The sequence below is a fragment of the Polynucleobacter sp. Fuers-14 genome (assembly GCF_018882045.1).
GTDB lineage: Bacteria > Pseudomonadota > Gammaproteobacteria > Burkholderiales > Burkholderiaceae > Polynucleobacter.
Map to the genome: position 1 here is coordinate 1 of NZ_JACVPG010000012.1, position 57,671 is coordinate 57,671.

Below are 57,671 nucleotides of genomic sequence, written 5' to 3' on the forward strand. Positions count from 1 at the left end.
AAGTTACGAAAAGTTACTAATCTGTTTCGTATTTTATTTGTATTTTAGCCTGATAGGCTTATAAACACGAATAGTTGGCAATTTGTTTCCCAACTATTTAGTTTTTGTGGTGCCTCGGGGCGGACTCGAACCGCCACGCCTTGCGGCACCGGATTTTGAGTCCGGCACGTCTACCAATTCCATCACCGAGGCAGGTGTTTGCAGTGGAAATTCTGCTTACTTTGCTACTTTGTTACTGCTAAGACATGAGAGTGTAACAAAAAATGGTCAGATACCCCCTACCTTGTGTCTAGAACCCCTTAAAATGAGCTCTTCTAGCCAAATTATTAAAAGGACTTACCCGTATGGCCGGCCATTCGAAATGGGCCAATATTCAGCACCGCAAAGGTCGTCAGGACGAAAAACGCGGCAAGATTTGGACCAAACTCATTAAAGAAATTACCGTAGCCGCCAAATTAGGCGGTGGTGATATTGCTACTAACCCACGTTTACGCCTAGCTATTGATAAGGCCAAAGACTCCAATATGCCAAACGATAACGTGCAAAGAGCGATTCAACGCGGCACTGGATCTCTAGAAGGCGTGAACTACGAAGAAATTCGTTATGAGGGTTATGGCATGAATGGCGCCGCCATTATTGTGGATTGCTTAACCGATAACCGTACCCGCACCGTTGCTGAAGTTCGTCATGCTTTTAATAAGAATGGCGGCAATATGGGCGCCGAAGGTTCTGTTGCTTTTTTATTCAAACACTGCGGTCAGATGTTATTTGCTCCAGGTACTAGCGAAGATCAACTCATGGAAGTTGCATTAGATGCTGGCGCTGAAGATGTGATTACTCACGATGACGGTTCTTTAGAGGTACTGTCTCCTGTTCCTGATTTTTCAAACGTACAAGATGCCATTAGTAAAGCAGGTCTCAAGCCTGAGCTAGCAACGGTTGCCATGCGCCCTGAAACTGAGATTGCCTTGGAAGGTGATCAGGCTGAGAGCATGCAGAAATTGTTAGATGCGCTTGAGAATTTGGATGACGTTCAAGAAGTGTTTACGAACGCGGCACTTTAATTTTTAACTTTATTTCTTTTAATTACTTCATTTAAATACTAGATAGCTTGTTATGAAAATTCTCCTAATCGGATCTGGCGGACGCGAACATGCGCTAGCTTGGAAGTTGGCTCAATCACCACAAGTCCAAACGGTTTATGTTGCTCCTGGCAATGGTGGTACAGCAACTGCTAAACAAACTGCTGCAGGTATCGAGAACCTACCGATCACTGGATTGCAAGAGCTGGCTGATTTTGCTAAGCGCGAGAAGATTCATCTAACGGTTGTGGGTCCAGAAGCTCCGCTGGCCGCCGGCATTGTGGATGTATTCCGTAATAATGGCTTGCGTATTTTTGGCCCAACTCAATTGGCAGCTCAACTGGAATCCTCTAAAGACTTTTCTAAAGCCTTTATGAAGCGTCATGGTATTCCAACAGCCGATTACCAAACGTTTTCTAGTGCACTTGAAGCGCATGCTTATATTGATGCCAAGGGTGCGCCAATTGTGATTAAGGCTGATGGCCTTGCGGCAGGTAAAGGTGTTGTAGTGGCAATGAGTCTTGAAGAGGCGCATGCCGCAGTTGATATGATGTTGGCTGATAATAAATTAGGCAATGCAGGTGCCCGCGTTGTGATTGAAGAATTCCTAACAGGTGAAGAAGCTAGCTTCATTGTTCTTGTGGATGGCAAGAATGTTCTTGCATTAGCGACCAGTCAAGATCACAAGCGTTTACTCGATGCTGACCAAGGACCGAATACGGGCGGCATGGGTGCTTACTCCCCTGCACCAGTAGTCACCCCAGAAATTCATGCGCGTGCATTACGTGAAGTGATCATGCCAACCGTCAAAGGTATGCAAGCGGATGGCATTCCGTACACAGGCTTCTTGTATGCGGGCTTAATGATCTCTCCCGATGGCAAGATCAAGACTTTGGAATTTAACTGCCGCATGGGCGACCCAGAGACACAACCGATCATGGCCCGTCTGCGCAGTGATCTCGTCAATGCACTAGATCATGCAGTAGATGGAACGCTCAATGAAGTTGAACTGGAATGGGATCGTCGCACTGCCTTAGGCGTTGTGCTTGCAGCCCACAATTACCCTGATACCCCACGTGCTGGTGATGTGATTACCTGCATTCCGGCTGATACTGAAGATCAAATTACGTTCCATGCTGGTACAAAATTACAAGATGGCAAAGTAGTGACCTCCGGTGGACGGGTGATGTGCGTTGTTGGACTTGCTGATACCGTACGTGGCGCCCAACAAAAAGCATATGAAGCCATCAACCATATCCAGTTTGACGGCATGCAATATCGTAAAGATATTGGTTACCGCGCAATTAAGTAAACCCATCAAGTTAGAACGCCCTTGTCAGATCAACAGACCCAAATCGATATCGCAACCTTAAAAGAGTATTTTTTAGGCTTGCAAGACCGAATCACAAGTGCAATGAGTGCTTTGGATGGCAAGGTCTTTGTTGCTGATGAGTGGCACAAACCTGAAGACAGCAAACTCAAGGGTTATGGTCGCACCTGCATTTTGGATGGCGGCAATATTCTGGAAAAAGGTGGAGTAGGCTTCTCCCATGTCCGTGGCGATCAAATGCCCCCTTCTGCATCACATCATCGTCCAGAGGTAGCAGGTCGTAGCTTTGAAGCAATGGGCGTGTCTTTGGTATTCCACCCGAATAACCCCAAAGTACCCACCACGCATATGAATGTGCGTTGCTTTATTGCGCAAGCGCCTGGTAAAGAGCCGGTATGGTGGTTTGGGGGTGGCTTTGACCTCACACCCTATTACGGCGTTGATGAAGACTGCAAACACTTTCATCAAACCGCTAAAGATGCCTTAGACCCTTTTGGCGAGGAGCTCTACCCTCGTTTTAAAAAATGGTGCGATGAATACTTTTACTTAAAACATCGCGAAGAGCCTCGTGGTATTGGCGGCGTTTTCTTTGATGACTTTAATGAGCTTGGGTTTGAGAAAAGTTTTGCTATGACTCGCGCAGTGGGTGATGCATTTATTTCTGCTTACCTACCAATCGTGCAGCGCCGCTATCAAGATAGCTTCACTCCCGAAGAAAAATCTTTCCAAGAGTATCGGCGCGGTCGCTATGTGGAATACAACCTGATCTTTGATCGTGGGACTATCTTTGGTTTGCACTCTGGTGGTCGCACCGAATCTATTTTGATGTCGATGCCACCAGTAGTTCAGTGGTGGTACAACTGGCAACCCAAGCCTGGTACTCCTGAGGCAAAGCTGTATGACTATTACCTTAAGCCACGAGATTGGCTAGCTTGAGCGCTATAAAGAAAATTGGCATTCTCGGGGGTACATTTGATCCGCCCCATGTTGGTCATTTAAAATTAGCTACGCATTTTGCAAAGCTACTCCACTTAGATGCACTGCTACTTATTCCGAGTGGTGAGCCATGGCAAAAGGGAACCGGTATTACTCCTGCAGAAATGCGCCTGAAGTTGACTGAAGCTGCCGGTATTGATTTAGCGCGCGCATTTTTATATCTCAAGATTTCCACTCAAGTAGGCATTGATCGCATGGAGATTGATCGCGCTGGGCCTAGTTATGCGATTGATACCGTTAAAGCCTTGCGTGAGCGCTTTGGAACAGGTGCTAGCCTGACTTGGCTAATGGGGGCAGATTCCTTGGTTGCCCTCCCTAGCTGGAACTCCTGGGAAAAGCTGAGTCAGTATGTTAATTTTGCGGTGGCGACTAGGCCGCATCATGATTTAAAGCTAGAAATAAGCTCTGAAGTAGGTCAATTTTTGAAGACCCATCAAACATCTGATGCCGACGCCCTTGAAAATAGCGCTGCAGGCCTCATATACATCGATGAAAGCTTGAATATTGATCTATCCTCAACAGCACTACGAGATCGCCTTAAATCCAGCTTACGGACCTCTATTGCATCCGAGCAAATTCCAACCCACACCCTAGAAATCATTACAAATCTGGGCTTGTACCAGTAATCAAGCTAAGATCACCCTAAATAGAAAAATTATTGCCGAGAAAATATGGACTTACGTAAATTACAACGCGTCGTGATTGATGCCCTAGAAGATGTTAAAGCACAAGATATCCGCGTGTATGACACCACTAAATTAAGCGAGTTATTTGATCGAGTGGTCATTGCCACTGGTTCTAGTAACCGTCAAACACGTTCTTTAGCTATGTCGGTTAAAGAAGAGGTGAATGCTAAAGGTGGAGAAGTCATTTCTATCGAAGGTTTAGAAACCGGCGAATGGGTACTGGTTGATTGTGGCGACATCGTCGTACATATTTTGCAACCGATGCTGCGCTCTTACTATCAGCTTGAGGGTATGTGGGGTGCCAAACCTGTACGCGTGAAATTAGCTGGTGACAAAGGTCTTGTTAAGGCCAGCGAATCCGAAGACGACGAGTAATCTCGTCGTCACTTGCGACAATGCGGCTCACCATCGTTTCTGTTGGTCATAAGATGCCTGATTGGGTTGCTACGGCAACTCATGACTACATCAAAAGAATGCCTGCAGATTGCAGCATTGAAATCAAAGAGATTAAACCAGATCTCACCCCCGCTAAAGAAGCGGTAAAAATTGCAGCAGCCATTCCCAAGGGATCTAGAGTGATCGCTTTGGATGAACGAGGCAAAGACCAAACCACTCAGATTCTTGCCACTCAACTGGCTAGCTGGCGCCAAGAAGGCTTTGACATTACCTTTTTAATTGGTGGTGCAGATGGCTTGGACCCTAGTCTTAAATCGGGTGCGCAAGCCATGTGGCGACTCTCTAGTCTTACCTTGCCGCATGCCATGGCCAGAGTCATGTTAGTAGAGCAGCTTTATCGAGCCTGGACTATTTTGCAAGGCCACCCCTATCATCGCGAGTAATCCGTTGAACTCTTTTATTTATCTCGCTTCACAAAGCCCTCGCCGCCAAGAGCTCTTAAAGCAAATGGGTATTTGCTTTGAAATGCTGCTACCAAGTTCAGATGAAGATAGCGAGAGCATCGAAACCCCTCTCCCACATGAAAAAGCGCGCCCCTATGTGGAGCGCGTTACCTTAGCAAAAAGTGCTGCAGCACTTTTAAGGTGGGGAAAAAGTGGTTTGCCTTGGGCTCCCATTCTTTGCGCCGATACTACTGTGAGCTTACCCACTCATCCTGATGGTGAAATTCTGGGCAAGCCGGTTGACGCAGAGGATGCCACTCGAATTTTGACAATGCTCAGCGGCAAAATACATGAAGTTCTCAGCTCGGTAGCGATCACCGTGAATCCCGATGAAAAACCCATACAGCTTGTACAGGTTTCTAAAGTTCAGTTTGCTGTTTTGTCGATAGAGCAGATTGACGCCTATATCGCCAGCGGCGAACCCTTTGGTAAGGCTGGCGCCTATGGCATACAGGGCTTGGGTGGGGCTTTTATTCCCTCAATTCAGGGTAGTTATAGCGGTATCATGGGTCTACCTATTTATGAAACAAAGCTTTTACTAGATCGCGCCCAAGTTAGCAGCATATGAACGAAGAAATACTGATCAATATCACCCCGCAAGAAACGCGCGTTGCTTTAATTCAGCAAGGAGCAGTTCAAGAGCTACAAATTGAGCGCACTCGCCAACGCGGTATCGTGGGAAATATCTATTTAGCCAAAGTCGTTCGTGTACTGCCAGGCATGCAATCGGCATTTATCGAAATTGGTCTTGAGCGTACAGCATTTATGCATGTCGCCGACATCACACAAAATAATCCTCAAGCACAAATTGAAAAATTATTATTTGAAGGTCAAACACTGTTGGTGCAGGTATTAAAAGACCCTTTAGGGACAAAAGGTGCACGCTTAACAACCCAACTGAGTATTGCTGGACGCAATTTAGTTTATCTACCGCCAGCAGGTAGCGATACCGCTACCGAAAAATATATTGGTGTTTCGCAGCGGATTGATCAACCTGAAGAACGCGAAGCCATTAAGGCGCGTCTTGCAGGTCTAATGGCTGAAGACGAAAAAGGCGGCATCATCGTCCGCACTAGCGCTCAAGATGCATCCGATACAGAACTACAGCATGACATGCTTTACCTGCGAACTACCTGGGAAAACATTCATGCGGCCATGAAACACAATCCGGCGCCTACCCTACTCTATCAGGACCTTAGCCTAGCAGAGCGGGTATTGCGCGATGTTGCCGGTGAGGACACCACCCAAATCCGTGTGGATTCTGCTGAGAATTTTGAGAAGCTCAAAGCATTCACGAATGCCTACATGCCTAACCTTTTAGGCAAGCTGACTCTGCATCGCGGCGAACGCGCACTCTTTGACTTATTTGATGTTGATGCGGAGATTAATAAAGCACTAGGTCGCCGAGTCGATCTCAAGTCTGGTGGCTACCTCATGATCGATCAAACAGAGTCGATGACTACGATTGATGTGAACACAGGTAGTTACGTCGGTGCACGCAATCTCGATGACACTGTCTTTAAAACCAATCTAGAGGCAGCCCAAGCGATTGCACGTCAACTCCGTTTACGCAATCTGGGTGGAATCATCATCATTGATTTCATCGACATGATTGGCAAAGACCATCAAGAATCTGTATTACATGAACTCAAACGCAATCTTGAACGCGATCATGCACGCACCTCAGTAAGCGACTTTTCTGCATTAAGCTTGGTAGAAATGACCCGCAAACGGACGCGTGAGTCCTTAGCCCATATCACTTGTGAACCTTGCGCCACTTGCCTTGGCAAAGGTGAGATTAAAACTGCCCAAACGATTTGTTATGAGATTTTGCGGGAAATTGTGCGAGAGCACCGCCAATTTAATCCACGTGAATTTAGGATTGTGGCTGCGCCTGATGTAATTGATTTATTTCTAGAGGAAGAGAATCAATTCTTGGCGCAGTTGGGGGATTTCATTGGCAAGCCGATTACCCTACAAGCGGAAGGTAGCTTCCGCCAAGAGCAATACGATATTGTTCTGAGTTAAGTTTTCTGAATTAAGTTTTCTAAATTAAGCGTTCGAGAATTGAATGCGATGCAAGTTCGCATACAAGCCATCATGCTTAATTAAATCCTCGTGAGAGCCATTCTCTACAATTTTGCCATGTTCCAAAACCACAATTCTGTCAGCATGCTCAATGGTCGATAAACGGTGTGCAATCACTAAAGTCGTTCTATTAGCCATTAGGGTATCCAGCGCTTCCTGAACCTGACGCTCGGACTCAGAATCCAGAGCCGATGTAGCTTCATCCAATATCAGAATTGGTGCATCTTTATAGATAGCACGTGCAATGGCTAAACGCTGACGTTGGCCGCCAGATAAGCGATTACCGTTGTCCCCAACCATGGAATCAATGCCTTCTGGCAATTCTTTGATCATAGCGCTGAGATTAGCGGCTTCTAATGCCTCTATCACGCGACCGCGATCGACTCCAGCTGGGCCATTTGCGCCATATGCCACATTAGCGGCAATAGTGTCATTAAAGAGAATAACGTCTTGACTGACAAATGCGATTTGTCGACGTACATCTGCGAGCACAATATCTTCCAGCGGAATGTCATCCAAGTAAATGTGGCCACTAGTGGGCTTGAAGAATCGAGGTAACAAATTGACCAGGGTCGACTTACCGCCACCAGATGGTCCCACAAAGGCAATCACCTCCCCAGGCTTGATGGTGAGATTGATATTACTTAAAGCGTCTTGACGTCCAGCTTCTTGCTGATAAGAGAACCCTACATTATCAAAACGAATAGCGCCTTTTGCCTTATTAAGCGGCTTCATACTTTGCTTGCGGTCTTGATCTTCCTCAAAAGGTTGATCCATCAATGCAAAAATCATCTCTGCTGCAGTAAGACCACGCTGCAAAGGTTGGTTGATATCCGCTAAATGCTTCAAGGGAGAAATCACCAACATCATTGCAGTAATGAAGGCTGCAAACCCACCCACAGTAGTACCTTCCGTAGCAGATTGCATCAAGGCAATCACCAACACCACGGACAAAGCCATGGAGGCAATGAGTTGTGTAATTGGCTGATTTAGACCGCCGGCCACTGCAGACTTCAAGGCAAACTGGCGCAAGCGTTCTGCCTTTTGCATGAAGCGGGACATTTCATACTCTTCCGCGCCATGTACTTTGACGATTTTGTATCCCGCTGCTGCCTCTTCAACAATATAAGCAAGCTCACTTGTCAGCGTTTGCTGCTCCCTATTGAGAGACCTTAAGCGACGATTGATCTTGCTCATGATGAATGCAATCACGGGGAAAATAACCAAGACGACTAAAGTCAACTGCCAATTTAAATAAATTAAATAACCAATTAATCCAACGACTGTTAATGAATCTCGCACTAGACTTATTAACATATTGCCCATAATGCTTAGAATGTTATTAACTTCAAACACGACGGCATTAATTAAATTGGAGGCAGAGTTTTTCTGAAAAAAAGTATTGCTGGCATGCAAGAGGGTCTGAAACATTTGTGCTCGCAACTTTAAAAGCACAGAGTTAATTACCCTAGTTAGCAAATAGCTCGATAGAAACTGAGCCAAACTTCGAACCAAAGCCAAGCCAACCAAGAAAACCGGCACTTGCCAAAGTTTGCTATTGAGCTGGCCAGTAAATCCTCGATCCAACAAAGGCTTCATTAGGGCTGGAATAGAGGTTTCAGCGCCAGCTACTAATGCCATAGCTAAAAGTGATCCAATAATCAAGCCGTAATGGGGCTTGAGATAGGTAATTAGGCGATTTAGGGCGGTACGGTCTTGAGCATTCATATAATGAATTATGCCCACCTTATCAGTCATACTCATCACCCGCAATGAAGAGGCCAATTTGGACGATTGTCTGGCCTCCCTAGAGGGGATCGCCCAGCAGATCGTGGTTGTTGATACCAACAGCTCTGACCATACCCTAGAGATAGCCAAAAACCACGGGGCAACGATAGCCCAGCCGCCGGATTGGCCTGGTTTTGGGCCACAAAAGAACCGCGCCCTGGATTTAGCTACCAGCGAATGGGTTCTATCCTTGGATGCCGATGAAAGACTCACCCCTGCTCTAAAGTCAGAAATTCTGACGGCCATTCACCATAGCGCCCATGTAGATTGCTTTGCCATCCCCAGACTTTCTTGGTATTGCGGACGCTTTATCCGTCACTCTGGCTGGAGCCCGGATTATGTCGATCGTTTATTTAAACGAGGCACCGCCCGCTTCTCAGATGATTTGGTTCATGAACGCCTAGTTCCCAATGGTCAAGTCGCAAAATTAGAAAATCCCATGCTGCATTACAGCTTCATGAACTACTCTCAAGTACTCCAAAAGCTAGATCGCTACTCCACAGCCTCAGCAGAGCAAGCATTTGCTAGAGGTAAAACAAGCAACCCTCTTAAGGCAGTCCTGCATGGTGCATGGGCATTTTTCCGCACCTATGTTTTGCGTGCGGGATTTTTAGACGGTCCTCAAGGATTTGCATTAGCAGTATCCAATGGTCAAGGAACCTATTACCGCTATATCAAGTTGTGGCACCTGAATCAGGAAGCCGGTAAATGATTTCGATTTTGCTAGCCACCTATAACTGGCCACAAGCACTCAAGCTTTGCCTAGAATCTCTGGCTACGCAAACCGATCAGGACTTTGAAATCATCATCGCTGACGATGGCTCTACCGATAGCACAAAAGACCTTATTGAGTCCATTAAAGGCTCACACCCCACTTCTATTACCCATCTTTGGCAAGAAGACCAAGGCTTTCAGAAAACCAAGATCCTCAATAAAGCAATCGCTGCAGCTCATGGCGATTACTTGGTTTTCTTGGATGGTGATTGCATTGTCCAGCCAGACTTTGTGGCGCGGCATCGTGCGTTAGCTCAAAAGGAGTACTTAGTTACTGGCAGCAGAGTCTTGCTCAATGAAAACCTCACCACCGAATTACTCGCTTGGCCTCAGTGGAATTATGAGCGCTTTTCTTCAAACCTTATCAGCAAGCGCTTGAGTGGAGGCATCAATAAATATTGGCCCCTCAAAGTAAAGCTGGGTAACGGCTCCTGGCGTGACTACAAAAAATTTGTTTGGCGTCGCATCAAGGGTTGCAACATGGCTTGCTGGAAAGCCGATGCTGAAGCAATCAATGGCTTTGATGAAACTATGACCGGCTGGGGCCATGAGGATGCCGATTTTATCTTCCGCTTACAACACCATCGCATCCGTCGCAAGTCAGGCTCATGGTCCACGGAAGTACTCCATCTCTTTCATCCAATCCACGATCAAGGCAATGCTGCCGAGAATGCTCGACGTGTTCGCGAGAAGATCTTGGCTAAGGCTCTTTGACTTTTTAAAACGCTATGACTGCTTATTCCGCACTTAAACCTAAAAAGGTTTTATTTATTGCCACGAGGCAAATTGGAGACGTATTAGTAACAACGCCTCTGATTAGCAAAGCCAGAGAGCTTTGGCCTCATGCGGAGTTTCATTTTTTAGGATATCGCGGCAAGTTAGAGATGCTTCATGGCAATCCTGATATTGCTGAAGTGATTGAAACTTCGGATCGTCCCGGTTTTGGGGAATATCTCACCCTCTTTAATCGCCTCTTTCAGCGTTATGACTTAGCAGTTGTGACGCAACCTAGTGATCGCGCCTACCTTTATGGCTTAGTAGCGGCCTTTAGAAGAGTCGGCGTACTGGGTGGTCATCCTCAAGGCAAAGATGCACAAGACCAACAGAAAAGAAGTAAGAGTGAGAAGCAAAATGCCTGGAAGAAATTTATCTGCATGCACACAGTGGATGTTGACTACTTTAAGCAGCATGTTATTGCCGAAAAACTGCGCCTACTAGAGGTCTTTTTTAAAAACCGAGCTGAATTATTTTCCAAACCGATCTTAGTTACTCCGCCTGCAGGAGAGCCCTTAACGCCGGTCATTGCAAACGAACTTAAGCAACCTTATGTTGTTGTACACCCAGGACCATTAACGGCCTATAAGCGCTGGCCGCTTGCGTATTGGCAAGAGCTCATCACTTGGCTCGTAAGTCAGAACTTCCAGGTAATCCTCAGTGCGTCACCTGCTAAGCAAGATATACAACTTAATCACGACATCATTTCCTTGTTGGATGATGAAACTAAGAAAAAAGTGATTAATGCTGCTGGTAAATTATCTATCCCCCAAGCAGGCACTTTGATTCGTGGGGCCGCCTTGTATATTGGGGTTGATACTTCAATCACCCATTTAGCAGCAGCATGCAATACCCCAACCATCACTCTGTTTGGTGCCACCCCACCAACGAACTTTGGTCCATGGCCCAATGGTTTTATTGGTGAGCAGCCATATCAATTGCGTGCTCGCACCCAAACCGTTGGCAATGTCACCATCCTGCAAGGCCCTGGTGAATGCGTGCCTTGCCGTAAAGCCGGATGCCTAGATAAGGCCGATAGTTATAGTGAGTGCTTGGACCTGCTAGAACCCAAGCAAGTCATTGAGGCAATTCAGAAGGCATTACCGAACTAAAGCAACGGTCAATCCTGCAATACCGTACTTAGTGATACTGAATCTGTACAGGATCTTTTTGCTTAGAAGCTAGGATTTGATTTAAGCCATGCAAACAGGCATCGTCAGGATAGATACGCAACTCTTCTGGGAACTGCATCAAGCAAGCACCGCCACTAGTAGTGACGGCAGCCGTCAGCATTAAGCCCTTCATACCATCATTGGATCCCGGCGCAGCAGGGGCAGATGCACCAAGCTTAGGATCACGCACACGATTAGCCATAAGGTAGGGATTAATTTGGCTACGGAGCATCTTGATATCAACCGCATTATCAATACAGACATGCACATTACGGGCAAAGCGCATTCGCGCACCCGTGATATCCATTACCGCCTCAGACACAATACGCATGCCGCCTGAGAACTTATCGGGCGTCACATTCACCTTTGCAACCAAGAGCTCATCCTCTTTTAGCCAAGAACGATTGGGCTCGTAGACTTCGCTATACAAGGTGACTTCGAGGGCAGCAGAGCCATCATCGATAGTTGCAATCATCATGCGACCGCGTTGACCAGTCAGCATTCGAGCTGAAGTAATAATGCCAGCAATGAGTTGATCTTTACCCTCTGTTACCTTAGATAAAGGCTGCCGGATAAAGTGAGAAGTCTCATCGCGATAGGCGTCAAACATGTGCCCTGTTAGGCAAAGACCCAAGGCATTCTTCTCTTCTTGCAAACGCTTCTTTTCAGACCAGATAGGCTCACGCACTAACTCTGGAAGATGGCGATCCTCTTCACCGGCCGCCTCAAACAAGCTCACCTGGTGAATCGATGCCTCGGCTTGTTCAGCAGCCTCAATCGCTCTGGCTAAAGAGGCAAGTAAGGTAGAGCGAATGTCATACAGATTCCCACCCGCAGGAACGGAGTCACGATACAAGCTATCAAACGCGCCCGCACGCATCAGCGCTTCAATAGCGCGGCGATTGACTTGTCTACGATCCACTCTTGCACAGAAATCAAACAAATCTTTAAATGGCCCGCCAGTTTCACGTGCCTTCACGATAGATTCAATCGCTGCCTCACCGGTACCACGCACAGCACCTAAGCCATAACGAATGTGACTGATGGATGAATCTGGAGCTGCATCGGGTGCGCGCAATGGCGTGAACTCATAAACACCAGTATTGATATCAGGAGAGAACACCCGAATGTTGTTTACCAAACAATCGTCATACAGAATTTTCACCTTATCGGTGTCATCCATTGCGAGCGATAAGTTGGCTGCCATAAATTCAGCTGGGTAATACGCTTTGAGCCAAGCGGTTTGATATGCCAAGAGTGCGTAAGCGGCAGCATGGGACTTATTAAATCCATAACCCGCAAAACGCTCCATCAAGTCATAGATCTCATTTGCCTTTGACTCGGTAATGCCACCCGCTTTTGCACCATCACTAAAGATCTTGCGATGTTGAGCCATTTCTTCAGGCTTTTTCTTACCCATCGCACGACGTAACATGTCGGCACCACCCAATGAGTAGCCGCCAATCATCTGCGCCATTTGCATCACCTGCTCTTGATAGACCATGATGCCGTAGGTCTCGCGCAGAACAGGCTCAATACGGGGATCGGGATACTCTACCTTTTGACGACCATGCTTACGCTCAATAAAGTCTGGGATCAAATCCATTGGGCCCGGACGATACAAAGCCACTAGGGCAATAATGTCCTCAAAGCGGTCTGGCTTGGCTTCACGTAGCATGCCCTGCATGCCGCGGCTTTCTAGCTGAAATACTGCGACAGTATTAGCGCGCTTCAGAACATCAAATGCTTTTTCATCATCGAGCGCAATCTCTCCGATATTCCAGTCTCTGCGATCAGCGTGTAATGATTTAATCCAACGCTCTGCTGCTGCCAAAATAGTGAGAGTAGTCAGACCCAAGAAGTCGAACTTCACTAGACCAATCGCTTCTACGTCATCCTTATCAAATTGACTGATCACAGAGCTACTGTCTTGATCTTTGCTTTCTTGTGTGTAGAGTGGGCAAAAATCAGTGAGGCGCCCTGGGGCAATTAAGACACCGCCCGCATGCATACCCACGTTACGGGTCATGCCCTCTAACTGCTGCGCCAAGGAAAGTAATTGACGCACTTCATCTTCATTCTTTTCGCGCTCGGCTAATTGCTTCTCTTCCTTCTTTGCCATCTCAATCGTCATGTACTGACCTGGCTTATTCGGAATGAGTTTGGCAATTCCGTCTACGAAGTTATAGCCCTGCTCTAGTACACGCCCCACATCACGAATCGCCGCTCTAGCTGCCATAGTTCCGAAGGTGGCGATCTGACTCACCGCATCTTTACCGTACTTATCCTTTACATACTGAATCACACGGTCGCGACCATGTTGGCAAAAGTCGATATCAAAGTCGGGCATCGATACCCGCTCTGGGTTAAGGAAGCGCTCAAAGAGTAAGTTGTAACGGAGCGGATCCAAGTCGGTAATACCGAGTGAGTACGCCACTAAAGATCCGGCACCGGATCCGCGGCCTGGACCTACAGGCACGCCATTATTTTTAGCCCAGTTAATAAAGTCTGCCACGATCAAGAAGTAACCCGGGAAGCCCATTTGAGAAATCGTCTTGACTTCAAATACCAAACGATCGTAATAACGCTTCATTTCTGCTTCGCGCTCTTCTGCATCCGGGAAATTACGCTCCATGTGGCGCTTCAAACCGACCTCGGATTGCTGCAACAAATAGTCTTCCAAAGTAATTCCGGGCGGTATTGGAAAATCCGGTAAACGTGGTTGACCTAATACCAATGAGAGATTGCAACGCTTGGCAATTTCAACCGAGTTCGCTAGTGCGACTGGCAAATCAGCAAAACGCTTTTCCATTTCCTCTTGGGTCAGGAAGTACTGCTCGTCATTAAACTTTTTGGTTCGGCGTGGATTGCCGAGTAACTCCCCTTCAGCAATACATACGCGGGCTTCATGCGCTGTAAAGTCGCTCTTTTGCATGAACTGCACTGGGTGGGTTGCAACCACCGGTAGGTTTAGTTCACTGGCGAGATGGCAAGCAAGCTGGAGTTGCTTTTCATCTTGAGGATTACCGCCGCGCTGGACCTCGATGTAGAAAGACTTCGGAAAGAGTTTTTCGTAGCGTCTAGCAACAATCTTGGCATGGTCTTCTTGCCCACCCAATAGCGCGATGCCGACTTCACCCATACGTGCGCCAGAAAGTGCAATCAAGCCATAAGAGAGTGTGCGCTTGGCCGCTTTATCTTCTGCTTTGGCAGCGGGCTCACTAAACCAAGCGGAATCGACTTCAGCGCGACCACGAGATTGATTGTCGAGAGATGCCCTACTGAGCAGCTCACATAAATTGAGGTAACCGGAATGATTTTGTACCAAGAGCAATAAGCGATGAGGCTGATCTGGATCCTGAGGATTGCTCACCCAAACATCCGCTCCGGCAATCGGCTTGATCCCGCCAGAACGGGCAGCAGTATAGAACCGCACCAAACCAAATAAATTACTTAAATCCGTAATCGCTAACGCGCCCATCTCATCTTTGACGGCAGCAGCTACCGCATCATCAATGCGCACGACTCCATCCGTAATCGAAAACTCGGAATGGACGCGAAGATGAACAAAACGGGGTGAAGCCATGAGATGATTTTAGCTGTGTCGACACCCGAAAACCCTCCATCCCCAGCCGGCGGCTATCGCGGGCGATTTGCCCCTTCCCCTACCGGGCCACTGCATGCCGGATCGCTGGTTGCCGCTCTCGGAAGCTGGCTAGATGCCCGTAAAAATGGGGGTAAATGGCTGCTCAGAATCGAGGATTTGGACACCCCAAGGTGCCTCCCTGAAGCAACCGGGCAAATTCAGACTCAATTACTCGCCTGCGGCCTTTCTTGGGACGAGGAGGTTATTCATCAATCTCAGCGCCAAGACGCTTATCAGAGGGCTTTAGAGCGCTTAAATGGGCTTGAGCGCCTCTATTCCTGCAGTTGCTCAAGACAAACTATTGCCAATGCCCTGGCCAAGCTCGGAATAGAGGCTTCCCGCAACAACGAATTGGTCTACCCCGGCACTTGCCGCCCCACCACATTAATCAGTAATCCCACAGAATCCTTTGGGGAATTGCAGCGAGCTTGGCGGATTGCTCTTCCCCCAAATTGCTATGTTGAATTTGAGGATTTAGCTCTGGGCTTTCAAAGCCAAATTCTCAATACAGAAGTAGGTGATTTTGTTCTACGTAGAAGTGATGGCTTGTTTACTTATCAGCTTGCTGTTGTTGTTGACGATGCAGAACAAGGCATCACCCACATCGTTCGCGGCAAAGATTTGCTGAGCAATACTGCAAGGCAAATTTATCTACAAGAGATATTGGGATACAAACGACCAAAATATCTTCATCTACCACTGGTGCTCGATGAATATGGTGAAAAACTCAGTAAGCAAACTTTGGCAACCCAAATTAATACGCAAGATGCGAAACGCTCACTGATGGAACTGCGTAAAGCGGCAAAACATTTAGGATTACAGAATTTGCCTGATGGCGAGAATATTACTATTGCAGAGTGGCTATTGGCAGCCACTCATGCATGGCGAACTTAGTTAATTATTTTTTCTTAAAGCCGCCGAGCAAAGCACCGACAGCAGGTTTAGCAGGAGTAATGCCCGCTCTTTTCTCTTCTGGCTTGGTGGCATCCGCACTAGCTGCAGCGGTTACAGAGGGAGCGCTCGGCTCGTAAGGCTTATAGAAGAAAGGATCAGACATTTTTGCTGGTGCGCTGTAAGAGCTTCTGGAGCCGCCATAGCTACTAGATGAAGGACGGCTTTGAGAAGGCTCGCCTGCTGGTAAGGGCTGCACATCCAACTTGCGCTTCATTAACTTTTCAATATCGTCGAGCAAACGTTTCTCACTGGCATCCACCAAGGCAATCGCGTCACCTTTGCTACCAGCGCGACCTGTACGACCAATGCGGTGAATAAAGTCTTCTGCGTTGTAAGGTAACTCGTGATTAATAACGCACGGCATATCTGGAATATCCAAACCACGTGCAGCAACATCGGTTGCCACCAAAGCTTCAATTGCGCCAGACTTAAAGGCATCCAAAGTTAAAGTACGCTCGCCCTGACTCTTGTCACCGTGAATTGCGCCCGCTTTAATACCATCGCGCTCAAGTGCACGAGAGAGTTTTGCGCAACCCAAACGACTATTCGTAAAGATGATGCATTGGCGTGATAAGCCAGCACGCGTGCGTGCTTCAAGCACTTTGACAATTGCGCGTTGCTTGTCGGCAGAAGAAACCATGTGCACCACTTGCTTCACCGTATCAGCAGCGGCATTTTGACGAGCCACCTCAACTGTTACCGGGGTACGCAAATAACTTTGTGCCAGTTTCTTAATTTCTGGTGAGAACGTTGCAGAGAACAACAATGTCTGTCTTTGTGCTGGAATCAAATCTATGATGCGTTGCAAGTCAGGCAAGAAACCCATATCGAGCATGCGATCAGCTTCATCCAAAACCAAAATCTCTACTTGAGAGAGGTTGGCAACCTTAGAGCCAATGTGATCAAGTAAACGTCCTGGAGTGGCGATCAAGATCTCTACCCCATTACGCAGTATCGCGACTTGCTCTTTCATGTCCACGCCACCATAAACAACAGCAGCACGTAAATCAGTGTGTTTTGAATAACTAGCGGCATTCTCAGCCACCTGCACCGCCAACTCACGCGTTGGTGTCAGTACCAATGCGCGGATTGGATGACGCGCTGGTGACGCACTATTGCTTGCGTGACGCAAAATCTTTTGAATGATCGGCAATACAAAGGCGGCCGTCTTACCAGTACCGGTTTGTGCTGCACCCATCAAGTCGCTACCCGCCAATACATGCGGGATGGATTGCGCTTGAATAGGCGTGGGAATGGTGTAACCCTGCTCGAGAACCGCTTTTTGGATTTTCGGATCTAAACCAAAGTCAGCAAAAGTGATTGTTGCTGGAGGAGCAGCATTAGCAATGCTAGGGGTAGCGGTGTCGCTAACCCCTGTAGAAGAATTTATTTCAGTAGCAGTATTTGTCAAGGTAACTTACAGGATGGCCGCAATGCCGGCCTTAGCGGTTTCAGCATCCTCGGTCGATTTAACGCCGGAAACGCCGACTGCGCCGATGGTAAAACCATTTACATCGATATTGACGCCACCCTCCAACATGCCCGAAATATGTGGGGCAGATAAGAAAGAGGTGCGACCGTTATTAATAATTTCTTCATAAACGCGACTCTCACGTTTACCCATAGCAGCTGTGCGTGCCTTCTCTTGCGCAATGTATGCAGATACTGGAGCGCAACCATCGCGACGAATCAAGCCCAACATATGACCACCGTCATCACAAACGGCAATCGTTACTGCCCAATTATTGGCAGCCGCATGCTTATTTGCTGCATCCAAAATCTTTTGGGCATCAGCTTGAGTTAAGTAAGGTTTAGTAGCGGTCATGTTTAATCTTTCTATCTCGAATATGGTGTATTTATTTCATGCACTTCTATATAAGTACTTGAATTATAAGGGGTGTAGCCAGATTGAACCTGAGGAATCTGGCTCCACCCACCCTAATTTGCTCTAAGTTGCCCTAAGTACTTCTTATTTAAGGAACTCTTGGGCTGCAACGACTCCACTGGCCTTGGGTTTGTAACCCATAGAACCCAGACTCATCTCTACCCCACTGAGGGCGGCCATCAAGCTCAATTCATTGCAATCACCTAAATGGCCGATACGAAATGCCTTGCCTTTGATCTTGCCTAAACCTGTTCCCAAGGAGAGGTTGAATTTCTCCAGCGCATGTTTACGCAATACATCCGCATCCATACCTTCTGGTGTTGCAATACAAGTCAACACTGGTGAGTAGCAGTCTTTATCTTGACACTGAATTTCTAGACCCCATGCATTCACCGCTTCACGACAAGCAGCAGCTAAACGCTGGTGACGCGCAAAGATCGCATCCAATCCTTCGGCCATCATCATGTCCATAGCTTCATGCAAACCGTACATCAAATTGGTGCTGGGAGTCGTTGGCCAATATCCATTTTTATTAGACTCTAGGATCTCATCCCAAGCCCAATACGATTTATGTATTTTGTTTTTTTCACTGACTTCAATTGCACGTGGTGACAAAGCATTAAAGCCAATTCCAGGTGGCAACATCAAGCCTTTTTGTGAGCCGGAGATAGTTACGTCTGCGCCCCATTTGTCATGCTCATAATCGGCTGAACCCAAGCCAGATACACTGTCTACGAGCAATAAGGCTGGATGCTTTAAGGAATCAATTGCTTTTCTTACGGCAGCAATATTGGAGGTAACGCCAGTTGAAGTTTCGTTATGCACTACGCAAACAGCTTTGATCTCATGACCAGTATCTTTGCGCAAACGCTCTTCAATCACAGATGCATCTACTCCCCAACGCCAAGAATCTTGTCCGGCTTTACCAACCACCTCAACATCTAAACCAAGACGCTTACCAAGTGCACGCCACAAGTTTGCAAATTGACCAGTTTCATAGAACAACACTTTGTCACCAGGATTGAGAACGTTGACTAATGCACCTTCCCAAGCGCCGGTTCCGGACGCGGAATAAATAATGACCGGTTGCTCAGTTTTAAAAATCTTTTTGATGCCATCCAATACCTTGAGACCAAACGCACCAAATTCTGGACCACGGTGATCAATAGTTTGATAGCTAATGGCGCGCAGTACGCGTGGGGGCACAGGACTTGGGCCGGGGATATGTAAAAAATGGCGTCCTGATGCGTGGTTATCAAGTTTCAACATGCTTTGTCTCACTTTTAAAGTGTTTATAGGTAGTTATTTCTGCTGCTAGTGTATGACAATTTTGGGGAAATTTCCATTTTGTATACAAATTATTTTAAATAATCATCAGAATAAAGCTTAAATTGAGCATTTAAAGGATGTATTTATCCTTTAAGATGGTTTATTCTTATTTTGTATACAAATTAATGAGCCAAGAGCTTAAATAAGGGTTGATCCATGACTGTAATAGAGCAGCCGAATTCACAAAACTTGCACGAAGCGACTTTCGAGAAGCTGAGATCCCTTTTGGTCGAAGGCAAGATTGCCCCTGGCAGCAAATTGAATGAACGTGAATTGGCTGAGAGTCTCAACGTCTCCCGCACCCCCATTCGGGAGGCGATTCGCCGTTTGGCAGCTGAAGGTCTGGTGGAGCTGATCGCTAATCGTGGTGCGATTGCTGTGCAACTCAGCCTTGCAGATGTATTAAATACCTTCGATGTCATTGCAGACCTCGAGGGATTCTCCGGAGAATTGGCAGCCAACAATATTAGCGATGCCACTCTCTCTGAATTAGAAGCTCTCCAATATGAAATGATGGCCTCTTATGCGCGCCGTGATTTATCCAGTTACTACAAACTCAATTTACGCATTCATCATCTGATTAATCAGGCAGCAAACAATCCTGTTTTATCAAAACTCTTTACTCAAGTGAATGCGCGCATTGAAGCATTACGCTTTCGCTCCAATCAAGATGGCGTCAAGTGGGAAAAGGCTGTGGAAGAACATCAAGAAATGCTAGATGCCCTTAAGGCACGAGATAGTGTCCGCATGAGAAATATTATGATTCAACACGTCAGAAATAAACGCGATGTCGTTGCTCAATTACTCCAATCAGAATCCCTGTCAGAAGCTACCAAATCATGTACAAACCCTTAGATCTTCAAGAACTCATGGTTGATCAGGTGGCTTTAGCGGCACGTCTTCGCAAGGAGACTTCGGGTGAGGTCATGACGGATAGCGCGAGTCGTGGCCGCTATGCAACTGATGCTTCTATTTATCAAGCGATGCCAGTTGCTGTGTTTGTGCCTAAGACTGCTCAAGATATTGCGAGTGCGATTCAGATTGCTGCTGAGATGGGTGTACCTGTTCTGCCTCGTGGAGGTGGCACCAGTCAATGCGGCCAAACCACTGGCGCAGCGCTTGTTATTGATAACACCAAATACTTCAGAAATGTTTTAGATCTCAATCTGGATAAGGGCTATGTTGAAGTTGAGCCAGGAATTGTTCTAGACCACCTCAATGGCTCACTTAAACAACACGGTCTTTGGTATCCAGTCGATGTTTCTACTGCTGGACAAGCTACCATTGGCGGCATGGCAGGTAACAACTCTTGTGGCAGCCGCTCGATTGCTTACGGCAATATGGTGCATAACGTTTTAGGGATTGATGCGTGGTTAGCGGATGGCCGAATTACCAACTTCAGCGATTACGCAAGCAGCACTGGCGCCGCAAAGCAGCTAGGTGACTTCGTTAAAAACTTGGCTACTACACTCCAACCAGAAATCGAAGCGCATTTTCCGAAGGTGCTTAGACGCGTTGCTGGTTATAACCTCGATATCTTTCATCCACAGAGTGAGTTGCCTTACACAAAAGATGGCAGCGTTAACCTTGCACACCTTTTAGTTGGTAGTGAAGGTACTCTTGGATACTTTAAGTCACTCAAGCTTAAGCTTACTCCCTTGCCGCAACACAAGGTACTGGGTATTGTGAACTTTGCTAGCTTTTATAAAGCTATGGATAGCGCGCAACATATTGTGAAACTCGGCCCTACCGCTATTGAGTTGGTCGACCGCACCATGATTGATTTGGCGCGCAGCAATCCTAGCTTTAAGAAAACCATCGAAACTGCCTTAATTGATCACACAGCCCAAACTCCAGAAGCCATCTTGTTGGTAGAGTTTTCTGGTGAGTCTCATGCGCCATTGCTTGAGCAGCTGAAAGCCTTACAAGAACTGATGAGCGATCTGGGTTTACCTGGATCTGTTGTACCCATGTCCGACGCTTCTCTGCAAAAGAACTTATGGGAAGTGCGTAAAGCGGGCCTCAACATCATGATGAGCCTTAAAGGCGATGGCAAACCCGTCAGCTTTATTGAAGACTGCGCTGTTCCACTGGAGAGTTTGGCTGAATATACCCAAGCCTTAACAGATGTGTTTTCTAAATATGGCTCACGAGGCACTTGGTATGCCCATGCTTCTGTAGGCACCTTGCACGTGCGCCCTATTTTGGATATGCGCAGAGATGGCGCCCAGAAGATGCGTGCTGTTGCTGAAGAGGCTTCTGCTTTGGTACGCAAATACAAAGGCGCTTATAGCGGTGAGCATGGTGATGGCCTATGCCGCGGCGAATGGATCTCCTGGCAGTTTGGCCCCAAGATCACTGAAGCCCTTGCAGAAATCAAAAATGCTTTTGATCCTAGGGGGTTATTTAATCCAGGAAAGATCATTAATCCACCCAAGATGGATGATGCGAGCAATTTTAGATTTCCGCCAAGCTACAAAGTCATTCCATTGCAACCAGCGCTGGATTGGTCTGCTTGGAACGTACAAAACGATGCTGTCACAGAAGCAACCACTGCTCCTGGCACAGGCGGTGATCCTGCTATGGGCTTAGCTAAAGCAGTCGAGATGTGTAATAACAATGGTCATTGCCGCAAGTTTGACGCTGAAGTGATGTGCCCAAGCTATCGCGTAACACGTGATGAGAAACACCTTACCCGTGGCAGAGCGAATACTTTACGTCTGGCACTGTCAAATCAACTCGATCTAAAAAGTGGAACATCGCCAGTATCTTCCCCATTAGCAAGCGATGCCATAAAAGATGTAATGGAACTGTGTGTGAGCTGCAAGGCTTGTCGTCGTGAGTGCCCTACTGGCGTAGACATGGCGAAGATGAAGATTGAGTTCCTCTCGGCTTATAAGAAACGTGTTGGACACTCGTTACGGGATTTGGCAGTTGCCTATTTACCTAAATACGCCCATACGATAAGCGCTATTCCATTCTTGCCGGCATTGCTCAACTTGCGCAATCACATTAAACCTATTGCAACGTTCCAAGAGTGGGTCATGGGTATTTCTGCACAAAGAAGTTTGCCGAGTTGGAAAAGCAAGACCTTCTGGAATCAGAACGCGGCAAATACTTACCAACACACCCCAGAGCAATTGGCTAGCAATACTGATGGCAAGGGAGTAGTTCTATTGGCCGACACTTTTAATGCCTACTTTGAAGATGAGAATCTCCAAGCGGCACTAAAAGTGCTCAATGCTGCAGGCTATCGCGTGCATATTCCGCACAAGAGTCAAGTAAATAAAATAATGCAAACCAATACCAATGAAAACGCCTGTTCCAAAGAGTTTTGCTGTGGCAGAACTTATCTTGCAGCTGGTATGGTTGATAAAGCCAAGGAAACCTTAGGCGAGCTGGTTGATCACCTTGCACCCTATGCCGACAAAAACATCCCAATCATTGGTTTAGAGCCTTCTTGCCTCTTTACCTTGAAGGATGAGGCCCTGGTGATGGGTTTTGGTGACAAAGCAATAAGTGTTTCTAAGCAGGCGCAATTGCTCGAAGAGTTTTTAGCTAGCGAAGTACGAGCAGGCAAGCTCAAATTGAATCTAAAGACAGCTGATAAGTCAGTGCTGTTTCATGGTCACTGTCATCAGAAGTCATTTGCTGCAGTGACCCCTGCAATGGAATTACTCAAACTCATCCCTAATGCAGAACCGAAACTGATTGAGTCATCTTGCTGTGGTATGGCCGGTAGCTTTGGTTATGAAGCCGAGCACATTGAAGTATCTAAGCAAATGGCAGAAGCCAGTCTTTTGCCTAGTATTCGTAAATCACCAGACAGTTGGGTGGTAGCCGATGGCACTAGTTGTCGCCATCAAATTGCCGATGGCACCCAACGAGAAGCTGTGCATATCGCCAGAATTTTGGCGGCGCATCTATAAGAGCAAAAAAGAGAATGGGGCGGCGTATTTTTATTTAACGCATGACGCCGTAACCTACCATCAGTAAAGTTCCCGTCAGTAAGGCAGGAACCAAGCGCTTGGTGGGTTTAGAGATCATCACGCCGATAGCCAAAGCACAAATCAGCACTCGTATCCACAAAGGTACGGTTGCCATCAGGCCGAGCGGCATCACAATCAAACGAATAGTTAAAGAAGCAACCATCGCATAGGTCACAGCAGCCAGCCAGCGGAAGATCTCGCTATCTTGGTTGATGCTTTGCGATAGCAATACACCGATCGCACGACAGAAGTAAGTGCCCAGACAGGCGCCCACTAAAGCAATCCACAAACCCCATCCAGAGAGGGCGTTAGTCATGGTGTTGATTGTGTCCATCATCCAAGCACCCCAGATTTTTTGCGCAAGAACTTACGATCAATAAAGTAGGCGATGGTTCCGGAGACTACTCCTGCGGTTAATAGACTGGTATCACGATCGACTATGAAGAAGATGGGGCCAAAGATACAGCCTAAGCAAATCGCAATACGATTAATCCAAGGCTTTACTTCAGTAAATGTCAGCAAGAAAAACAAAGGGTTAATCAATACCAATCCTAAGGTGACTGGTTTAGGCACCATACCCGCCAAGTAAAAACCCAGAATGGTTCCCGGAATAGAAATCAACCAGCACAGTAAGCCCAGACCAACAAAATAGCTGAGGCGATGCTTCACCTCAATTGCATGAAACTCGCGCATCGAGATAGCCCATGCAGTCATTGCCAACAGATGCACTGAGGCATAAAGACTGCGATTGCGATCTTTTTGGTGGAACTGAGGAAAGAGTGTCACCGTCATCGTAATGAAGCGCGTGGATGTCAGCGTGACAGCCAAAGCGATAGCCACAACAGATGAGCCGGTAGTAGCCATCTCGAGCAAGACCACCTGCCCCGGTAATGCAAACATAAAGAAGGAAGTAAAGGTCGTAAACCAAACATCAAAGCCGTTGGTTTTACCCATTGCTCCGAAGCCCACCATGCCAGCAAAGAGCACCATTGCTGGAGCGCCCGCTGCATCCCGGATACCAGACCAAAACGCATCGCGTGGATTTTTAAAGCGCTCTGCCGCAGACTCTTCTAGCGCGATTTCGCTAGGATCAATATAGGGCTGGTCTGCGGATGACATGACTTAATTGTAAACTTTGTAGGACTTCTAGGTCTTCAGGGCCCATTCAATATGCTCAGCCACTAGAGCATCGACTTGGCCAAGTGCCTCACTTAAAGCTGCGCGTATTGCTAACTTATCGCTATCTGCTACAGCAGGGCTTGCTAGCGCATTGCCCATTGCTACGGCTAAATTGCGACGCCAGCGGCTATAGCCAATTCTGCGAATAGCGCTGCCTTCATGTCGCCGCTCAAATTCCGCTTCAGTCCAGGACCACAGGTGCAAAAGTGATGCCTGCCCCAAGCCATGGCGTCTGGCAAAGTCTGGTAACTCAGTGCGTTTAGCAAATTTATTCCATGGGCAAATCAGTTGGCAATCATCACAGCCATACACACGATTACCCATCGCACTTCTAAATTCAACTGGTATGGCTTCAGGATTTTCAATAGTGAGATAAGAGATACATCTACGTGCGTCTAATTGATACGGCGCAGTAATGGCTTGAGTAGGGCAAATATCAATACAAGAGGTACAGGTACCGCAATGCTCTTCAATCTCTTGATCCAATGGAAGTGGTACATCCACCAAGATCTCACCCAAAAAGAATGTCGAGCCAGATTCTCGATTGAGCAAGAGCGTGTGTTTACCGCGCCAACCTAAGCCTGCCTTGCGCGCCAGCTCTACTTCCATCAATGGTGCCGAATCCGTAAATACGCGATAACCCAACTTCCCAATCCGCTCTTCAATGAGTTGGGCAAATTCTTGCAAACGATTACGGAGTACCTTGTGATAATCACGCCCTCTGGCGTACATCGAGACCACTGCTTGAGTAGGATCTTCTAATCTTTGCCACTCGATATCGAAATCGGTTTCGGGAGGGAGATAGTTCATGGATACACAAATGACGCGCACTGTACCAGGTACCAATAGCTTAGGATTGGAGCGTAATTCGGCATGGCGTTGCATGTATTCCATATGGCCGTGACGACCCTCAGCCAGCCATTCCTGCAAACGTTCTGTTGCAGGTCCTAAATGGGTGTCGGTAATGTGTAAGCCATCAAATCCCAAGGATGCAGCCTGCTCCCCAAGCCAATCACGCAGATTGGACTCATCTAAAGGTTGAGGGCTAGTAGATAAAGGCATATGGAATACAGAATGTAGCGCAATAATTGAATAAACTAGGGGAATGGCTCAAACACAGGCAACCACGGCAATTCCGCTCACTGCAATAGATCTCTATTGTAGGCAGGAAGCCGATACCGCCTCTCTTGCTAAGCAACTGGCAGCCAGTTTTGAGCACTTTCTGACTAAGCAGCCAGGTTCACACTTAAATATCTCCCTAGAGGGTGATCTTGGTGCCGGCAAAACGACCTTTGCTAGATACCTCATTCAAGCACTGGGTCATGAGGGCAAAGTAAAAAGCCCTACCTATACATTGTGTGAACCCTATCCACTCGCTTTAAAAGATCAAGCAATCACTGTTCACCACTTTGATTTGTATCGCATGCGTGATCCCCTGGAATGGCAAGAAGCGGGATTTGCAGAGCATTTTGATGTTCCAGGTATTTGCTTAATTGAGTGGCCAGAAAAAGCAGAAGGCACTTTGCCAAATTTTGATATTCAGATTCAGCTGTCTGCTGGTGCAGATGAGAATGAGCGCAGTATTAAGCTCAATGCTTTAAGCCAATCTGGAGTAAGCGCATTACAAGGGATCCAACCGAAGTGATGCGCAAATAATAAATGAGTACCAAAAAAATCAATCTCTCTAGAAGGCAGCACCTTAAGACTTCCGCAAAGCTCTTGAGCTTTGCCCTTCTGCTTACCGAGATAGACATTGCTTGGGGTGCCAAGATCTTAGGTGTGCGTGTCTGGCCTTCCGAAGACTACACCCGCGTTACCTTGGAGTCCGATACACCATTGCCTATTACTCAGCAGATTCTGACAAATCCAGATCGCTTGGTGGTTGACGTGCAAGGATTGGAGCTCAATCCCACTCTGAAAGATCTGGTAGCCAAAGTAAAGCCAAATGATCCGTATATCTCGCAAGTTCGGGTTGGTCAGTTTCAGCCTGGAGTTGTGCGTTTGGTATTTGACTTAAAAGAACCCATCAAGCCACAGCTCTTTACGCTTGATCCCATTGGTGAGTACAACTACCGCATGGTGTTTGATCTCTACCCCACTACGCCACCAGACCCATTAATGGCTTTAGTGAGAAGTAGCGCCAAGAAAGAAAGCGCCCTGGAAAAATCCAATGAAGAAGTGGATCTGATTGCGCAGTTCGCTACCAAGAAAGAGAAAGAGCTCGCCAAAACTCCAGCCGCCCCCGTTGCACAAGCCATTCCAGACCCCAAGGAATTACCAGCGCCTGCTAAGTACAAACGTTTGATCACGATTGCAATTGATCCTGGTCACGGTGGTGAAGATCCTGGCGCCATCGGTGCAGCCGGCTCACGAGAAAAGAATGTAGTGCTTGCAATTGCTAAGAGACTCAAAGACAAGATTGAAGGCGAAGCCTATATGCGCCCTTTCTTAACAAGGGATGGCGATTACTTTGTGCCGCTGCATGTCCGAGTTCAAAAAGCACGACGTGTTGAAGCCGATTTATTTGTATCAATCCATGCGGATGCCTTTATTGAAAGAAACGCCAAGGGAGCATCCGTATTTGCACTATCCCAAATGGGAGCTAGTAGTACTGCTGCCAGATGGATGGCGAACAAAGAAAATGCTTCTGACCTTATTGGCGGCATCAATATCAAAACACAAGATCGTCAAGTTGCTAACCTACTCCTGGATATGTCGACTACGGCCCAGATCAAAGACTCACTACAAGTGGGCAACTCGATTCTGAAGCAAATTGGAGGATTTGCACCCCTACATAAGGGGAAGGTGGAGCAAGCCAGTTTTGCGGTATTGAAGGCTCCAGATATTCCCTCAATCCTGGTTGAGACGGCTTTTATTAGCAATCCGCAGGAAGAAGCGCGCCTGAACGATGATGGCTACCAAGACCGAATTGCAGAGGCCATTTTGAAGGGAATTAAGGACTATTTTTCCAAAAATCCACCAGTGGCCAGACGGATCAACTCCTAGGAACTTGTAAGTACAAGGGCTGAGGGGCAGACCCCGCAAACCCAGGGAAGGCCTACAAACTTCTTGCTATAATTTATGGCTTAACTGGGTCGGTAGCTCAGTCGGTAGAGCAGCGGACTTTTAATCCGTTGGTCGCGAGTTCGAATCTCGCCCGACCCACCAGTATCTATAAGCCCCACAGGTTAACGCCTGCGGGGCTTTCTCTTTGATAGTTCAACAAAAGATCAACCATTCTGTAATTCGATTGGTTTATCTAGCTCTATTAATTGATTAATTGGATTAAGCCTTAGGACATCTTGAAGATGATCAGGCGCTAAATGAGCGTATTTCATTGTCATCGCCAAGCTTGAATGTCCCAGTACTCTTTGCAAGGTCAGAATGCTGCCGCCCTGTTGCATGAAGTAACTTGCAAAGGTAGCATTCAAGTAATCCATCCCTTTGCAAGGAGCATTCATGAGCTCCTGATAATAGGCATCCGCAGCCTCTTTTGACAACATCTCTCGTAAGTACGATTTGATATTTGCAAGAAGGATGGGGTTAATTTGAGCTTGGTTAAGACACTGTCTCAACCCATCCATAGGTTTGGGCTGATGAAACCCCAATGCGGATTCAGCTTCTGAGCTAGCCTCCATCGAGACCGTACGAGACACTCCCCCGATAAACACAAATCCACATGCAGAATCACAATAACTATGAATATGGGTCGTTAGCTTATGAGCCCTTATCATTTGACCAATTACCATGGCTGTATTGACGTCGCCACCATGAGATTGCAATAGCACCACTCTTTGGTGGCAATTCTTTGCCGATAGCTCAGCTACATTTTCTCGGACTAACTTTTCTAATTGCGGGTTTATTTCACCAGTAATGGATAAAAAGCAATTGTCTTGATCGGTAAACAATGCCAATTGCCCATCATGGTAGATATGGGTATGGTCACTTAAATCAAATGGGCTTGGCGCGCAAGAACATAGACAGCTTACTAGCGCTGCCGATAAAAATCGTTTGATCGACCTCAGAATCAATGGCTTATTCATGGCCCTTCCTCATTACCCGATTCACTCTCATTCTTAGCTTAATGGTTCAAGTCTAATTTGATCAGTATAGGCGTGTAACTCATACACTGCAGGGCTATTTAGGTAACCGTCCATTTATAATCTGGTGATGAAAAAACATCTTTTTTACTTGTTAGCTACAGCCACTTTAAGCTACCCATTCATCGCGATTGCCGCCCCTGAGTCAAGCACAGCGAACATTAATTTCTTTGCTACGGTAAACAACACCCTGCTTACAAAAGGCTTATTAGAGCTCAATGTCAAAGCCGCTGTGGCGCAAGGTCAAAAGAACACACCCGAGCTCCAAAAAGCCTTAAAAGATGAGCTCATTAATCGCGAGCTACTAGCCCAACAGGCCGAGCGCATGGACTTGGAAAAAAATATTGATTTAGATGATCAATACACGCAGCTACGCCAAACGCTTTTAATTCAGGCTTTAGTGGAAGATCACTTTAAGCAATCCCCTATTACGGATAAGCAGCTACGTGAGGAATATGACCGCCAACGCAAGCTGACTGGGGATGCCACCACTGGTTTTCAGTATCGCGTGAGTGAAATTGTTGTTACTAACGAATCGGATGCCATCGACCTCATTAACCGCATCAATAAAGGTGAACTGTTTGGAAAATTAGCCCAGCAATACTCTATCGCTGATGGCGCTAAGAGTAATGGCGGCCAATTGGGCTGGCTTTTCCCTGGGCAGCTTAGCCCAGAACTACAACAGCTCGTTGGTAAGTTAAACAAAGGCGCCACATATGGAGCCCCCATTCAGGTGCAAGGTGGCTGGGCCATTATTAAATTAGACGATAAGCGGAACTACAAATTACCGGGCTTTGAAGAATCTAAACCCCAGTTACGCCAAGCCTTTGTTCAGCAGTATCTGATTGAGGCCGTTAAAGACCTGCGGCCACGCGCTAAGATTACGCAGTAAGCCAGCTAAGACATCAAATCATGATGTCTTGTAGGCGCCTTGCTCCAGGCACTGCTGGTGGAGTGGGCGGCGGAATGACCAATTTGGGTGGCTCAATCCGAATAACTGGCGGCGCCACCAATACCGGCGGTTGGGTTTGCTTACTTTTACCCGCATCTTGTAATACTTTTCTGACTGCATCAAAGGCGCCGTTCAAACTAAAACGAGATACCCCAAAAGATCCATTTTGCAAAGGTACAGCAAAACTCACCAACCCACCCTTTTTGAGCTCATCGAAAACAGTATTAAAGGGTTCCAGTATCTGAAAGAGGACTCCATTAATCTGGGTACATTGAATACTCAAGGAGGCTGCATTACCGATACCACTCATCAAAATTGGAGAGCGTGCACCTGGCTGACACAGCAAGGTATCGTGCAAATAAAACATGCACTGGTCTGCTTGGCAATAGAGTCCAAAGGATGTTCCCTCATTGCTAGTAGATGCCTCAATTGAGTTTGGGGTGGGTTGTACAACCCAGTCACCCAGAGTCAGCCTCTCGGCAGCCAACAGGCTGCAACTAAAGAGACATAGAACTGATAGTAGGTACAAGCGCTTTAAGCAAAAGCCTATTACTTCTTTCTTAAGAACTCCGGGATATAAATATCATCCTCTGCAAGGTTGGCAACTAAATTGCTAGGCTCGATATCCACTTTCAATACTTTAGCGTAGGTTTTAATGGCTTTGTAAAGGTTTAATTGTGAGCGGGAAAATGGCAGACTATCCCCTCTTTCAATTGCCGTTAACTGCACCACTGAAAGATTGCATTGGCCAGCCAGGATGGCCAGATTATGCCCCTGGGATTCACGAGCTTCCCGCAACTGTTTTCCTAGACTTTTGATATTTTTTGGAGAGTCGATACTTGTCATAGCGCTATTGATAACCAAGATGCTGTGATGGTTACTTCGTAACCATCATGATCTTCTCGCTAAGAACCTTATTACCGCGCATCAAGGTAATCTTGACTGATAACGGTAAGGTTACTTCGCCTAATTTAGGTACGGCAAAGGTCTTAGTCCCGGCATCAAATTTGATGCCCGATGGCAATGCTGAACCATCTGGCAATGCGACAACTAACATACAGCCTTTAGGCAACAGCAATAACTTGTAACCGCCAAATGGGGATGGTGAACCTGATGCCGATACGTTCTCTCCAGAGAGGTTAATCAACTCTTGAACGATTTGATCTGGCACTGGGAACTTAAAGGCACCTGATTTAGGCACTTCAATAGCCTGCATGTACTCAGGCATATTGTCTTTATCGCGTACATAAATCACATCACCCTTGTAGATCAAGTTTTTTGGACGCTCTTGTACAAACTCCTGTGCAACTTGCTGCTGCACAATTGCCATGTTATTAATTGCTTGCGGTGGAGCTGTAATATCTGCAACCAATGGGAATGTCACACCAGCAATGTAATAGTTAGGGTTACCTAAAATTAAGGCATCTAAGATCGCTTTAACCAAAATTCTATCGGCCGGATTTGAGCTAGCAAACAATCCAGCGAGTACAGAGCCAGACAGACTAGAAACATCAGACCCCAATAGACCCGCAATGACAGGGTTGCCAGCGATGGTAGCCGCCGTAGTGCCATCAAATACCTTATTCTGAGCAAGTAGACCGCTAATCGTCACGGGCGCCTTAGTAATATTGGCTGTCGTTGTTACCGGCGCGGTTCCCAATACATAGTTTGCTGCCGCAGCACCAGACAAGTTCACACCGTTAAATGTCACTGTCGTACCATTATTAGCGTTAGGGCTAGCAAATGATGCACTTGTGAAGTTAGCCGTCACAACATCACCTGGGAATAAACTAGTCATCGCCAAGCTACCGGTTGCATCAGTAGTTGTGTTGTAGACCCTATTATTTGCAGAAGCACTAATTGCCGGGCCACCAACACCAGATCCCAATACATATGGAGTAATCGTCAAATTGGCGTTGATAAAGCTTGTTTGATAGTTTCTAGCATCTGTGCCAGTCGTAGCCAATGCGGAGAAGTATTTGCCGACATTTTTACCGGCTGTTGTATCCGTAACCGTTACCAAATCTCCCACAACAATACCTGGCGCGGAAGTGGCGTTAGCCAATACCCTAACAGTGCCGTTGTATACATAAGTGGCAGGCGTTGCAGTAATCGTGATTGCACGTGGGGTTACCGTTAAATCGCCAGTAACCACTGGGGCTATATTAGTAATGTTATTTCCGGTAATAGCAAAGTTAGCAGCCGATAGGCCATAGTTGCCAACGCTCACATTATTAGAGCCACTCATGACTGGGTTAGTAGGCGCAAAGTTAAAGCTCAGGCTGGCCCCCGCCCCATCAGAGTAGGTATAGGTTGTAATGCCATTTACCGTGCTGCTGGCTGTGAGGTAAAGATTATTAATCACAGCGCCACTAGAAGTTGCATAAGCTACCGTTGGGTTGGCAAAAGTTGCTGCAGTTGTATAAGGCGTCACTGCCCCACTACTCTGAATCAGCAGCTGACCAGCAGGAACAATAGTGTATGTGCCTGGCGTATACGTTACTTGGTAGTTACCAATTGCTGCTCCAGTTGCATTAGATGCGGTAATGGCATATTGACCAGCCGGTTGGATATTCGATGCAGCCGTTGCCAGGGTTACGGTAGAAATCGTGTCGCTACCTAGTAAGCCAATGGATGCATAAGTTAATGCGCCAATAGGTTGAGTTACGAATGAGGCTTGATTAATAGCGGTAATGGTTAACGGCGCTGGAGTGATATTGGCTGTTAATGCAGTAGTTGGGCCAGTTACATAGTAATTACCCGCTGCCGAACCAGATAAAGTCACGCCCGCCATCGTTGTATAGCTCTGGCCGTTAATCACGCTTATCGCCGTAGTTGGAGCAACAATCAATCCATTGCCAACACTTGCCTGACTAAAGCTACCCGTGTATGGACCAGATGAGCTAACAGATAAATTCGCTGCATCAGAGCCAAGGACACCAGTCAGTGTTTGTGTACCAATTGCTGCAATTGTTGCTGCAGTTGTGGTGTCGTACACCTTACTCTGAGCAACCAAGCCAGAGCTGATCGTCAATGGAGCGGGTGTGATATTTGCCGCTAATGGCGCTGTCAAACCGGTAATCACATAGTTGCCATTACTTAATGTCATGCCACTTAAATCAGCGGCAACGGAAATACCATTGGCTACATTTGGTGAGGCAAAAGTGCCTACTGCAGTACCAGTAGCTGTAGATGAGTCAGACCCTAACAAACCAGTCACAATCGGCGTGCCTGAAATGACATCAGCGGTGGTAGATGTGTACACCTTATTATTTGCAACCAAACCACTGATCGTAACTGGCGCAGGCGTAATGTTGGCTGTTGCAGTCACCGCACCACTACCAATAGAGTAATTGCTAGCAGATGCACCGGACAAGGTCACACCACTAAATGTCACGGTTTGTGGGCTGGCTGGCAAATTGACGTTGGCACTAGCAAAGGCAGCACTGCTGTAGTTAACAGCAACAGAATCTCCCGCGAATAATCCAGTCATCGCTAAATTACCCGTTGCTGCAGTAGTTGTGTCATAAACCTTGTTATTGGCAGCAGTTGTCAAATGCGGGCCGGTAGTTGAGCCAGGCGTAATAACGTAAGGCGTAATGGTGATGTTCTTATTGACTAAGGTGAAGGTGTAATTAGAGGCATCTGCACCACTCACAGCCAAATTCGAACCGTACACGCCGACGTTTTTACCGCTAGCTGCACCAGACACGGTTACCAAGTCATTTGTCAAAATTACTGGTGACGCTACTGCGGGACCTTGGGTCTGAACTTGACCGTTGTATGTCAGAGCAGCCGTAGTTGGAGCAGTGATAGTGACAGCTAATGGCGTTACGGTGAGGTTACCGCTAGCGATCGCAGAACCAGAGGTCAACCCAGAGCTTGCAGAAACTAGATTGCTTGCAGCATAGGCATAGCTACCCACAACAATATTTCCAGAGGTGCTGGTTGTTGTGCCGACTGGGATCAGATTAAAGCTTACTAACGCGCTAGTCGCATCCCGGTATACATAACTTGTGACATTGCCAGCTGTAGTTGCACTAACAAATGTTAATGGACTGATATTAGAGCCGCCAGTGCTATAGGAGGCAACTGGTTGTGCTGGGGTAATAATGTTGCCTGATGTGCTTGTGCCATATGGTGTAGTGGCACCAGCAGTTGTGATCATCAAGGCACCAGGGGCAACTATCGTATAGGTTGCAGGAACATAGGTAATCGCATAGTTTCCGATACCACTACCAGTAGCGGCGCTAATGGCTATTGGATAGTTGCCAGCCGAGGCATTGGCACCCGTTGTAGATGCAGTAGTCGTAATCGTTGCGCCTGTTACCGTATCGTTACCTAAGAGTCCTACAGCAGGAGCTTGGGTTAGGGTCGCCAGAGACTGACTATAGAAGGAAGACTGATTGACTGCGGTCACTGTTAGTGGCGCTGGAGTGATATTGGCTGGTGCAGTAATTGCAGTTGAACCGATCGAATAATTAGCAGCGCTTGCGCCAGACAGGGTTGGCGTGTTGAATGTCACGGCAATTCCGTTAGCCACATTCACACTAGCAAAAGTGGCAGTCGCATAGCTAACCGCTACTGAATCGCCCGGGAATAAATTGACCATCGACAAAACGCCGTTAGCGGTATTAGTAGAGGTATAAACCTTGCTGTCTGCTAGCGCTGTGATATTTGGACCTGTACCACCAGCACCAAAATTAATAATATATGGCGTGATGTTGGCCGTAATTGGGCTAGTAGTACCGGTCACATAGTAATTAGAAGCCGCACTGCCGGTGAGTGATACGCCACTCATCGCGTTATAGGTACCGCCAGCAATCACTGTTGGAGTGGTATTGGGTGTCACGGTAATGCCGTTAGCTACATTTTTGCTAGCAAAGGTAGCGTCATACGGACCAGATGAGCTTACAGCCACATTAACCACATCAGCAGTCAATACGCCAGCTAGCGTTTGAGAAGCCGAGCTAATGGTAGCTACAGTAGTGCCGTCGTAAGCCTTGTTATTGGCAGTTAAGCCAGCATTAATAGTCAAAGGTGCCGGTGTAATGTTGGCCACTAATGTCTGAGGCCCTACTCCAGCCACGTAGTAGTTATTTGCTGCCGAGCCCGTCAGGGTTACACCAGTCATGGTGGTTAAACCATTCACAACGGAGGTTGCTGGTGTTACCGTTAAACCAGAGCCTACATTGGACTGACTAAACGTTGCGCCCGTGTATGGGCCAGTAGTTCTTACTGACACTACGTCTGTACCCAGCACTCCAGCTAAAGATTGTGCACCTGTTACCGCAATCGTAGCGGCATTGGTTGTGTCGTAGACCTTGTTATTGGCAGTCAAGCCAGCGCTAATCATTAATGGCGCAGGAGTGATATTAGCTGTTGCAGAAGGCACGCTTGCAACTGAATAGTTAGCAGCCGAAGGACCAGATAAAGTTACGCCGCCAAAAGTTACCGTGAGACTGTTAGCCACGTTAGGTGTAGCAAAGTTAGCGTTTGCATAGGCAACAGATACGGAATCACCGGCAAATAAGTTTGTCATCGCCAATGCGCCAGAGGCTACCGTTGTGGTGTCATAGACCTTATTGTTTGCGGTAGCTGCAATACTTGGGCCGCCACTTCCACTTGAGCCAATGATGAATGGCGTGATGGTCAGGTTCTTATTAACGTAGGTAAAGGCATAGTTACCAGCATCTGCACCAGCAGTCGACAAATTCGAGCCGTAGATGCCTACATTTGTACCAGAAGCAATGCCACTAATATTGACTTCGTCATTAGTTAAGATCGCCGGTGAAGTCGTTGCTGCTGATTGATTCTGGGTGCTGCCGTTATACATGCTTGTTGTCGGTGTAGCAGTAATCGTTACAGCCAATGGCGTTACTGTGAAATTACCCGATGGAACCGCTGAAGTTAAGCCGGTAGCAACTGCAGATAGATTCGAAGCTGCGTAGGCATAGCTACCAACATTAATATTGTTAGATGTGCTAATAGTTGTATTGGATGGACTTAGGTTAAAAGTCACCGTGTTTAGTGCGGCATCACGGAATACATAGCTCGTTACATCACCAGTAGTTGATGAACTGACATAAGTTAATGAGCTGATATTAGCGCCGCCAGTGGTATAGGTAGCCGTTGGCAATGCAGGCGCAAGGATGTTGCCAGAGGTACCTGTTCCGTAAGGAGTAGTCACACCGCTAGTAGCAATCACCAAACCACCAGGACCTACGATTGTGTATGTTGCTGGTACATAGTTAATGCTGTAGTTTGATAAACCGGAACCAGTAGCAGCGCTAATCGAAATAGGATATGTACCAACAGCAGCATTTGCACCTGTAGCGGTTGCAGTAGTGGTAATCGTTGCGCCTGTTACCGTATCGCTACCTAAGAGCCCTACTGCTGGGGCCTGGGTTAATGTTACCAAGCCCTGGCTATAGAAAGAAGACTTATCCACTGCGGTTATGGTCAGCAATGCAGGTGTGATATTCGCTGCCGCGGTTACTGGTGTAGAGCCAATGCTGTAGTTAGCTGCAGATGCACCCGATAAAGTGACGCCATTAAAGGTAACGGTAGCGCCAGTAGCTACGTTTGGATTTACAAATGCTGCGCTGGTATAGCTTACTGATACTGAATCCGTACCAAACAGGTTCACCATACTTAAGCTACCACTGGCCGCAGTAGTGGAGGTGTAAACCTTGTTATTTGCTACAGCAGCAATGTTTGGGCCCGTGCCGCCAGCACCAAAATTGATAACGTAAGGCGTGATATTGGCAGCAATTGGTGCACTTAAGCCAGCAACATAGTAGTTACCTTGTGCGCCACCTGCACCTGTGAGCGTTACACCAGTCATCGCGTTATAAGTACCACCAGCGATAGTAGTTGGTGTAGTACTCGCGCTTACTGCTAAGCCTGTACCGACATTTGATTGGCTAAATGTACCTGTGTACGAACCAGATGAACTTACAGAAACTACATCACTACCCAATACTCCAGCCAATACTTGAGAAGCGGAGCTAATCGTAGCTGCAGTAGTGCCGTCATAAGCCTTATTGTTAGCAGTTAAGCCAGAACTAATCGTTAACGGTGCAGGCGTAATGTTCGCAGTTAAGGTTTGTGGCCCTACTCCAGCAACGTAGTAGTTACTTGCTGCTGTGCCACCCAAGGTAACACCAGCCATCGTTGTGTAGCTAGCACCATTAATCACTGTTGAAGTAGCTGCAGGAGTAACTGTTAAATCCGAACCCACATTAAATTGACTAAAGGTAGCACCAGTGTATGGGCCAGTCGATGAAACACTAACTGCATCAGTACCCAGAACACCAGCTAGCGTTTGATTACCAGTTACTCCAATGGTTGCCGCATTGGTAGTGTCATATACCTTATTGTTAGCAGTCAAGCCAGCACTAATGGTTAATGGCGCTGGTGTAATAGTCAAAGTGCCGTTTGTGATAGCGCCAACGGTGTAATCACTTGACGTACTTAGAACGAGGTTGCTGGTATAGGTGCCAACATTAGTGCCAGTCGCTGTGCCAGAGGCTGCAGTTGCAGTATCAGCGCCCTTGAGACCTGTTACTACAAAACCAGTCGTTTGTGAAGCAGCGTTGTACATCACGGCTGCAGTATTGACCGCTGCCGTAATCACGATTGGCGTAATTTGCAAGCTACCTTGTACATAGGTCACTGCGTAGTCAGCCGGATTGGACGCGGTAGCTACCAATACATCAGGAATAATGCCTTGGGCAACGTGGGTAGCAGTTGCGTATCCAGAAACTGTTGCTGTGTCAGATCCCTTGAGGCCGCTGACAGATGCGCCAGTATTGGTTTGTAATGCGCCGTTATAGGCGTACTGATTATTGCTGCCAGTAACCAACAATGCCGCTGGATTAATAGTCAATGCGCCATTGTTATAGGTAATGCTGTAGTTGCTAGCAGCAGCGCCAGTCGCAACTAACGCATCTGCTGTCGTACCAGCATGAGTACCAGTTGCATAACCAGCAATAGTTAAGGTATCACTACCCTGCAATCCTGCAATTGTTGCAGCAGCATTAGTCTGTGATGCACCGCTATAGGTACGGGTTGTCAACGCACCATTCACTACCAATGGTGCAGTATTGACGGTCAGCGTGCCAGGAACAACAGTGACTGCGTAGTTTGAGAATCCACTACCTACTGAACCATTGATTGCATATGGTGTTGAGCTTGCATTAATTGCGCCAACTGCTGGACCGGTATACACAACACCACCTAGACCAGCAATGGTTTGACTATTCATCAAAGCGCCACCGGTTACTGTAACTCCATTGCTACCAATCGTGCCACCTGTGAGAGTTCCTGCTGTAATCTGCGCCGCAGTAACTGCATTGGCGTTATAGGTTTTAGATACATCAGCAACTGTGAGCGTCAATGGCGCTGGTGTAATGGTTAAGGTATTTGCGACGGTCAATACACTAGTGAAATTTCCGGCTGCGTTTGTAGTGCCGCTATTGGTATTGGTGGTTGCTAATGAGTAAGACCCAACATTTGATGCTGTAGTCGCACCACTAATAGAAGGGGTAATGGTGATATATCCACCAACACCGTCCGTGTAGGTAATAGCGTTCCCTGACTGAGAAGATACTGTGAGCGTATGTAAAACCGACCCACCGGAAGAGCCATACTGAACCGAAGAAATAGTTGGTGCAGCAGCAACACCGTAAGAAGTCGTTGCCGCATTCATGCTAACCAGCAATTGACCAGCCCCAGCAATGGTAAATATTCCAGGGGTATAAGTAACGTTGTAGTTTTGCAGCGTAGTTGGGCCAGATACAGTAATAGCATAAGGACCAGCAGATTCTCCGGCAGCACGAGAAACGCTGTAATTACTATATGGTGATACAAATACGCTTGAAGTGGTATCGGCGCCTTGCAATCCAGAGACTGTGGCTGATAATGGATTTGGATCTACTTGGGTGACTACTTTGCCATTATTGTCAGCACTAATCACCAAAGATGCCTTGTTAATCGTCAACGTTGGGGTATTCGAAGTAACGGAATAGTTAGCAGCATCTATACCGCTAGTAGCGTAGCTAGTGCTGTATGTTCCAGCATTTGTGCCAGTGCCACCAGTCGTTGATACAAGTACGTTATCGCCTGCAATCACTCCAGCAACCGCTGGTGAGGCTAAAGATTGTGCTGCGCCGCTATAGGTCGTTGTTAAGTCACTACCGGTGATCGTTAATGATGCCGGCGTGATATTGGCGGTAGTCGTCGTGTTAGCACCACCAGATAATTGGTAGTTCGCTGATGAACTGCCACCAAGTACTACCCCACTAATATTGACAGTTTTAGCTGTTCCAACATTCTTATCTACGAAGGTGCCGGATAAGTTAGAGGTGTTTACTGAAACGGTATCACCAGCAAATACACCGCTATAGGTAATCGTTCCAACGTTCAAGGTGGCTGCAGTTGTTGCGTTATAGACCTTGTTATTGGCGGTAATGCCGCTGATCGTAATGGTTGCTGGAGTAATAGCAATCGATCCATTGGTTACACCGATTGTGTAGTCACTTGGATTACTCAGACTAACAGTCAAAGCGTCAGCATAAATGCCCACATTTTTACCGGCACCATAAGATCCACCAATAGTAACTGTATCACTGGCTTTTAATCCAGTAATAGTTGCTACAGTATTCGTTTGCGTATTCGCGTTATAGACCTGAGTGGAATTAGCACCCACAACAGAGAGCGCTACCGGAGTAATGGTCATTGAGCCAGGCGCGTAGGTGAAGGCGTAGTTTCCAGCTGCACTACCCGATACCGAGAATACGTCTGGCACTGTACCCTGTGATACGTGGGTCGCAGCAGCGCTTCCGGCAATAGTGACATTGGCGGTATCACCACTCAAAATACCGGTGGTTGTATAGGTGTTAGTTTGTAGAAGCCCGGTATATGGATTAACCGTAGTTGCACCAGTAACAGTGGCAGCCAATTTTGAAATCACCAATGAACCATTTGTCTTGGTAATGGTGTAGTTAGAGAGCTGAGTAGCGCCAGCTGCTGCAACGGATAAGAGATCGTTATAGGTGCCAGCATTAGTGCCTGAAGATTTGCCGGTAACGGTGACGCCATTACCTACTTGAGTATCAATACCAACCAAACCAACTACCACTGGATTAGCGTTATTTTGCAAGCTACCGCTATAAGCAACATTGGTTGTGGCACCGGTAATAGTCAATGGCGCCGGAATAATCGTGAGTGAGCCTTGTGCTGAAACACTAATGCTGTAGTTTGATAAAGAACCGCTACTTAAGCCAGTGATAATGCCGCTGGTAATGTTATTTGCGTAGGTGCCCACATTGGTTGCACTTGCCAGGCCAGTTGTACCAAAAACCGGTGTTTGACCATTTTGCAATCCAGTTACGGTAAATCCAGTAGAAGGATTAAATGTCTGAATTGCACCGTTGTACGTCACAGTCTGACCAGATGCTGAAACGTTCACCGGTGAAATCACTACATTAGCCGGGGTAACAGTCAGATTTCCTGGGTTGTAAGTAATGGCGTAGTTAGTTATTCCAAACCCGCCAGTACCTGTTGCACTGCTTGCAACGATTCCACCTGTATAAGTTTGCGCGTTAGTAGTACCAGGAACAGTTGCTGAGCTGTTGTACTGCAAGGTCACCCCAGCAATTGTGTCGCCATTAGGCAAGCTAGACAGACTGCTGGTGTAAGCCGTTGTTCCCAATGCTAGCTCTGTGCCATATACAGTGCTTTGAGCATTGGCAGTAAGGGATACGGCCAATCTATTAACTACCAAGTTGGCAGGGGTGTATGTGATGGTGTAGTTAGACGCATTAAATCCACCAGTACCAGTTGCTGCGCTTGGAACAATTGCGCCGCTATAAGTAGCAGCCGTAGTAGTTCCGGGGACTGTTGTAGCGCTAGTACCACCACTAACATAGTTCACAGCAACACTAGTTAGAGTATCGCTAGCCCCTAAACCGGAACCGCCAACGGTATACCCCGTTGTAATAGCTTGTGAAACGGTAGCGGGCGTTCCATAGGTTGTTGTAATCGGTGTTGCGGCAATCGTAATGGGACGAGGTGTTACTGTCATCAAGGCGGTAACGTAATTAAGGGTATACGGTACGACCCCAGTAATAGCTGCACCTGATGGTGTAATGACATAGTTACTACCTACGGAAGCAGATGAGATTCCACCTAGGCTAGTTAAAGTTAAACCCGTTAAGGTATCGCCAGTGGGTAAGCCACTAATTGTGTAACCGACACCGTTAATAAACGTCGCTACTCCGCTACCACTGTAAGTAAGGCCGCTAGCTGTTAATGAATTCCCATACACCTTTGTATCGGCCAAAGCGGTAATAGTTATAACCGCATTACTTGTAATGGTGAGCGTACCAGGGTTGTAGGTAATGGTGTAGTTTGATAACCCTACTCCATTTGCACCACTTATTGTTCCAGTATAGGTTCCATTGGCAGTACCAGTCTGCGTATTAGTGGTTAGCGAAGTCACTGCGTCTGCACCAACCAAACCACTCACACTGTATGCGGGGGTAACAGTTTGTGTGGAACCCGTTCCTTGCAAATTGGTATTTGCTTGCGTAATACTCAAGGCTGCTTTAGCAACATTGAATGTCCCGCTTACATAGACAATAGTGTAATTTGACAAACCAGAACCCAAAGCCGCACTAACAGCATCGGTATAGCAGTTGACGGTACTACAGGCCTGAGCAATTGCCGTATTACTGAGAACAGTGCTACCAGTTTGAATAACGTGCGTTACGCTACTGACTGTATTTCCAGTTGCAGCACCTGTAACTGGAGATGCAACCGTACCTAAATTAAAGTTTGTCACCAACCCTGCAACTGTATATCCAGCATTCGCTACATTTTCATATGTGCTTACGCCGTTATAGGTTGACGATAATTGAGTACCAGTGATGGTTAATACCTTGGGGGTGATGCTATATGTATTGCCAGCACCGGTTGTCGTGACTATTTGACCCAAAGAGGACAGGATACTCGTTGTTCCATCCAAATTCGTTGCCGTTTGCACTAAATTACTATTTCCCCCAATAGCACCGGCAAAAATTAATGACGCTTGCGCTTGAGCTGCAGAGATAGCGGTTGCGCCAAAATTTGCCGACCCAGTTACGGTTACGGTTGCATTAGCAGGATTTTGCAACCAGTCATTCGCTAATACGCTGTTATAAGCCGTTCCATATGGCTGTGTGTAACTTGCTTTTAAGGTAACAGCAATACCCTGTGCTACCGAACGATAGTTAACACTATTTACTGTTGCCGCATTTGGTGCGCCCATTGTGCCGCCAATATTGCTATAAGAAACATTTGAAGCAGTAGAGGCATTGGCAGTGGTTACACCAGCTGCAGTTTCAATTGTTCCGCCAGTAGGAGATGTTGGCTGCGCCATAGATAATGAAATGACGCCACCGCCAGTATTAACTAATGTACCAACAGCGGTGATAGTTCCACCTGTCGTTGTTCCTGCAGCAATACCTTGGCCACCCGTAATGCTAATACCACCAGTACCACTATCAGTAATGGTTATAGCGGTCGTGCTAGAGGTAAAGTTTCCTGTTGAATTAAAGTTAATGCCACCAGGGCCAGTATTGGTTACTGCGCCAGCATTGGTGATGGCCCCGTACAAACCAGACGATGTACCTAATATTGAAGATCCGGTCACATTAATACCGCTAACAGCGTTTAATGTACCGCCTTGATATACGGAATTGTTTGAAGCAGAACTAGCAGTGATGGCGAGGCTACCAGCAGATTTAATTGCAGTAGATGTATTGTAAAAAGCTACACCCTGGGTTGCATTTGAAATCGATGTGGTCGTACTTGCATTAATGGTAACGTTTCCAGTTGTAGTGGTGATAAAGTCAGTACCAGTCAACAGAATTGGAGTTGGATTTGTACCATTACTAATACCAGATAAGCTTATGTTGCCTACCGCATTCATTCCCTTGTAAGTCACCCCGCCATATGTATAGGTCGCTGGAGATAAAGTGTAAATACCATAATATGCAGCAGTTGCGGCGCTGCCAGCAACACCCAAGGCTGCATTAGCAATGACCGTTCCTGATGAATTGCTTACAGCAGCTGGGCTAGCGATAGCACCTTGAATAGTAAAATTGCCACCTGTGCTATTAACAAAGCCAGCTAACTTCAAGCCATCGTTTGAGTTTCCGGTGCTTGCTGTACCTGCGCTACCACTAAGAGTTAAATCACCACCCGTCTTGAAGAAGCTTCCAGTTACAACGTTGATCCCATAACCAACCACATTGAGTGTTGTGTTAGCACTATAACCAGCGAAACTAGAATTTCCGGTGGAAATAAATAAATTGCCGCCAGATACTGAAATGCCGGCAGACGCAGAGTTTGCTTGTAGTGCAGAACCGCTTACAGTGATATTGCCGGTCGCATTAATTCCTGCCGTTGCTAAAGTTCCAGTATAAAAATTGACAGCAGCAGCACCCGTGGTGGAATTGGTAACGCCAATATAGTTAACGTTACCAGCCAATGTCAAAGATTCGCCAGCACCACTCGAAAGAATGCCCGCCGTTGAATTACTTACTCCGGTGATATTGATATTACCAGTTGTCGCCTGTGCGATTCCGGCCAATACTACGCCGCCATTTAAGGCCACATTTCCAGTTCCACCAGAAGCACCGTTGATAGTAATGGCATTCGTACCAGAATATGCTCCAGAGGTTAGATTACCGGTTACGCTAATACCATTTGCCGCTGTGCTTGTGTATGTTGCGGCATTTGTTGCCGTAATAAATCCGGAGGTTGGAGTACTACCAGCGCCCGCAGTACCGCCATAAGTGTTGTCTAAAAGGATGTACCCCGGCATTGAAATAGCACCAACAGTAATGGTTGCGCCAGCAGCTTTCTCGATGTAATTAATTGCGGTATTTGAGGCGCTAGCAGTACCAGTTAGCGTTAGCGCACCAGACGCAATAGAAGATGCGCTCGTACCTGAAGTTGTGTCATATGTAATGCTCGAAGCTATGCCAGTAGTATTGGCTGCAACAGTGACAGCACCAGTTTGACTAATAGCAGCATTTGATTGAAATAGTATTGCGCCGCCATTAGCGTTATCTGTAATAGTTCCTGTTGAGGTGATGCCAGTGGCCCCTTTATTGGCAGCGTTGTGATTGCCGATAACCCTAATTGCGCTTGTTGCTGTTGAGGCGCTACTTACAGTAAACGTGCTTGCACCTAAAGCAACTCCTGCAACAGTTGCGCTGTCATTAAGACCATTGAGGTAAATATAATTTCCAGCAGAGAGGTTCCCTGTAGCAGTAACGCCTGCCAGCGTTGTCATGTTAGTCGCCGTTGAAGCTGGTGTAAGGGCCCCACTATTGGTGTTATCAACAGTGATGTAACCAGACACTGCTGTGGCACCAATAGTTAAGTTTGATCCGTTAGATTCTTCAACGTAGTTAACAGGTTGTGTCCCGGTAGTATTGTATGTAAAGGTGCCAGTTGTAATTTGGCTATTTAGATTGCCTGTTCTGGTGTCGTAAGTAAGGGTTTGTGCATGATTGGTTGTATTTGCAGTTGCAAAATTAACTGCAGCAGTTGCAGTGATGTCACCATTCGTAATAAACGAAACATTACCGCCGTTGGAATTATTGGTAATTGGTCCCGTTATTACACTAATGCCACCTGTTAATCCTGCAGTACCTACTGTAGAAGTAATATTAAAAGCATCGCCAGGATCAGTGTATGTTCCAGCTGTAATAGTGACGCCACCCTTTACCTGAACACCTAAACCCGCCGCAGTACTATCTGTTGCAGTAATTAAAACCTGAGGAGCGGTAATTAATCCCAAAACGCTCACTGCATATATACCGGCTGCATCATTTGCAGCGCTGTTAATGGCTACCGTACCATTGGTTGAGGTAAGCGTGCCAGCTGATTCAACTCGAATTGTTGCAACGTTATTAGTAGCTCCAGATGCATTTGCAGATAACGTAATGCCGTTGTAAGCGCTAACGGGTCCTTGCAACCAAATTGACCCGTTAATGGAGATGGTGTCATTCGCTGTAAAACTGACACTACCCCTATAAGAGCTAGTACTACCCGCAGGGGAAATATCGTTATTGGTTCCCAGAGAATTTGATGTGATGGTAATGTTGCCGTATGCGTTTAATGCAGATCCCAAGGGGCTTACATATCCGTATCCAGCAGAGGCAACAGTTCCAGCGACGATGTCCATATTAATAGTACTTCCACCATTAATCGTAGTGTTAGCCGTTAGGTTGACCGAACCTTGTGCGCCTGTATACCCAGTGGCAAGGTAAATGGCGCCACCAGTTGTCGTTGTGCCAATAACCGCGCCATCGGTTGTGGTACTAACTAAGCCTGTAGCAGAACTAGTTGAGTTGAACTCAATACCACCCGCTTTAATTGAACCACGAGTAATCGCACCAGTCGTGGCATCAATAGTGCCACCGGTTGTATCAAGAGACAGGAAGCCACCTCTTGTAGCTATCCCACCATACAGAATAATATTCCAACCAGTTGAGTTGGTTGTATAGAAGGACTGCATTGAAATGTTGATTTTGCCATTCGTTGAGCTGATTGCTGGTGCAACGCTTACGGTGATTTGACCATTGCTATATAGATTTAAATTCAGGGTTCCTGGGCCAGTCGAAGTAATGCCACCCTGAAATAATATATTCGTTCCTGTCCCTACCGCACCAGATGTGGTATCAAAAGTCAGAGTTGAAGTTTTGCCCGACACAATATTAAAAGTTAAAGCCGAACCAGCTGCCTGCGTAATCGTGCCAGTAGCCGCAATCTTTACGCTGGTGCCCGCATTAATCGAAGTTTGAATATCGGCAATGCTTACATTTGAGGTAGCTAAACCTGCGATGTAATTTGGCAGGGTTCCACCAGTCGTTGTACCAGCTGCAATTGTGACGTTGTTTGGGTCTAACAGCCACTCACTGGCCGTCACTTTATTATTGTCGGTGCCGAGCAAGTCACCGGAAGTCTCAACCTGATTGGCAATCAGAGTGGAGTTGCTAACTGTTACCAATGTAGCTAAGGCTCCCTGCCCATAACTTGGACGTCCAATAGCAATCGTGCCATTTAGTGCTGTGATGCTGGAGTTGTTAATCTGAATTTGGTCACCGAATACGACGATGTTGCCGTTTGGTGCGTTGATGCCAGTTTGGCTATCAATATTGATGTTGCTGCTGGTGATGCTATTTGTGCTGGTTGCTGCTGCTACTGTTGCTACTGAATCTTGTACAAAGGTAATGAGTGCTGGAGGGGCAGTTGCTGGTGGTGCAAGGATTGTGCCGTTACCCAGGTTATTAATCTGACCTAAGTTAATCATGCCGCCGACATTTAAACCTTCGGAACTCATTAGCGAACCAATCAAGTTGGTTTGGTTTGCACCAGCAATCATGATATTGCCACCATTAGCTTGTTTACCCAATGCATCAACAATACCGTTGTTATTAATATTGCCACCGGTAGAAGCAATTGTGACTACCCCACCATTTACGCCATTAGCAGATAAATAACTGTTAGCGCTGATATTAATATCGCCAGTAGATAGGATATTAATAGTGCCACCGTTGCTTGAATATGTATTGGCATCGGCGGTTAATCCATTTTGACCATTACGACGATTTGCACCAGTAATCGTGTTGGCAGAATTTAAGTTATTTGAATTTGTATTATTACTGTTATTGCTGCTATTGCTGCTATTGCTACCGTTGGAATTAATATTACCCAGAATATTAATGATGGCACCGGCTAAATAAATATTGGAATTGGATCCACCGTTGGTGTTGATGGATCCGTTCACATTGATTGCCTGAGCCACTGCATAGACTGATCCAGCGGTGATATTGCTATTGATATCAATCTGCCCGCCAGTAGCAATCAAGTTTAATGAGGTAGCTGTATTGCTTGAATAGATGTCAGCACCTGCCATGATCCGAATCAATGCGGACTGGCTATTGGTGCATGAACCAAATACGCAAGCGCTACTATTGCTACCCGTAGCATCTAAGATCACACTGGTTGTATTTAGGGCATTGCTAATAGCCGATGCTGCCGCACTATCAATGATCAGGGCCATTGGATCAACCGTCCACATGCCTGTTCTACCCTTGGGAGCGGAGGTATCTACTACTGCACTCGATGCAATAGCGACATTACCTTTGGAGCTAGTCTCAATAAGGCCACCGTTACCGCTTTGCGCCCCACCCTTTGCAAAGAGATTTCCAGCAATGGCAGTCTTGATTTGCGACCAAATATTGATAGCTCCACCATTACCGTTTTGAGTAGCTGATGCATCGACAATCGCGTTCGTTTGTACAGAAACGGTGTTTGCTACAGCGTTATTTTGTACAGCGTTTTGAATGGTTTGGTTGTTGGCATTGTTCACGCCAACATTAATGGTACCGCCAGCAGTTGCGCCAGTTGCAGTGGTTTTTGACCCACTTGACACAGTAATGTTATTGCCCTTAAGGCTAATATTTCCACCGGCTGCCTGTGCAGAATTGGCTTCAATCACACCACTTTGCTCGATGGTGTCAGCAGTTAATGAGATTTTTCCACCGGAAGTATTAATATCCGATGCAGAAATCGTGCCAGTATTTTTAATGAGTGAACCCATTAAATTCTGAGCAGCATTGGCACCGATAATCACTTGGCCGCTACCCGCATTAATGAGTAATTTATTCGAAATTAATGCATTGACTACTGAAGCATCAACGGAAACACTCACAAATTGACTGCCAGAGAATTTCAAAGTAACTTTTTGACCGGCAACTAATGCAATGGCATTATTACCACTCATGGTTGCCGTAATAACACCAGTATTAATCACTTGCGGCGCCATAAGTGCAATATAACTATTAATATTATTACCAGTAATATGGCCTTTATTAATAATCTTGCCAGTAGTACCACCCTCATAAACTTGAGTATCTTTACCGGACATAAATTCTGTAGCGGAGATATTCATGGTGGTTGCCACCATGCCGCCCACGTTCACCTCAGCACCCTTACCAAACACTACGCCATTGTTGTTTACAAAAACAACCTGACCATTGGCATTGACTGCGCCATTAATCATGGATTTGGAAGCGCCATTAACGTAGTTCAGGGTTGAAGCTTGAGCATTGGGTTGATTAAAGTTCACCGTTGCTTTTGAACCCACATCAAAACTATTCCAATTGATCACCGCACGTTGCGATGATTGATTAATGTTCATTGTGTTGCCAGCGGTCGCAATAGTTGCAGATCCAGCTACAACCTGTCCACCCGTTGGCAAGGCATTAGGCGCAGGCGCTGCGGCCATTCCCTGCTGAGCCAGACCAGCAACGGCTAAAGCCGCTAATAACTTAGCGGCTTTGAACTGCGATGTGCAGTGTTTTCTATGCGAAGGTTGCGTAATTCGGTCTGTCAAAAAATGAGTATTTCACTGAAGCACTGCGTAATGTATGGCTTTTGTATGCTTTTGCAAATTCGCTCTTAGGCTAACAAGCCTTACATCTGCGAAATATTTTTTATTCATCAAAAGAAAATCGTCCCTTTAATCCAACCTTGCACTGACCTGTACTGATTGTCGGTGTTTAACTGCTGACCGCTTTGGTTATAGAGTGGATTACTCCCCACCCTCCAGGCCAACGCACCAGAAAGCTGTACCTTTTGATACTGATACTTTGCTGATAGGCCAGTGGCATACAAGGCGTAAGTATTGTTTGCGTTGGTTTGGCCTTGCCAGTTGTTGTACGTGCTGACGTATTGCTGAATTAAGCCGGCATCAAAAAATGCGCCCACTTGTAAGTCTTGTATGAGGGTGTGATTCATTTCTACAGAGGCTACCGCACCTTGAGCCCCGCCGCCTTGAGCTACCGGATAAGCACGCACACCATAAGGACCGCCCAAATAGAGCTGCTCAGCACTATTAAGGTTCTTATTAGCGAGTTGTCCATATACAGAAGCGACTAAATTGGTTTTATCAATCGGTAGTGGCTGTGTAATCGAGCCATTAAAACCTAACTTCCCAAAAGTACCTTTAGTTGCAGCACCCTGGGCATCATTATTAGCTTGGTTGGCGTTGTTAATCGATAAAGAACCTAAGGTAGCCGTTGCTCCCCAACTCACATAAGCCAGATCTAAGTAATTGGTGCCATTAATACCGACACTCAAATCATTGATTTGATAGTTGCTACTCTCTGTGCCATTGGTTTGGTTGGCGTAGTTCTTGTTTTCAAAGTTAACAGTAACGTTCTTATTCGATCTAGCGGTACGCTCTAGGACATAGTTTGAGTAGATGCCGTAGGTTTGCGCTGTACCTTGGGTAATCGTAGATGAAAAGCTGCTTAAGCTTTTGTAATCTAAAACGCTTGCCCCTGCAGATACCCTCCAACCATCGTAACCCACTGGCAGGCCATATCGAAACTGTCCGAAGACAGAGCCTTCTGAGCCAATCACATCTAAAGTAGCCTGGTCACCATAACCACTTGGGTTATTTAAACTCAAACTTGCTGTAGCTTGCCCTACTCCTGTATTGGCAGCACCATAGTTTGATAGATCCACTCTACCCGCAAACAAACCGGTATCTTTAGCACTCACCAAAATATTGGTGGTCTCTTCTTTATCGCCTTGCGCTAATTCACCGTTGATTTCATTACCAGGCGTTTCATTCAGAATCGCTAAGCTGCGCTCCAAACCCTTGAGGTCAATAAAGTTGCCAGGAGTGTTGCTGCTATTGATAAATTTCTGAATCACTTCCGACTTCAGTCGACTCGGCGCCTCTTTATCGAGCTCAATAATGACATCGCCAACTTTGCCTTCGATGATTTTGATTTCAATGATGCCGCCCACTACATCTTGCGGAGGAATAACAGCCTGAGCCATTCTTCCTTTTTGAGCATACAGATTGGTCACCGCTTCACCAGCTTCTTTGATTTGATCTAAAGTGAGCTCGCGATGCGTAAATGGTTTGAGAACTTCTTGCGCTTCTTCTTGGGTAATTAGCGTAATACCGTTCACTTTGAAGGCATTGACCTCAATTGCCTTAGTGCCGGACTTTGGTCGGCTTGGTTTAGCTGGCTTTTTAATTAAATTTTCTGGAGGAGCTGCTTGTCGGTCGCGCTCTACTTCACGTTGCAATTGCTGTTGCAATGCACCGGCATCAGGACCTGCTTGCGCAAAGGCAATGGAGCAAGCGCCCATCGCCAAGATGCCAGCAACCATAGCAATTTTTTTATGCGTGAATAGAGATCCAGCCTTAATGTAAGCCACTGCTTTATATTGCGAAGAAAAATTAAATAGGTTGGGCATAACATGGCCAAATTGATGTAGGCCACATTACAGTGGATATTGCCAAAAATGAATATCCTGCGAATGATATTCGCTATAGAGCTAATTGTGCTGCTTTGGAGAAAAGCTAGTAGGCTTAGTTTTTGGTTGAATTTTTCTTCAGGGCAATTAATTGCGCAATTGTGTGCAATCTTAGTTTACGCATCACCTCGGCCTTATATTGCTTAGCGGTAGCCAAACTCACATTCAGCCTTGCCATGAGTTCTGCATTATTTAGGCCTTGGGCTAATAATTCAAAAGTCTCCAATTGTCGGGCAGATAACTTCTTCAAGTTTTGCTCTAGGGCAATTTCCTCCACGTAACTACGCATATAACCGGCATCTAGCTCTAAACCATGCATTACAGCAGCAAGCAACTGATCTCGCTCAAATGGCTTTACCAGAAACTCTAGCGCTCCCTGCTTCATTGCATCAATCGATTGCTGAACCGTGCTTTCGCCACTAATAAAAATAATGGGAATCGTCCTGCCACGCGCAATAAGCTCAGCTTGCAGCTCTACCCCTGACATATCGGGCATTCGCATATCAGTAATGACTACTGCTGGACCCACTTGGATTGGGGTTTGTAAAAAATCCGTAGCGCAAGAAAATGCCTGCACCCGATAGCCCAAGAATTCAAGCATTCCGATAAGAGACTGGCGCATTGATTCATTGTCTTCAATCAAGAAGATATATTGCGCTTGCTTGCTTTCAGCATGGGTACTCAAGGGTACATTCATTAAATTAATCTGTAATAACTATTAGGCACTAATGCAATTAAAAGAAGACATTCATAGACTCAAAGGACAATACACACTAGAAACTTTATGAGGGAAGATAAAGAAGCTGAACAATAAAAACAGAGCCTCCCTCCGCGGGGTGCTCGTACCAAATCTTTCCATTCCAACGACCGAGAATCGATTGCGATAACCATAGCCCAATTCCGCTCCCGCCATCTTTATCACTATTTAAGAGCTCAAATATAGCCTTCTCATTACCATGTGGTACCCCCCTACCGTTATCTTGTATGTGAATACGTACAAAACGGTCTACTTTTTTTACAGAAATTAGAATCTTCCCCGCACTATTTTTTGCCGCTTCTAGTTCATCAATTGCATTATTAATCAGGTTAATAAATACCTGTTGCAGTTCTCCGGAGTTCGCCAGAACGTAGAAGTCCGCATCAGCACTGAAGTCCATTTGAATAGCAAGCTTTGAGCATCGCCCTTTGGAAATTTGCACTACATCCAATAACAATTGATTTAGAGCTATTTTTTCGCTCTCAATATTTGATTTGCGACTAAGGCTTGAGAGATTTCGAATGATAGTAGAAGCGCGGTCTATATTGCCCACTAGCGACCTAACAGCACCCTCCAATGCGGAGATATTTTCAGGCTGCTCTTTCAAAATATGCATTGCAAATTGCGCATCTAGCTTTGATGCTCCTAGTGGCTGATTGACCTCATGGGCTACAGTACTTGCCAAAGCATTTACCTCGGCGGACTTATTTAGCTTTGCTAAGGCGTAAATCATCTGATTGCGCTCTTGAATAACGTTATTTAAGCGCATGTTCATATCATTTGATCTACTATGCTCAGAAAATCCCAAGTACATACGCAAGAAAATATATAGAAGATTTCTAAAGGAGCTGAGAATCGCAATCCCAAAATAAATAATGAAGTTATATACCTGAACGTCAAATGCAGAGTAGCTGTTGCCTGTCAACATGTTAATTACGCGCAACAAAAATAATAGGCAGGAGCCCATAAAGACTATCGCTATAAACTCTAGAAATAATTTATGTTTAAACTGCTTTGCTACCCTGAATGCGGAATATGCGCAAAATAAATCCACCAATACCCAGGTGCTTGCTGTAAGCAAAGACATCCCCGGAGTTAGTTTTCCATCTCCAAGATATAGCAAGGTTTCTTGAGTAAGAAAAAAGGCTATAACCACCAACAAGACTCGGCTCAAGCCTCTTAAAAATTTATATCCAGGCAATAAATTCCATAAAGATTGGCTCAATAAAAGTAAGGCCAAAGTTTCAACAGAAACCATCAAGCTATAACTGATCTGTAAGGGGATGCGATCTCTATAAACCGTCACCATAGTCGCTAATGCAGATAAAAAACAACTAGAGATCCAGATACGGGCAGATAAATCATTTCGCCCCCAAAAAAATCCAACCAATAACAGGCCACAAAAAATGCTAATCGCGCTGTAGAACAAGAAGATGGATTGAATGGTAAAGAAGTGCATAGGCAATATTACAGGGAAATGTTAAGGCTACTCAGAAACGCTCAAATGAATCTTCACATGACGATGAAGCTATCTTAACCCCCTCAGCCTGACAAGTTGTTTTATATCTATGAGCAGCTAAGACTACTTATCCACGCCATTGAAGGGTCAATGGATCAACAATCCGACGAACATATATCGCCACTCCGTAACTAGATTACTGTGTCAACGTGATGAAAAGTTTATTTAAGAGACTGTAAAAATTTGGTCGCCCGCTGAACTGCCTCGTCGTAGCTTGGCCTGTAATTCAACATATCAATTTCAGAGAACTGGGCTTTTAATACTGATGCTCTGCTAGCAATCTGACTTATAAATGGGTCAGCATTCTTTCGCAAGAATTTAGCTGCCTTTATCAACGCCTCAGGCTCACGCTCAATGACTAAAGACAGGTCAAATAAATCACGGGCAGTTGCCCTGTCGCCTCGATGCCATAATTTCTTTGCCACTATCTCTGCAGCAGTTTCCACCCGAATATGTTGCCCGCCAATATTCCACATTTCAAATGGTGCTTCAGTTAGATTTGGAGATGCCACAAAGTCAATCTCCCCTTCCGGGCGAATTAACTTAACGTATGAACTTTGATCTTCGACATAATCTGTACTCACTGCGGCAGCTACATCACTTAGGCGCGGCGTGACAAAGCCCAAGTACTGCGGATCTGGGACAAAGATATCAATGTCTTTACTAAGACGATGCTGATATCGAAACATTAATACGGTACCACCCCCGAAAGTCCAGAATGGATCGGGGGTTCCATGGCTCTTAATATCTTCAATGATGGAAAGCGCATGTGGCAGCAAGTCCTCCCAAACCCCTGAAGGTAAATCACGTTCAACGATAGTCATCATCAATTAAGCCCATGCCGATCTTGGTGAATGCATCTCATGCGCCCACCGATCAATATTTTTCCAAATTAGCTTGGGTGCAACATGATTTACTGCTGCCGCCTCCTCAACTGCGGACACAATAATTTCTAAAGGCGCCTCATCTAGTAATGTTGCTACATGCGGAAAAATACTTTCCGGTAATTTTCCACATGCTAATGAATGAGATAAGTCACTACTGTGAAGCTTGGTCTTATAACTAACGCTTGCAGTTTTACTGGCCATATCCAAGCCATGATGTTTTCTGCTGCGCTCTTGAGTGATGACATCCAAACCTAATAGGGACAGCAAGGAGAGCAATTTAGCAGCACCCAAATCCTTCAAAGTGCCTTTCTCTAGATGGTGGATAGTGGACCTTGAAAGACCACAAAGCTTTGCCAACCGATCCTGAGATAAACCCAGATCAGCACGACGCTGCCCAACTTTGAGACCAATTTCACGTAAGTTCATGGAGACATTATCCCATAAATTGTGTAATATATTACACATTATTTAAGCCTAATTAGCCAAAAAAGCTATATTGGGGCGCCAGGAAGGGCTTTCCCGTTTCTAATCTTGTAAATAGGGTCGCGTCTATTAACCTGATCCGAGGCCCAACTTACCCATAAGCGCCAATCAGGGTGTTTTTTGCGGAAATACCTATCAGCCTTCATGGCATTGATAAATGCCCTGATTTCTTGAAGAGCAGCCCATTCAGAAGCATTTTCTTGTAGGTCCTGCCACTGACGCTTTTTTCTCTCAATCTCGTCAGCCTTGTCCTGCTCGATCTTTCGCAAGCGCTCCCGCTCAAGCTCCTTCGCCTCCCTCTCAATCCGCTCAGCCCTACCCCTCACCATTAGGTCAGAGACTATTTCGGAGATGGCAGAGAGCCCCTCCTCAACCGATTTACTGGAGGAATCTTTCAGCGTTCGCTCTGAATACAGGTCTACATGACTAATCTTTAATTCAAGTTTTCCACTAGCCGTGTAGTCAATGCTAGCCATATAAGTCCTTCTGTGGCCGTCATAACTCATATAAGAAGATTGGCGCCGTAGAGGTGGAATATGCCTAGTGGCAGTTTCATAAAAACTAAACTGAATAGACTCACCGTCAATGACTAAAACAGGCAGAGAGCGGCCATTTGACCAGCGCTGATAACTTTTTACCTCAGCACCTTTGCTCAAATACATATTGAGAATCGTTTGAAGAATTCTTTTTGCCCTGGGTACATTATCAGGAGATATTTGAGCATCAAACCCAGATATAGACTCCAAACGCCCGAATCGATTGGTTTTTGACTTATCTGAACCCTTGAAAGTTTCTTCAATCGCCGGATGAAAAGACCGACCTTGATAAATTGGAAAATTGCCATTAATTTTAAAGGTCACCATTTCTGCCGCTAACTCTTCCGCAGGTACATCTTTAACTGAAGACTTTTCTCGAGCTAACTTTTTAACTCTTGGAAGATGATCTACAGTAGAAAATTCTGGCTCATCCCCATTACTCCGAACATGAAGTGATGGCATTTCAGGCACTGGTTTGCCCAACTCTTTTTTGATCCAATAGCCCATCGGGGGTTTGGGAACCTCAGCAATATCACACCATTTTGATAAGCCGCTAGCTGACACCCTTAGTTGGTTTGAAACTTTAGAAATGGGCGGCGCCCAAATTAAATCTAAGATTTCCTGTCTAGAATATTTTTTCTTCATCCCCGCTCCAAACTTTAATAAAAATTTAGCTTAAATCAGGAGTATGTTTATTTGTGCATTTCTGTGTTAGATTAACGCTATCAAAAGTTGCGATGTGTCAGGCGGACCCTTTTAATCCGTTGGTCGCGAGTTCGAATCTCGCCCGACCCACCAGCATTACTAAGCCTCGCTTCTGCGGGGCTTTTTTATCACTTACATCACCCCCCCCCGAATAGCTCTTTAAAGGGTATTTTAGGGCCATTTTTTGGCTAGGGAATCCAACCCAAATCCAATAAAATAGTGGAATGCCAGCAAAGCTCGTAACAACACATCAGCTTCGCCAATACATCGTTTGCAACGCCATTGCCTCTGCTCGAATTGAAGGCATCGCCCTAGCAACGCAGTTTGAACAAAAACTTACTGACTATATAAATGGCAAAAAAAGTATCGCCCAATTAATAGAAGAAACTAAGCAAAGTTATATTAAGAGCACAATCAAATGACCGTCAATTTAAATAAAAAAATTATCATTATTGCCGGACCCAATGGAGCCGGTAAAACTACCTTTGCCAAGAACTTCTTGCCACAAGAAGCGCATACTTTTCGCTTTGTTAATGCTGATCTCATAGCCGCTGGTTTAGCACCATTTAACCCAGAGTCTGTTTCATTCAAAGCAGCTCGATTGATGCTAAACGAATTAGATGAGTACACCAAATCAGGCGAAAGCTTTGCCTTTGAAACTACTCTATCTGGCACACATTATCTGCAACGTATTCAGGAGTGGAAAGATCTGGGGTACGCCATCAAACTCTGGTTTATTGCACTAAGTTCCTCTGAGTTAGCTATTTCGCGTGTAAAAGAGAGAGTGGCACAGGGAGGGCACAACATCCCTGAAGAGGTCATTCGTAGGCGATATACCGCCGGCCTCGAGAATTTGCCCAAATATCAAAAAGTTGTAAAATCATGGATATTGTTAGATGGAGATAAAACTCCGCCCGAACAAACAGACCAAGGTTGACTATGACTATTCCAAGCAAAGATATACGTAATTCATCAGATCCTGATATTGCTGGATCTTACTACGCCATGCAACGTGCTGGACAAGCCGCAATAGACTTGGCAATTCAAACCAATACCGCAATCGTAACTACCGTTGACGGCAAGATTGTTCGGATCCCTGCTGCAGAACTCATCAAACAGCGTCAAGTTACAGCCTAAACACCGTTGGTCGCGAGTTCGAATCTCGCCCGACCCACCAGCAATACAAAAGCCTCTAGAGAAGTCTAGGGGCTTTTTCTTTTACCAATCAGCTTAATTAGCATTGTCCCTTCTCTATTGAAGCCTTAACTAGCATCTTGTTTTAATATCATGCTATAATGCATTCATGCTGCATGAATATAGGAGAATGCCATGGGCGCAGTGATAGATCATCAAGTTATTAAATCCATTGGATCCAGCGGGCAGATCTCGCTTGGCAAAGAGCATGCGGGACGTCAGGTATTAGTGGAAACGCCTGAACCTGGCGTTTGGGTGATTCGCACCGCCACAGTTATTCCCGACAATGAGCGTTGGGTACATACGCCAGCCATTAAAAAGGATTTATCAGCAGCCTTGGCCTGGGCACAAAAAACGCCGGCCAAAGCAACTGACCTTTCTAAACTAAAAACGGCTAAAGCTCATGGCGAGAAACGCAAAGCCTGAGCCCTTAGTTGAGCTTGATCTGAATAGCCCCATCTTCCAATCTACCTGGGAGAGTCTGGAGCCAACCGAGCAAGAGAAAGCCTTTGCCACTTTTGAGAAAATCACGCAATTGACCTGGAACCAGGTTTACCGCGACAAGGGATTGAAGTGGGAAAAGATTCATAGCATTCCTGTACCAAAAGATATTGATGCACTCTACTCATTTCGAGTTAGCAAATCAATCCGGGGCATTGGCTTCAGAGAAGATCATTTCCTAAGGGTTTTATTAATTGAACCAGATCATGATGCTGCTTATGGCAAAAAATAAACCGCCACACAAAAGCGTTGGTTACACCACTGTTGAGCAGATCCTCAATTCGCCTGATCCCGATATTGTTGGATCTTATTACGCCATGCAGCGTGCCGGTCAAGCGGCGATTGACCTAGCCATTAAACGAACACCGCAATCGTAACCATGGTTGATGGGAAGATCGTTCGGATCCCAGCTTCTGAGCTCATTAAAAAGCGCCAGCCTAGCGTCTAAGTGCCCTTGGTCGCGAGTTCGAATCTCGCCCGACCCACCAGTTATACAAAAGCCTCTAGAGAAATCTAGGGGCTTTTTCTTTAGATATAAAGAAAACCATAACTCTATATAAAATTCTTTAATGTCAAAAAAATACTCTAGCGAGCCTTTAAGGCGCCAATTTATTGTCAATAACGCTTTAGCATCTGCGCGTATTGAGGGATTTACGCCTTCAACAGAATTTGTTAAGAGTCTTTTAGACTACATTCAAGGCCATCGAAATATTGATGAATTGATAAAAATGGCTAAGACTCGTTATAAAAAAGAACTTTAAGTTTCTTTATCTAAATTTAGCAATTTTTTATCTTCAAAAATTCTTTGCTTGACAGATTTTTCTTCCATCTCATCTAAGAATGCAGTCTCTCGCAGGCGATAATCAATCGTAGGCATTGATAGTAATTTCGCCTTAAGTCCCTCTTGAATCCAAACGCGGTCCCGAATTTCACCGCGGGCGTATTTGGATATCGCGGCATCATTTAACTCTAAAAATAATGCCCTTACATCGCCAAAGTCATGAATCACAAAACGGTCTTCCCAACCATCTGGCAATGTTGGCAAGTCGGGACTAGCAGCATC

The 57,671-nt window shown here is 46.1% G+C and carries 42 protein-coding genes, 2 tRNA genes and 1 pseudogene (1 of these 45 running past the window's edge); 25 read left to right on the forward strand and 20 right to left on the reverse strand.

The window, feature by feature from the left end; translation table 11 throughout:
* Positions 1 to 107: 107 nt before the first annotated feature.
* Positions 108 to 192, reverse strand: a tRNA-Leu gene (locus tag ICN40_RS08410).
* Between the two features lie 152 nt (positions 193 to 344).
* On the opposite strand from ICN40_RS08410, the gene ICN40_RS08415 reads away from it, so the two are divergent.
* The 8 genes and pseudogenes from ICN40_RS08415 (at position 345) to rng (ending at position 7,021) form a co-directional block, all read left to right on the forward strand.
* Complete coding sequence (locus ICN40_RS08415) at positions 345 to 1,064, forward strand: YebC/PmpR family DNA-binding transcriptional regulator (RefSeq protein WP_215361548.1); 720 nt, start codon at positions 345 to 347, stop codon at positions 1,062 to 1,064.
* A 52-nt stretch (positions 1,065 to 1,116) separates the two neighbouring features.
* Positions 1,117 to 2,394: a phosphoribosylamine--glycine ligase gene (purD, locus tag ICN40_RS08420; RefSeq protein WP_216243385.1), complete on the forward strand. Its 1,278-nt coding sequence runs from the start codon at positions 1,117 to 1,119 to the stop codon at positions 2,392 to 2,394.
* Between the two features lie 42 nt (positions 2,395 to 2,436).
* Positions 2,437 to 3,348: an oxygen-dependent coproporphyrinogen oxidase gene (hemF, locus tag ICN40_RS08425; protein ID WP_216243428.1), complete on the forward strand. Its 912-nt coding sequence runs from the start codon at positions 2,437 to 2,439 to the stop codon at positions 3,346 to 3,348.
* Positions 3,345 to 4,034: a nicotinate-nucleotide adenylyltransferase gene (locus tag ICN40_RS08430; protein WP_216243386.1), complete on the forward strand. Its 690-nt coding sequence runs from the start codon at positions 3,345 to 3,347 to the stop codon at positions 4,032 to 4,034. Before hemF ends, ICN40_RS08430 begins: the two co-directional genes overlap by 4 nt.
* Before the next feature lie 45 nt (positions 4,035 to 4,079).
* Positions 4,080 to 4,466, forward strand: a pseudogene (gene rsfS / locus ICN40_RS08435) (ribosome silencing factor); the annotation flags it as partial.
* Positions 4,467 to 4,489: 23 nt separating this feature from the next.
* A complete protein-coding gene (gene rlmH / locus ICN40_RS08440; protein ID WP_216243387.1) occupies positions 4,490 to 4,933 on the forward strand; it encodes a 23S rRNA (pseudouridine(1915)-N(3))-methyltransferase RlmH in 444 nt (147 codons plus the stop codon).
* 4 nt (positions 4,934 to 4,937) lie between these two features.
* On the forward strand, positions 4,938 to 5,561 hold the full coding sequence (locus ICN40_RS08445) for a nucleoside triphosphate pyrophosphatase (RefSeq protein WP_216243388.1): 624 nt from the start codon (positions 4,938 to 4,940) through the stop codon (positions 5,559 to 5,561).
* Positions 5,558 to 7,021, forward strand: a complete 1,464-nt coding sequence (rng, locus tag ICN40_RS08450) for a ribonuclease G (RefSeq protein WP_216243390.1) — start codon at positions 5,558 to 5,560, stop codon at positions 7,019 to 7,021. Before ICN40_RS08445 ends, rng begins: the two co-directional genes overlap by 4 nt.
* Before the next feature lie 24 nt (positions 7,022 to 7,045).
* Here rng and msbA read toward each other — a convergent pair whose 3' ends face one another.
* Complete coding sequence (gene msbA, locus ICN40_RS08455; protein ID WP_216243392.1) at positions 7,046 to 8,809, reverse strand: lipid A export permease/ATP-binding protein MsbA; 1,764 nt, start codon at positions 8,807 to 8,809, stop codon at positions 7,046 to 7,048.
* A 10-nt stretch (positions 8,810 to 8,819) separates the two neighbouring features.
* Here msbA and ICN40_RS08460 point away from each other — a divergent pair, with 10 nt between their 5' ends.
* The 3 genes from ICN40_RS08460 to ICN40_RS08470 are packed head-to-tail and all read left to right on the forward strand — an operon-like array spanning position 8,820 to position 11,529.
* The gene (locus tag ICN40_RS08460) at positions 8,820 to 9,581 is read left to right on the forward strand and encodes a glycosyltransferase family 2 protein (protein ID WP_216243393.1); all 762 of its coding nucleotides are present in this window, start codon (positions 8,820 to 8,822) and stop codon (positions 9,579 to 9,581) included.
* The gene (locus ICN40_RS08465) at positions 9,578 to 10,357 is read left to right on the forward strand and encodes a glycosyltransferase family 2 protein (RefSeq protein WP_216243394.1); all 780 of its coding nucleotides are present in this window, start codon (positions 9,578 to 9,580) and stop codon (positions 10,355 to 10,357) included. The genes ICN40_RS08460 and ICN40_RS08465 overlap by 4 nt, the downstream gene beginning before the upstream one ends.
* A 14-nt stretch (positions 10,358 to 10,371) precedes the next feature.
* A complete protein-coding gene (locus ICN40_RS08470) occupies positions 10,372 to 11,529 on the forward strand; it encodes a glycosyltransferase family 9 protein (RefSeq protein ID WP_216243395.1) in 1,158 nt (385 codons plus the stop codon).
* A gap of 28 nt (positions 11,530 to 11,557) precedes the next feature.
* On the opposite strand, the gene dnaE is transcribed toward ICN40_RS08470, so the two are convergent.
* Positions 11,558 to 15,175, reverse strand: a complete 3,618-nt coding sequence (dnaE, locus tag ICN40_RS08475; protein ID WP_216243396.1) for a DNA polymerase III subunit alpha — start codon at positions 15,173 to 15,175, stop codon at positions 11,558 to 11,560.
* Between the two features lie 3 nt (positions 15,176 to 15,178).
* Here dnaE and gluQRS point away from each other — a divergent pair, with 3 nt between their 5' ends.
* Entirely contained in the window at positions 15,179 to 16,129 is a 951-nt protein-coding gene (gluQRS, locus tag ICN40_RS08480) for a tRNA glutamyl-Q(34) synthetase GluQRS (RefSeq protein ID WP_216243397.1), read from the forward strand.
* A 4-nt stretch (positions 16,130 to 16,133) separates the two neighbouring features.
* On the opposite strand, the gene ICN40_RS08485 is transcribed toward gluQRS, so the two are convergent.
* The 3 genes from ICN40_RS08485 to ICN40_RS08495 all read right to left on the reverse strand — a co-directional run bounded on the left by ICN40_RS08485 (position 16,134) and on the right by ICN40_RS08495 (position 19,343).
* Entirely contained in the window at positions 16,134 to 17,600 is a 1,467-nt protein-coding gene (locus tag ICN40_RS08485) for a DEAD/DEAH box helicase (RefSeq protein WP_216243399.1), read from the reverse strand.
* A gap of 6 nt (positions 17,601 to 17,606) precedes the next feature.
* Positions 17,607 to 18,014, reverse strand: a complete 408-nt coding sequence (locus tag ICN40_RS08490; RefSeq protein ID WP_072583972.1) for a heme-binding protein — start codon at positions 18,012 to 18,014, stop codon at positions 17,607 to 17,609.
* Positions 18,015 to 18,158: 144 nt separating this feature from the next.
* Entirely contained in the window at positions 18,159 to 19,343 is a 1,185-nt protein-coding gene (locus ICN40_RS08495) for an alanine--glyoxylate aminotransferase family protein (RefSeq protein WP_072583973.1), read from the reverse strand.
* Between the two features lie 216 nt (positions 19,344 to 19,559).
* On the opposite strand from ICN40_RS08495, the gene ICN40_RS08500 reads away from it, so the two are divergent.
* The gene (locus tag ICN40_RS08500) at positions 19,560 to 20,258 is read left to right on the forward strand and encodes a GntR family transcriptional regulator (RefSeq protein ID WP_216243401.1); all 699 of its coding nucleotides are present in this window, start codon (positions 19,560 to 19,562) and stop codon (positions 20,256 to 20,258) included.
* Positions 20,243 to 23,332 carry an FAD-binding and (Fe-S)-binding domain-containing protein gene (locus ICN40_RS08505; protein ID WP_216243402.1) on the forward strand — a complete coding sequence of 1,030 codons (3,090 nt, stop codon included), beginning with the start codon at positions 20,243 to 20,245 and terminating at the stop codon, positions 23,330 to 23,332. The genes ICN40_RS08500 and ICN40_RS08505 overlap by 16 nt, the downstream gene beginning before the upstream one ends.
* A gap of 34 nt (positions 23,333 to 23,366) precedes the next feature.
* On the opposite strand, the gene ICN40_RS08510 is transcribed toward ICN40_RS08505, so the two are convergent.
* The 3 genes from ICN40_RS08510 to queG are packed head-to-tail and all read right to left on the reverse strand — an operon-like array spanning position 23,367 to position 25,633.
* Positions 23,367 to 23,708 (reverse strand): AzlD domain-containing protein, encoded by a 342-nt coding sequence (locus tag ICN40_RS08510; RefSeq protein ID WP_255561295.1) that lies wholly within the window; start codon positions 23,706 to 23,708, stop codon positions 23,367 to 23,369.
* A gap of 17 nt (positions 23,709 to 23,725) precedes the next feature.
* The gene (locus ICN40_RS08515) at positions 23,726 to 24,511 is read right to left on the reverse strand and encodes an AzlC family ABC transporter permease (RefSeq protein WP_216243403.1); all 786 of its coding nucleotides are present in this window, start codon (positions 24,509 to 24,511) and stop codon (positions 23,726 to 23,728) included.
* A 27-nt stretch (positions 24,512 to 24,538) separates the two neighbouring features.
* Positions 24,539 to 25,633 carry a tRNA epoxyqueuosine(34) reductase QueG gene (gene queG, locus ICN40_RS08520; protein WP_216243404.1) on the reverse strand — a complete coding sequence of 365 codons (1,095 nt, stop codon included), beginning with the start codon at positions 25,631 to 25,633 and terminating at the stop codon, positions 24,539 to 24,541.
* Positions 25,634 to 25,676: 43 nt separating this feature from the next.
* Here queG and tsaE point away from each other — a divergent pair, with 43 nt between their 5' ends.
* The 3 genes from tsaE (at position 25,677) to ICN40_RS08535 (ending at position 27,739) form a co-directional block, all read left to right on the forward strand.
* Complete coding sequence (tsaE, locus tag ICN40_RS08525; protein WP_072583979.1) at positions 25,677 to 26,216, forward strand: tRNA (adenosine(37)-N6)-threonylcarbamoyltransferase complex ATPase subunit type 1 TsaE; 540 nt, start codon at positions 25,677 to 25,679, stop codon at positions 26,214 to 26,216.
* Positions 26,217 to 26,230: 14 nt separating this feature from the next.
* Positions 26,231 to 27,577: an N-acetylmuramoyl-L-alanine amidase gene (locus ICN40_RS08530; RefSeq protein ID WP_216121252.1), complete on the forward strand. Its 1,347-nt coding sequence runs from the start codon at positions 26,231 to 26,233 to the stop codon at positions 27,575 to 27,577.
* A gap of 86 nt (positions 27,578 to 27,663) precedes the next feature.
* Positions 27,664 to 27,739 (forward strand) — tRNA-Lys (locus tag ICN40_RS08535).
* A gap of 62 nt (positions 27,740 to 27,801) precedes the next feature.
* On the opposite strand, the gene ICN40_RS11850 is transcribed toward ICN40_RS08535, so the two are convergent.
* The gene (locus tag ICN40_RS11850) at positions 27,802 to 28,614 is read right to left on the reverse strand and encodes a hypothetical protein (RefSeq protein ID WP_216243405.1); all 813 of its coding nucleotides are present in this window, start codon (positions 28,612 to 28,614) and stop codon (positions 27,802 to 27,804) included.
* Positions 28,615 to 28,741: 127 nt separating this feature from the next.
* Between ICN40_RS11850 and ICN40_RS08545 the strand changes: the two genes are divergently transcribed.
* The gene (locus tag ICN40_RS08545) at positions 28,742 to 29,563 is read left to right on the forward strand and encodes a peptidylprolyl isomerase (protein WP_216243406.1); all 822 of its coding nucleotides are present in this window, start codon (positions 28,742 to 28,744) and stop codon (positions 29,561 to 29,563) included.
* A 13-nt stretch (positions 29,564 to 29,576) separates the two neighbouring features.
* Here the strand turns inward: ICN40_RS08545 and ICN40_RS08550 are convergent, their stop codons facing one another.
* The 9 genes from ICN40_RS08550 to ICN40_RS08590 form a co-directional block, all read right to left on the reverse strand.
* Complete coding sequence (locus tag ICN40_RS08550; RefSeq protein WP_216243407.1) at positions 29,577 to 29,990, reverse strand: hypothetical protein; 414 nt, start codon at positions 29,988 to 29,990, stop codon at positions 29,577 to 29,579.
* A gap of 182 nt (positions 29,991 to 30,172) precedes the next feature.
* Positions 30,173 to 30,469 (reverse strand): RodZ family helix-turn-helix domain-containing protein, encoded by a 297-nt coding sequence (locus tag ICN40_RS08555; protein WP_216243409.1) that lies wholly within the window; start codon positions 30,467 to 30,469, stop codon positions 30,173 to 30,175.
* A gap of 31 nt (positions 30,470 to 30,500) precedes the next feature.
* Positions 30,501 to 48,083 carry an S-layer family protein gene (locus ICN40_RS08560; protein ID WP_216243412.1) on the reverse strand — a complete coding sequence of 5,861 codons (17,583 nt, stop codon included), beginning with the start codon at positions 48,081 to 48,083 and terminating at the stop codon, positions 30,501 to 30,503.
* A gap of 107 nt (positions 48,084 to 48,190) precedes the next feature.
* Positions 48,191 to 49,966 carry a ShlB/FhaC/HecB family hemolysin secretion/activation protein gene (locus tag ICN40_RS08565; protein ID WP_216243414.1) on the reverse strand — a complete coding sequence of 592 codons (1,776 nt, stop codon included), beginning with the start codon at positions 49,964 to 49,966 and terminating at the stop codon, positions 48,191 to 48,193.
* A 115-nt stretch (positions 49,967 to 50,081) separates the two neighbouring features.
* Positions 50,082 to 50,723, reverse strand: coding sequence for a response regulator transcription factor (locus tag ICN40_RS08570; RefSeq protein WP_216243415.1), 642 nt, complete (start codon positions 50,721 to 50,723; stop codon positions 50,082 to 50,084).
* 85 nt (positions 50,724 to 50,808) lie between these two features.
* Complete coding sequence (locus ICN40_RS08575) at positions 50,809 to 52,242, reverse strand: sensor histidine kinase (protein WP_216243417.1); 1,434 nt, start codon at positions 52,240 to 52,242, stop codon at positions 50,809 to 50,811.
* A gap of 221 nt (positions 52,243 to 52,463) precedes the next feature.
* A complete protein-coding gene (locus ICN40_RS08580) occupies positions 52,464 to 53,129 on the reverse strand; it encodes a nucleotidyl transferase AbiEii/AbiGii toxin family protein (protein WP_308281775.1) in 666 nt (221 codons plus the stop codon).
* Between the two features lie 3 nt (positions 53,130 to 53,132).
* On the reverse strand, positions 53,133 to 53,615 hold the full coding sequence (locus ICN40_RS08585; RefSeq protein ID WP_216243419.1) for a helix-turn-helix transcriptional regulator: 483 nt from the start codon (positions 53,613 to 53,615) through the stop codon (positions 53,133 to 53,135).
* A gap of 65 nt (positions 53,616 to 53,680) precedes the next feature.
* Positions 53,681 to 54,853 carry a hypothetical protein gene (locus ICN40_RS08590; RefSeq protein WP_216243421.1) on the reverse strand — a complete coding sequence of 391 codons (1,173 nt, stop codon included), beginning with the start codon at positions 54,851 to 54,853 and terminating at the stop codon, positions 53,681 to 53,683.
* A gap of 284 nt (positions 54,854 to 55,137) precedes the next feature.
* On the opposite strand from ICN40_RS08590, the gene ICN40_RS08595 reads away from it, so the two are divergent.
* The 7 genes from ICN40_RS08595 to ICN40_RS08625 all read left to right on the forward strand — a co-directional run bounded on the left by ICN40_RS08595 (position 55,138) and on the right by ICN40_RS08625 (position 57,369).
* A complete protein-coding gene (locus tag ICN40_RS08595) occupies positions 55,138 to 55,335 on the forward strand; it encodes an antitoxin VbhA family protein (RefSeq protein ID WP_216189763.1) in 198 nt (65 codons plus the stop codon).
* Positions 55,332 to 55,850, forward strand: coding sequence for a zeta toxin family protein (locus tag ICN40_RS08600; RefSeq protein WP_216189764.1), 519 nt, complete (start codon positions 55,332 to 55,334; stop codon positions 55,848 to 55,850). Before ICN40_RS08595 ends, ICN40_RS08600 begins: the two co-directional genes overlap by 4 nt.
* Before the next feature lie 2 nt (positions 55,851 to 55,852).
* Positions 55,853 to 56,050: a hypothetical protein gene (locus ICN40_RS08605; protein WP_216189765.1), complete on the forward strand. Its 198-nt coding sequence runs from the start codon at positions 55,853 to 55,855 to the stop codon at positions 56,048 to 56,050.
* A gap of 192 nt (positions 56,051 to 56,242) precedes the next feature.
* Positions 56,243 to 56,533, forward strand: a complete 291-nt coding sequence (locus ICN40_RS08610; protein ID WP_072583611.1) for a hypothetical protein — start codon at positions 56,243 to 56,245, stop codon at positions 56,531 to 56,533.
* Positions 56,511 to 56,840 (forward strand): hypothetical protein, encoded by a 330-nt coding sequence (locus ICN40_RS08615; protein WP_072583612.1) that lies wholly within the window; start codon positions 56,511 to 56,513, stop codon positions 56,838 to 56,840. Before ICN40_RS08610 ends, ICN40_RS08615 begins: the two co-directional genes overlap by 23 nt.
* Entirely contained in the window at positions 56,827 to 56,985 is a 159-nt protein-coding gene (locus ICN40_RS08620) for a hypothetical protein (RefSeq protein WP_255538657.1), read from the forward strand. The genes ICN40_RS08615 and ICN40_RS08620 overlap by 14 nt, the downstream gene beginning before the upstream one ends.
* A gap of 192 nt (positions 56,986 to 57,177) precedes the next feature.
* Positions 57,178 to 57,369, forward strand: coding sequence for an antitoxin VbhA family protein (locus ICN40_RS08625; RefSeq protein ID WP_072583613.1), 192 nt, complete (start codon positions 57,178 to 57,180; stop codon positions 57,367 to 57,369).
* Here ICN40_RS08625 and ICN40_RS08630 read toward each other — a convergent pair.
* Positions 57,366 to 57,671, reverse strand: partial view of a DUF6036 family nucleotidyltransferase gene (locus tag ICN40_RS08630; RefSeq protein WP_216243423.1) — the 3' portion only. The gene runs 237 nt beyond the window's last position; only the last 306 of its 543 coding nucleotides appear in the window; the start codon falls outside the window, past its right edge; the stop codon is at positions 57,366 to 57,368. The genes ICN40_RS08625 and ICN40_RS08630 overlap by 4 nt on opposite strands.

What these genes read in the sequence shown, in the direction of transcription:
- ICN40_RS08515 (WP_216243403.1), bottom strand. Translation starts at nt 24,511, where the DNA reads ATGTCATCCGCAGACCAGCCCTATATTGATCCTAGCGAAATCGCGCTA.
- ICN40_RS08585 (WP_216243419.1), bottom strand. Translation starts at nt 53,615, where the DNA reads ATGAACTTACGTGAAATTGGTCTCAAAGTTGGGCAGCGTCGTGCTGAT.
- dnaE (WP_216243396.1), bottom strand. Translation starts at nt 15,175, where the DNA reads ATGGCTTCACCCCGTTTTGTTCATCTTCGCGTCCATTCCGAGTTTTCG.
- purD (WP_216243385.1), top strand. Translation starts at nt 1,117, where the DNA reads ATGAAAATTCTCCTAATCGGATCTGGCGGACGCGAACATGCGCTAGCT.
- ICN40_RS08550 (WP_216243407.1), bottom strand. Translation starts at nt 29,990, where the DNA reads ATGTTTTATTTGCACGATACCTTGCTGTGTCAGCCAGGTGCACGCTCT.
- ICN40_RS08615 (WP_072583612.1), top strand. Translation starts at nt 56,511, where the DNA reads ATGGCGAGAAACGCAAAGCCTGAGCCCTTAGTTGAGCTTGATCTGAAT.
- ICN40_RS08460 (WP_216243393.1), top strand. Translation starts at nt 8,820, where the DNA reads ATGCCCACCTTATCAGTCATACTCATCACCCGCAATGAAGAGGCCAAT.
- ICN40_RS08545 (WP_216243406.1), top strand. Translation starts at nt 28,742, where the DNA reads ATGAAAAAACATCTTTTTTACTTGTTAGCTACAGCCACTTTAAGCTAC.
- ICN40_RS08580 (WP_308281775.1), bottom strand. Translation starts at nt 53,129, where the DNA reads ATGATGACTATCGTTGAACGTGATTTACCTTCAGGGGTTTGGGAGGAC.
- ICN40_RS08510 (WP_255561295.1), bottom strand. Translation starts at nt 23,708, where the DNA reads ATGACTAACGCCCTCTCTGGATGGGGTTTGTGGATTGCTTTAGTGGGC.
- ICN40_RS08415 (WP_215361548.1), top strand. Translation starts at nt 345, where the DNA reads ATGGCCGGCCATTCGAAATGGGCCAATATTCAGCACCGCAAAGGTCGT.
- ICN40_RS08610 (WP_072583611.1), top strand. Translation starts at nt 56,243, where the DNA reads ATGGGCGCAGTGATAGATCATCAAGTTATTAAATCCATTGGATCCAGC.
- ICN40_RS08570 (WP_216243415.1), bottom strand. Translation starts at nt 50,723, where the DNA reads ATGAATGTACCCTTGAGTACCCATGCTGAAAGCAAGCAAGCGCAATAT.
- queG (WP_216243404.1), bottom strand. Translation starts at nt 25,633, where the DNA reads ATGCCTTTATCTACTAGCCCTCAACCTTTAGATGAGTCCAATCTGCGT.
- ICN40_RS08590 (WP_216243421.1), bottom strand. Translation starts at nt 54,853, where the DNA reads ATGAAGAAAAAATATTCTAGACAGGAAATCTTAGATTTAATTTGGGCG.
- ICN40_RS08495 (WP_072583973.1), bottom strand. Translation starts at nt 19,343, where the DNA reads ATGTTGAAACTTGATAACCACGCATCAGGACGCCATTTTTTACATATC.
- ICN40_RS08530 (WP_216121252.1), top strand. Translation starts at nt 26,231, where the DNA reads ATGAGTACCAAAAAAATCAATCTCTCTAGAAGGCAGCACCTTAAGACT.
- ICN40_RS08500 (WP_216243401.1), top strand. Translation starts at nt 19,560, where the DNA reads ATGACTGTAATAGAGCAGCCGAATTCACAAAACTTGCACGAAGCGACT.
- ICN40_RS11850 (WP_216243405.1), bottom strand. Translation starts at nt 28,614, where the DNA reads ATGAATAAGCCATTGATTCTGAGGTCGATCAAACGATTTTTATCGGCA.
- ICN40_RS08595 (WP_216189763.1), top strand. Translation starts at nt 55,138, where the DNA reads ATGCCAGCAAAGCTCGTAACAACACATCAGCTTCGCCAATACATCGTT.
- rlmH (WP_216243387.1), top strand. Translation starts at nt 4,490, where the DNA reads ATGCGGCTCACCATCGTTTCTGTTGGTCATAAGATGCCTGATTGGGTT.
- msbA (WP_216243392.1), bottom strand. Translation starts at nt 8,809, where the DNA reads ATGAATGCTCAAGACCGTACCGCCCTAAATCGCCTAATTACCTATCTC.
- ICN40_RS08565 (WP_216243414.1), bottom strand. Translation starts at nt 49,966, where the DNA reads ATGCCCAACCTATTTAATTTTTCTTCGCAATATAAAGCAGTGGCTTAC.
- ICN40_RS08470 (WP_216243395.1), top strand. Translation starts at nt 10,372, where the DNA reads ATGACTGCTTATTCCGCACTTAAACCTAAAAAGGTTTTATTTATTGCC.
- ICN40_RS08490 (WP_072583972.1), bottom strand. Translation starts at nt 18,014, where the DNA reads ATGACCGCTACTAAACCTTACTTAACTCAAGCTGATGCCCAAAAGATT.
- tsaE (WP_072583979.1), top strand. Translation starts at nt 25,677, where the DNA reads ATGGCTCAAACACAGGCAACCACGGCAATTCCGCTCACTGCAATAGAT.
- gluQRS (WP_216243397.1), top strand. Translation starts at nt 15,179, where the DNA reads ATGATTTTAGCTGTGTCGACACCCGAAAACCCTCCATCCCCAGCCGGC.
- rng (WP_216243390.1), top strand. Translation starts at nt 5,558, where the DNA reads ATGAACGAAGAAATACTGATCAATATCACCCCGCAAGAAACGCGCGTT.
- ICN40_RS08465 (WP_216243394.1), top strand. Translation starts at nt 9,578, where the DNA reads ATGATTTCGATTTTGCTAGCCACCTATAACTGGCCACAAGCACTCAAG.
- ICN40_RS08505 (WP_216243402.1), top strand. Translation starts at nt 20,243, where the DNA reads ATGTACAAACCCTTAGATCTTCAAGAACTCATGGTTGATCAGGTGGCT.
- ICN40_RS08605 (WP_216189765.1), top strand. Translation starts at nt 55,853, where the DNA reads ATGACTATTCCAAGCAAAGATATACGTAATTCATCAGATCCTGATATT.
- ICN40_RS08575 (WP_216243417.1), bottom strand. Translation starts at nt 52,242, where the DNA reads ATGCACTTCTTTACCATTCAATCCATCTTCTTGTTCTACAGCGCGATT.
- ICN40_RS08600 (WP_216189764.1), top strand. Translation starts at nt 55,332, where the DNA reads ATGACCGTCAATTTAAATAAAAAAATTATCATTATTGCCGGACCCAAT.
- ICN40_RS08555 (WP_216243409.1), bottom strand. Translation starts at nt 30,469, where the DNA reads ATGACAAGTATCGACTCTCCAAAAAATATCAAAAGTCTAGGAAAACAG.
- ICN40_RS08625 (WP_072583613.1), top strand. Translation starts at nt 57,178, where the DNA reads ATGTCAAAAAAATACTCTAGCGAGCCTTTAAGGCGCCAATTTATTGTC.
- ICN40_RS08620 (WP_255538657.1), top strand. Translation starts at nt 56,827, where the DNA reads ATGGCAAAAAATAAACCGCCACACAAAAGCGTTGGTTACACCACTGTT.